Annotated in this window: 34 protein-coding genes, 1 tRNA gene and 1 pseudogene; 15 read left to right on the forward strand and 21 right to left on the reverse strand. The window is 73.2% G+C overall.

Going from position 1 to position 43,188, the window contains the following annotated elements; translation table 11 throughout:
• Positions 1 to 47 precede the first annotated feature (47 nt).
• Complete coding sequence (locus ACWDVG_RS27850) at positions 48 to 1,049, reverse strand: sigma-70 family RNA polymerase sigma factor (protein ID WP_451703087.1); 1,002 nt, start codon at positions 1,047 to 1,049, stop codon at positions 48 to 50.
• A 407-nt stretch (positions 1,050 to 1,456) separates the two neighbouring features.
• Here ACWDVG_RS27850 and ACWDVG_RS27855 point away from each other — a divergent pair, with 407 nt between their 5' ends.
• A complete protein-coding gene (locus ACWDVG_RS27855) occupies positions 1,457 to 2,500 on the forward strand; it encodes a questin oxidase family protein (protein WP_451703088.1) in 1,044 nt (347 codons plus the stop codon).
• A 43-nt stretch (positions 2,501 to 2,543) separates the two neighbouring features.
• Here ACWDVG_RS27855 and ACWDVG_RS27860 read toward each other — a convergent pair whose 3' ends face one another.
• The gene (locus ACWDVG_RS27860) at positions 2,544 to 3,332 is read right to left on the reverse strand and encodes a dioxygenase family protein (RefSeq protein ID WP_451703090.1); all 789 of its coding nucleotides are present in this window, start codon (positions 3,330 to 3,332) and stop codon (positions 2,544 to 2,546) included.
• Between the two features lie 130 nt (positions 3,333 to 3,462).
• Here ACWDVG_RS27860 and ACWDVG_RS27865 point away from each other — a divergent pair, with 130 nt between their 5' ends.
• Positions 3,463 to 3,969 carry a MarR family winged helix-turn-helix transcriptional regulator gene (locus tag ACWDVG_RS27865; RefSeq protein WP_451703092.1) on the forward strand — a complete coding sequence of 169 codons (507 nt, stop codon included), beginning with the start codon at positions 3,463 to 3,465 and terminating at the stop codon, positions 3,967 to 3,969.
• A 110-nt stretch (positions 3,970 to 4,079) separates the two neighbouring features.
• Here the strand turns inward: ACWDVG_RS27865 and ACWDVG_RS27870 are convergent, their stop codons facing one another.
• Together ACWDVG_RS27870 and ACWDVG_RS27875 are read right to left on the reverse strand one after the other, a co-directional pair.
• On the reverse strand, positions 4,080 to 5,618 hold the full coding sequence (locus ACWDVG_RS27870) for an MFS transporter (protein ID WP_451703095.1): 1,539 nt from the start codon (positions 5,616 to 5,618) through the stop codon (positions 4,080 to 4,082).
• Between the two features lie 211 nt (positions 5,619 to 5,829).
• Positions 5,830 to 6,483: a TetR/AcrR family transcriptional regulator gene (locus ACWDVG_RS27875; protein ID WP_451703098.1), complete on the reverse strand. Its 654-nt coding sequence runs from the start codon at positions 6,481 to 6,483 to the stop codon at positions 5,830 to 5,832.
• A 360-nt stretch (positions 6,484 to 6,843) separates the two neighbouring features.
• On the opposite strand from ACWDVG_RS27875, the gene ACWDVG_RS27880 reads away from it, so the two are divergent.
• Complete coding sequence (locus ACWDVG_RS27880) at positions 6,844 to 8,118, forward strand: M6 family metalloprotease domain-containing protein (protein ID WP_451703100.1); 1,275 nt, start codon at positions 6,844 to 6,846, stop codon at positions 8,116 to 8,118.
• A gap of 54 nt (positions 8,119 to 8,172) precedes the next feature.
• Here ACWDVG_RS27880 and ACWDVG_RS27885 read toward each other — a convergent pair whose 3' ends face one another.
• The 3 genes from ACWDVG_RS27885 to ACWDVG_RS27895 all read right to left on the reverse strand — a co-directional run bounded on the left by ACWDVG_RS27885 (position 8,173) and on the right by ACWDVG_RS27895 (position 11,336).
• Positions 8,173 to 9,849 carry a class I adenylate-forming enzyme family protein gene (locus tag ACWDVG_RS27885; protein ID WP_451703101.1) on the reverse strand — a complete coding sequence of 559 codons (1,677 nt, stop codon included), beginning with the start codon at positions 9,847 to 9,849 and terminating at the stop codon, positions 8,173 to 8,175.
• A 55-nt stretch (positions 9,850 to 9,904) separates the two neighbouring features.
• Entirely contained in the window at positions 9,905 to 10,582 is a 678-nt protein-coding gene (locus ACWDVG_RS27890) for a hypothetical protein (protein WP_451703102.1), read from the reverse strand.
• 190 nt (positions 10,583 to 10,772) lie between these two features.
• Positions 10,773 to 11,336 (reverse strand): hypothetical protein, encoded by a 564-nt coding sequence (locus tag ACWDVG_RS27895; RefSeq protein ID WP_451703105.1) that lies wholly within the window; start codon positions 11,334 to 11,336, stop codon positions 10,773 to 10,775.
• 272 nt (positions 11,337 to 11,608) lie between these two features.
• Here ACWDVG_RS27895 and ACWDVG_RS27900 point away from each other — a divergent pair.
• Positions 11,609 to 11,681: transfer RNA gene (locus ACWDVG_RS27900), tRNA-Arg, on the forward strand.
• Positions 11,682 to 11,737: 56 nt separating this feature from the next.
• Here ACWDVG_RS27900 and ACWDVG_RS27905 read toward each other — a convergent pair.
• Entirely contained in the window at positions 11,738 to 13,567 is a 1,830-nt protein-coding gene (locus ACWDVG_RS27905) for an MFS transporter (RefSeq protein ID WP_451703107.1), read from the reverse strand.
• A 131-nt stretch (positions 13,568 to 13,698) separates the two neighbouring features.
• Complete coding sequence (locus tag ACWDVG_RS27910) at positions 13,699 to 16,056, reverse strand: D-alanyl-D-alanine carboxypeptidase (RefSeq protein ID WP_451703109.1); 2,358 nt, start codon at positions 16,054 to 16,056, stop codon at positions 13,699 to 13,701.
• A gap of 162 nt (positions 16,057 to 16,218) precedes the next feature.
• Between ACWDVG_RS27910 and ACWDVG_RS27915 the strand changes: the two genes are divergently transcribed.
• The 4 genes from ACWDVG_RS27915 (at position 16,219) to ACWDVG_RS27930 (ending at position 20,337) form a co-directional block, all read left to right on the forward strand.
• Positions 16,219 to 16,917, forward strand: coding sequence for a GOLPH3/VPS74 family protein (locus ACWDVG_RS27915; protein ID WP_451703112.1), 699 nt, complete (start codon positions 16,219 to 16,221; stop codon positions 16,915 to 16,917).
• A gap of 224 nt (positions 16,918 to 17,141) precedes the next feature.
• Entirely contained in the window at positions 17,142 to 18,002 is an 861-nt protein-coding gene (locus ACWDVG_RS27920; RefSeq protein WP_451703114.1) for a helix-turn-helix domain-containing protein, read from the forward strand.
• A gap of 235 nt (positions 18,003 to 18,237) precedes the next feature.
• Positions 18,238 to 18,438 (forward strand): DUF397 domain-containing protein, encoded by a 201-nt coding sequence (locus ACWDVG_RS27925; protein ID WP_451703116.1) that lies wholly within the window; start codon positions 18,238 to 18,240, stop codon positions 18,436 to 18,438.
• 366 nt (positions 18,439 to 18,804) lie between these two features.
• Positions 18,805 to 20,337, forward strand: a complete 1,533-nt coding sequence (locus tag ACWDVG_RS27930; protein ID WP_451703118.1) for a sodium:solute symporter family protein — start codon at positions 18,805 to 18,807, stop codon at positions 20,335 to 20,337.
• On the opposite strand, the gene ACWDVG_RS27935 is transcribed toward ACWDVG_RS27930, so the two are convergent.
• The 6 genes from ACWDVG_RS27935 to ACWDVG_RS27960 all read right to left on the reverse strand — a co-directional run bounded on the left by ACWDVG_RS27935 (position 20,322) and on the right by ACWDVG_RS27960 (position 26,725).
• Positions 20,322 to 21,455, reverse strand: coding sequence for an ADP-ribosylglycohydrolase family protein (locus ACWDVG_RS27935; protein WP_451703120.1), 1,134 nt, complete (start codon positions 21,453 to 21,455; stop codon positions 20,322 to 20,324). The two genes, ACWDVG_RS27930 and ACWDVG_RS27935, sit on opposite strands and share 16 nt — an antisense overlap.
• Positions 21,456 to 21,681: 226 nt before the next feature.
• Positions 21,682 to 24,276, reverse strand: coding sequence for a bifunctional FO biosynthesis protein CofGH (locus ACWDVG_RS27940; RefSeq protein WP_451703122.1), 2,595 nt, complete (start codon positions 24,274 to 24,276; stop codon positions 21,682 to 21,684).
• A 59-nt stretch (positions 24,277 to 24,335) separates the two neighbouring features.
• Complete coding sequence (locus tag ACWDVG_RS27945) at positions 24,336 to 24,689, reverse strand: hypothetical protein (RefSeq protein WP_451703124.1); 354 nt, start codon at positions 24,687 to 24,689, stop codon at positions 24,336 to 24,338.
• Entirely contained in the window at positions 24,686 to 25,147 is a 462-nt protein-coding gene (locus tag ACWDVG_RS27950) for a prevent-host-death family protein (protein WP_451703125.1), read from the reverse strand. Before ACWDVG_RS27950 ends, ACWDVG_RS27945 begins: the two co-directional genes overlap by 4 nt.
• A 32-nt stretch (positions 25,148 to 25,179) precedes the next feature.
• Positions 25,180 to 26,019 carry a TIGR03619 family F420-dependent LLM class oxidoreductase gene (locus ACWDVG_RS27955; protein ID WP_451703127.1) on the reverse strand — a complete coding sequence of 280 codons (840 nt, stop codon included), beginning with the start codon at positions 26,017 to 26,019 and terminating at the stop codon, positions 25,180 to 25,182.
• 61 nt (positions 26,020 to 26,080) lie between these two features.
• Entirely contained in the window at positions 26,081 to 26,725 is a 645-nt protein-coding gene (locus tag ACWDVG_RS27960) for a hypothetical protein (protein ID WP_451703128.1), read from the reverse strand.
• A gap of 135 nt (positions 26,726 to 26,860) precedes the next feature.
• Here ACWDVG_RS27960 and ACWDVG_RS27965 point away from each other — a divergent pair, with 135 nt between their 5' ends.
• Entirely contained in the window at positions 26,861 to 27,625 is a 765-nt protein-coding gene (locus ACWDVG_RS27965; RefSeq protein ID WP_451703151.1) for a GNAT family N-acetyltransferase, read from the forward strand.
• 191 nt (positions 27,626 to 27,816) lie between these two features.
• Positions 27,817 to 28,284, forward strand: a complete 468-nt coding sequence (locus ACWDVG_RS27970) for a carboxymuconolactone decarboxylase family protein (protein ID WP_451703130.1) — start codon at positions 27,817 to 27,819, stop codon at positions 28,282 to 28,284.
• A gap of 15 nt (positions 28,285 to 28,299) precedes the next feature.
• On the opposite strand, the gene ACWDVG_RS27975 is transcribed toward ACWDVG_RS27970, so the two are convergent.
• Positions 28,300 to 28,833, reverse strand: coding sequence for an N-acetyltransferase family protein (locus tag ACWDVG_RS27975; protein ID WP_451703131.1), 534 nt, complete (start codon positions 28,831 to 28,833; stop codon positions 28,300 to 28,302).
• A gap of 57 nt (positions 28,834 to 28,890) precedes the next feature.
• Here ACWDVG_RS27975 and ACWDVG_RS27980 point away from each other — a divergent pair, with 57 nt between their 5' ends.
• Complete coding sequence (locus ACWDVG_RS27980) at positions 28,891 to 29,124, forward strand: hypothetical protein (RefSeq protein ID WP_451703134.1); 234 nt, start codon at positions 28,891 to 28,893, stop codon at positions 29,122 to 29,124.
• A gap of 119 nt (positions 29,125 to 29,243) precedes the next feature.
• Here the strand turns inward: ACWDVG_RS27980 and ACWDVG_RS27985 are convergent, their stop codons facing one another.
• Together ACWDVG_RS27985 and ACWDVG_RS27990 are read right to left on the reverse strand one after the other, a co-directional pair.
• Positions 29,244 to 30,809: an APC family permease gene (locus ACWDVG_RS27985; protein WP_451703136.1), complete on the reverse strand. Its 1,566-nt coding sequence runs from the start codon at positions 30,807 to 30,809 to the stop codon at positions 29,244 to 29,246.
• A 480-nt stretch (positions 30,810 to 31,289) separates the two neighbouring features.
• Complete coding sequence (locus ACWDVG_RS27990; RefSeq protein WP_451703138.1) at positions 31,290 to 32,519, reverse strand: hypothetical protein; 1,230 nt, start codon at positions 32,517 to 32,519, stop codon at positions 31,290 to 31,292.
• 495 nt (positions 32,520 to 33,014) lie between these two features.
• On the opposite strand from ACWDVG_RS27990, the gene ACWDVG_RS27995 reads away from it, so the two are divergent.
• Both ACWDVG_RS27995 and ACWDVG_RS28000 read left to right on the forward strand, forming a co-directional pair.
• A complete protein-coding gene (locus tag ACWDVG_RS27995) occupies positions 33,015 to 36,002 on the forward strand; it encodes an AfsR/SARP family transcriptional regulator (RefSeq protein WP_451703140.1) in 2,988 nt (995 codons plus the stop codon).
• A gap of 216 nt (positions 36,003 to 36,218) precedes the next feature.
• Positions 36,219 to 36,434: a hypothetical protein gene (locus ACWDVG_RS28000; RefSeq protein WP_451703142.1), complete on the forward strand. Its 216-nt coding sequence runs from the start codon at positions 36,219 to 36,221 to the stop codon at positions 36,432 to 36,434.
• Between the two features lie 348 nt (positions 36,435 to 36,782).
• Here ACWDVG_RS28000 and ACWDVG_RS28005 read toward each other — a convergent pair whose 3' ends face one another.
• Entirely contained in the window at positions 36,783 to 37,385 is a 603-nt protein-coding gene (locus tag ACWDVG_RS28005; RefSeq protein WP_451703144.1) for a hypothetical protein, read from the reverse strand.
• Between the two features lie 132 nt (positions 37,386 to 37,517).
• Here ACWDVG_RS28005 and ACWDVG_RS28010 point away from each other — a divergent pair, with 132 nt between their 5' ends.
• Positions 37,518 to 38,270 (forward strand): hypothetical protein, encoded by a 753-nt coding sequence (locus tag ACWDVG_RS28010; protein WP_451703147.1) that lies wholly within the window; start codon positions 37,518 to 37,520, stop codon positions 38,268 to 38,270.
• 10 nt (positions 38,271 to 38,280) lie between these two features.
• On the opposite strand, the gene ACWDVG_RS28015 is transcribed toward ACWDVG_RS28010, so the two are convergent.
• Positions 38,281 to 40,716 carry an outer membrane protein assembly factor BamB family protein gene (locus ACWDVG_RS28015; protein WP_451703148.1) on the reverse strand — a complete coding sequence of 812 codons (2,436 nt, stop codon included), beginning with the start codon at positions 40,714 to 40,716 and terminating at the stop codon, positions 38,281 to 38,283.
• A gap of 390 nt (positions 40,717 to 41,106) precedes the next feature.
• Positions 41,107 to 41,880, reverse strand: a pseudogene (locus ACWDVG_RS28020) (VOC family protein); the annotation flags it as partial.
• Between the two features lie 389 nt (positions 41,881 to 42,269).
• On the opposite strand from ACWDVG_RS28020, the gene ACWDVG_RS28025 reads away from it, so the two are divergent.
• Complete coding sequence (locus ACWDVG_RS28025) at positions 42,270 to 42,917, forward strand: TetR family transcriptional regulator (protein WP_451703150.1); 648 nt, start codon at positions 42,270 to 42,272, stop codon at positions 42,915 to 42,917.
• Positions 42,918 to 43,188 lie beyond the last annotated feature (271 nt).

The raw sequence follows: 43,188 nt of genomic DNA on the forward strand, positions 1-43,188 counted from the left end.
GGCCCGGCGTGGCGCCGGGCCGGTGTGGCGCCGGGCCGGTGCGCCCGTCAGGCCACCGCGTCGAAGCCGGTGTCGCGGGCCATCTTCTTCAGTTCGAGGAGGGCGTGCTTCTCGATCTGGCGGATCCGCTCGCGCGTCAGGCCGTGCTCCTTGCCGACCTCCGTGAGGGTCCGCTCGCGCCCGTCCTCGATGCCGTACCGCATGCGGATGATCGAGGCCGTCCGGTGGTCGAGCTTGTCGATCAGGTCGTCGAGCTCCTCGCTGCGCAGCAGGGTCAGGACCGACTGCTCCGGCGAGATCGCGGAGGTGTCCTCCAGGAGGTCGCCGAACTGGGTCTCGCCCTCGTCGTCCACCGACATGTTCAGCGAGACAGGGTCGCGCGACCAGTCGAGGACGTCGGTGACCCGCTCCGGGGTGGAGCCGAGCTCGGCGGCGATCTCGGCGGGCTCGGGCTCCCGGCCGTTCTCGCGGTTGAACTCGCGCTGCACGCGCCGGATGCGGCCCAGCTCCTCCACCAGGTGGACGGGGAGCCGGATGGTCCGGGACTGGTCGGCGATGGAGCGGGTGATGGCCTGGCGGATCCACCACGTGGCGTACGTGGAGAACTTGAAGCCCTTGGCGTAGTCGAACTTCTCGACCGCGCGGACCAGGCCCGCGTTGCCCTCCTGGATCAGGTCGAGGAGCGGCAGCCCGCTGCGCGGATAGCGCCGGGCCACGGCCACCACGAGCCGCAGGTTGGACTTGATGAAGAGGTCCTTGGCACGCTCGCCCTCGGCGACCAGCGCCTCGAGCTCCTCGCGGGACGCGCCACCCGCCTCGCTCTCGATCTCGCCGTCGAGTATCTGCTGGGCGTAGACGCCCGCCTCGATCGTCTGGGACAGCTCGACCTCCTTGGCGGCGTCGAGCAGGGGCGTGCGCGCGATCTCGTCGAGGTACATGCCGACCAGGTCGCGGTCGGCGATCTCCCCGCCCACGGCGCGAACGCTGCTTGCCCGGCCGTCCCCGCTCGAAGCGGAGGACTGACGACGGGCGACGGCACGGGTTGCCATGCGAGCTCCCTTGCTGAGTAGGTCGCGACACCTTTCCGGGTGCCCTGCATCCGACGGAAACAACGACTGGAATCAGGACAGAATTCCCACGCGGCACATGGATTTTCGCGATCATGCAGTATCCTGCGCGGCCCCCGCCCCTGCGGGTCGGCCGTCGCCACGCACGGAGGTGCAGGTCAGACCGGTCGCGGGGGGTTAGGCGGAGCCGCTCGCGCGCCCCGCCGACCACGCCGTCGGTGAGACCGCGATCACATGCGGTGTCATCCGGTGAGACGCCCGCGCGGGCCCCGGGGTTGCCTCCGCGCTCCCCCGCCCCCGTACCCCGTACGGGCGTGCCCGCCTCCGACCAGCGGACTAGGTCGCCGGCCCGTTACGGCGCCCCGGGTCCCCGCCCTACCGTCCCTCCCATGAGCGACGACACGAGCATCGCCACGAGCCCCGACGCGTCCGGCACCCTCGACGAGGCCCTCGAACGGCTCCACACCACCGGCCCCGAGCGCGGCGGCTGGCTCACCAACCACGCCCCCATGGCCGTCGAGGCGCTCGTCCGCCACGGCGGGGCCGGGACCGTGCACCGCTGGCTGGACGCGTACGCGCCCAAACTGGAGGAGCTGCCCGCCGCGCAGGCCCCGGTCACCGCCGCGAACTGGCGCGAATCGCTCGGTGACCCGTCCCGGATCACCGACTGGACCCGCTTCTTCGGGCGGGAACTGGCGGAGCGCCCCTGGCACGAGGTGCTGGCCGAGTGGTGGCCCCGGCTGCTGCCCGGCATCGCGGGCGGAGCCACGCACCCGGTGATCCGCACCGGTCACGCCGTACGGACGCTGTTGAGCGGACCGGAGGAGACGGCACCGCGCCGCGCCGAGCTGGCGCACGCCCTCGGTTACTGGGCGGCCCGGCACCGGCCGCTGCCGTCGCTCGCGTCGCTGGCGGCCGCGCCGGACGCGGCGGCCGCGCTCGACGCCGTACCGCCGGTTCCGGAACAGGAGGGCGGCATCCGGGCGCGGCTCGCGCAGCTGACCGCGTTCCCGGTGTGGGGCGGGGCGGCGGACCCGGACACGGCGAAGGCGCTGCTCACGGAGCTGGTGACGGCGGCGACGCACCGGTACGCGACCCACGGCCACGGCGAGCCGATCATGCTCGTGCACGCGGCGACCGCGCCGAACGCCGTGCTGCGGGCCCTGCCCGCGCTGCCCCGCGAGCTCTGGGCGCCGAGCCTGGCGGCGGCCTGGTCGGCGGCGGCCGCGGTGACGGCGGCCTACACGCCGCGGGAGGCGGCCCCGGTCCCGTACGGGAAGGGGACGCTCACGCCGGAGGAGGTCTTCGAGCGGGCGGCGGCACACGGCGACGACCACACCATCAAGTTCACGGACACCGCACTCGACGTCGGCGACCCGCTCGCCCTCGCCGCCGCCGTCCGCTCGGTGGAGCTGAACCCGCCCCTGCTCTGAGCCACGGGGCTCCCGCGGGTCGGCCGATCAGCCGATCAGCCGGTCAGCCGAACTGCACGGACCGCTTCGCGAGTCCCATCCAGAAGCCGTCGATCACGGAACGCTCGCTGTCGAGGTCGCCCGCCGCGTCCGCCGCGCCCATGGCCACGAAGAGGGGCGCGAAGTGCTCCGTACGCGGATGGGCGAGGCGCCCGGCGGGCGAGGTGTGCGCGAAGTCGAGGAGGGCGTCGACGTCGCGGGCGGCGAGCGCCTCGCGCCCCCAGGCGTCGAACTCCGCCGACCAGCCGGGTACGCCGCCGCCGGTGTGGCGGAGGGCGGCGAGGTTGTGGGTGAAGAAGCCGCTGCCGACGATCAGGACGCCCTCGTCGCGCAGGGGGGCCAGCTTGCGGCCGATGTCCATGAGACGGCGCGGGTCCAGGGTCGGCATGGAGATCTGGAGTACGGGGATGTCGGCGCCCGGGAACATCTCGACGAGCGGCACGTACGCGCCGTGGTCGAGGCCCCGGTCGGGGATGTCCTGGACGGGCGTGCCGGGCGCGCGGAGGAGTTTCCGGACGGCCTCCGCGAGCCGCGGCGCGCCGGGGGCCGGGTAGCGGACCCGGTAGTAGTGCTCGGGGAAACCCCAGAAGTCGTACACGAGGGGGACGGTCTCGGTGGCGCCGAGGGCGAGCGGGGCCTCCTCCCAGTGGGCGGAGACCATGAGGATCGCGGCTGGTCGGGGCAGGCCGGCGGACCAGGCGGCGAGTTCGCCGGGCCAGACGGGGTCGTCGGCGAGCGGCGGGGCGCCGTGGGACAGGTAGAGCGCGGGCATCCGTTCGAGCGTGGCGTCCATGGCGTCCGCCTCCTTCTTGCCTGTCGTCACCGACCTTGCGCGTCGTCACCGACCCGACTGCTTGAAGTTTCAATCTCTTGCACGTCCACCTTAGACGTACATTGTTCAACTTTCAAGAACGAGTCGTACGATGGGAATCATGGGAGACACGACCGAACCCCGCTGGCTCACCGACGAGGAACAGCGCGTCTGGCGCTCGTACCTGCACGCCACCACGCTCCTGGAGGATCACCTCGACCGCCAGTTGCAGCGCGACGCCGGGATGCCGCACGTCTACTACGGACTCCTCGTCCAGCTCTCCCAGGCCCCGCGCCGCCGCCTGCGGATGACCGAGCTCGCCAGGAGCGCCAAGATCACCCGCTCCCGCCTCTCCCACGCCATCGCCCGCCTGGAGAAGAACGGCTGGGTGCGGCGCGAGGACTGCCCCTCCGACAAGCGCGGCCAGTTCGCGCAGCTGACGGAGGAGGGGACGGAGGTCCTCCGGCAGACCGCGCCCGGCCATGTGGCGGCCGTACGCCAGGCCATGTTCGACCGGCTCTCCCCCGAGCAGGTGGAGCAGCTCGGCGCGATCATGCGCGTGATGGCCGAGGGCCTCGAACCCTCGGGCCCGGACGCGGACCTGCCCTGGCTCCGCTGAGCAGCGGACGGCTCGCGGAACCAGGGCAGGGGCAGGGCCCGGGGCAGGGACGGGGCTCGGGGCAAGGGCGGGGCTCGGGGCAAGGGCGGGCGCTTCGGGAGCGCCGGCCGTCAGTGCACCACGACGGGGATCCTCACCTCGTCGTCGGCGCCCGCACCGGCTCCCGCCGCACCCTCGGGCGCGCCGGACCCCGGCTTCCCGGTGGTGATCAGCGCGAACGCGATCGCGGCCGAGGCGACCAGGATGCCGACGGCCCACCAGATGGCCGAGGTGTAGCCCTCGACCATGGCCTGGAGCTGGACCAGCTTCTGCGCGGCCGGGGTGGTGGCACCGGCCGCGTGGTCGGCGATGTACGCGGTGGTCGCGGAGGCGGCGATCGTGTTGAGCAGGGCCGTGCCGATGGCGCCGCCGACCTGCTGCGAGGTGTTGACCATCGCGGAGGCCACACCGGCGTCACGCGGGTCCACGCCGAGCGTCGCCAGGGACATGGCCGGCATGAAGGCCGTACCCATGCCGAGGCCGAGCAGCAGCTGCGCGGGCAGGATGAGCCCGGCGTAGGAGGTGTCGGTCTCCAGCTGGGTGAGGAGCAGCATGCCGAGGCCGGCGGTCAGGAAGCCGGGCGCCATCAGCAGGCGCGGCGGGACGCGGGTCATCAGCCGCGTACCGATCTGGGTCGAGCCGATGATCATGCCCGCGATCATGGGCAGGAACGCGAAGCCCGTCATGACCGGCGAGTAGTCCTTCACGACCTGGAGGTAGTACGTCAGGAAGAGGAAGAGGCCGAACATGGCGATGACGGCGAGGCCGAGGGAGAGGTAGACGCCGCCGCGGTTGCGGTCGGTGACGACGCGCAGCGGCAGCAGCGGGGCCTTCACCCGGGACTCGACCAGCACGAAGGCGATGAGCAGCACGCCGGAGGCGACGAACATGCCCACGGTGCCGGCGTCGCTCCAGCCCTCGGACTCGGCGCGGGTGAAGCCGTAGACGAGCGCCACCAGGCCCAGGGTGGAGAGGATCACGCCGGGGATGTCGAGCGCGGAGCGGTTGCGGCCGGCGGCGGGCTCGCGGATCACGAGGTACGCGCCGACGGCGGCGACGACCGCGAACGGGATGTTGACGAAGAAGGTCCAGCGCCAGTCGAGGTACTCGGTGAGGAAGCCGCCGAGGATCAGGCCCACGGCGCCGCCGCCACCGGCGATCGCGCCGTAGATGCCGAAGGCCTTCGCGCGCTCCTTGGCGTCGGTGAAGGTCACGGCGAGCAGCGAGAGTGCGGCGGGCGCGAGGAGCGCGCCGAAGGCTCCCTGGAGCGCGCGGGCACCGAGCATCATCGCCTCGCCGGTCGCGGCCCCGCCGAGGGCGGAAGCGGCGGCGAAGCCGATCAGGCCGACGACGAAGGTGCGCTTGCGGCCCCACAGGTCGGCGATGCGGCCGCCGAAGAGGAGGAGGCCGCCGAAGGCGAGGGCGTAGGCGGTGATGACCCACTGCCGGTTGCCGTCGGAGATGCCGAGGTCCTGCTGGGCGGAGGGCAGGGCGATGTTCACGATCGTCGCGTCGAGCACGACCATCAGCTGGGCGAGGGCGATGAAGACGAGCGCTTTCCAGCGGCCGGGGTCGGCCTGGGTCTCGACGCTGTCGGCGATTTTTGGCATGGAAGTGGCCACCTCTTGGCGCGTGAAGGGTGAGAAGGGGTGCGGCCCGGCGGTGCGGCGGGCCGTGAAGTCGGGCCGTGAAGTCGGGTCGGGAAGTCGGGTCGAGTCGGTCGGGCGCAGGGCTCAGAAGCCGTGCGGAGGAGCTACGGACTCGGCCTGTACGGACTCGGGCGGGTTCGGGCTCGGGCGGGTCCGGGCTCGGCAGACGGGGTCAGGAGTCGCGTCGCAGGTCCTCCAGGGTCACGGCCGCACCGGCCAGTACGGAGCGCGCGGGGGCCTCCATGCCGTCGAGGAACACGTCCAGGTGGCGGTGGAGGAACGGTTCGAGGGAGCCGCAGGCGCTGCCGGGCAGCGGCCTGGCCAGCTGGGTCAGGGCCACCATCAGGTCCCCGACGCCGACGTCGGGGCGGAGCCGGCCGGCCTGCTGGGCGCGGTCGACGAGGGCCTGGACGGCGTTCTCCACCCGCTCGCGCTCGACGACCAGATCCGGGTGGTCCTCGTCGAAGGCGCCGTCGAGCATCGGGCAGAGCGCGCCGACGCGCTCGTCCGCCGCGGCGTGGGTGAAGCGGCGTACGGCGGCGAAGGGGTCGGCCTCCTCCTCGCCCGCCCGCTCGGCGAGGTCGGCGACCCGCCCCATCACGGAGAGGACGACCTCGCGGACGAGGTCGGCGCGCTCGGGGAAGTTGCGGTAGAGGGTGGCGTTGCCGACCCCGGCCCGCCGCGCGACCTCGTCGTACGGCACCAGGGGGCCGAACTCGACGAACATCTCGCGGGCGGCCGCCACGATCCGCTCCCGGTTGCGCAGGGCGTCGGCCCGGGGGCGCGGGACGCGGCGGGCGGGCGCGGTGCCGGCGGTGCTGCTCACGCCGTGCCTCCTCGATCGGTCGAATCAGTCGTTTTTGTCAACAGCCGTTTCGATCAACAGCCGTTTCAGGTCAACAGCCGTTTCGGATCAGTCGTTGCGGATCACTCGCTCGGAGTCATCCGGGGACTGATTCCCCACTTCGTTGAACACCCTCATAAACGGGGACGCGATCCCCGGTTATTTCCCTGACTGCCTGTGACCTGAATCACACGAACGGCGGTGTGTCGCCGTACCCACGATCGGGCCACCCGGCGCGCGCGTCCGCACTACTCGCTCCAGGCTGATCGCACGGCGCGGATCTCCGTCCCAGCGCGGATGTGGACCCGCGCCGCAGACCTGCCCGAACCGGAGAGGCGCCGTATGCAGCACACCCGCAGGCGGATACGCAGACCCGTCGCCCTGGCCGCGACCACGGCCTTCTCGCTCGCGCTGCTGGCGTCCGCGAGCACCACCCTGCCCGGGCCCGCGCCCGCGACGGCCGGCCCCGTGGCCGCCGCGCCCGCCACCACCCAGCAGCTGGGGCCGTGCCGGATCACCACCACCATGGGCGTGCAGATGTCCGAAGGGCTGCCGACCGCCCCCGGGTACGCCCGCTCCACGGGCCGCGTCAGGGCCCTCAACCTGATGATCGACTTCCCGGACGCCGTCGGGGAGGGCACGGCGATGAGCCGCTACCGCGAGTTCTTCCCGCAGACCTCCGACTGGTTCCGCACCAGCTCGTACGGGCGCCTCCAGTACGAGCCCGAGGCCCCGATACCCGACTGGCTGCGGATGCCCCGCGCCTTCTCCTCGTACGGGATCGAGCGCGGCTCACCGTACGAGCCCGGCTACCGCTCCCTCGTCGAGGACGTCGTCAAGGCCGCCGACCCCCGGGTCGACTTCAGCGCCTACGACCTCGTGAACGTCCTCGTCACCCCGAACGCCGGCCCCTCCGCGCTCGACACCGTCCTGTCCGTGACCTTCTCCGGCAACGACGAGGCGCCCTACGCCGACGGCGTCCCTCTCGCCAACACGTCCTTCGTCTACAGCCGCCAGGACGACGGCTCCGGCAGCTTCGCCGAGACCGGCTACCGCGTCCTGCCGCACGAGAACGGCCACGTCTTCGGCCTGCCCGACCTCTACACCGCCGACGGCGGCGGCACCGTCGGGCACTGGGACATCATGTCCGAGGACTGGGGGGCCAACAACGACCTGCTCGGCTGGCACAAGTGGAAGCTCGGCTGGCTCGACAACGAACAGGTCGGCTGCGCCTCCGCGCCCGGCACCAGTGAGCACCGGCTCACCCCGCTGGCCCTCTCCGGCGGCCCCAAGCTCGTCTTCGTGCCGCTCTCCGACACCTCCGGATACGCGGTGGAGGTCCGCAGCCGGGACGGCAACGACGAGGCCGTCTGCGAACAGGGCGTCCTCGTCTACCGGGTGGAGTCCGACGTCGACACCGGCCACGGCCCGGTGACCGTCTCCGACAGCGAGCGCTCCAGCGGCGGCTGCACCCGGCGCCCCAACGTCCACGCGGAACTCTCGGACGCCCCGTACCGCCCGGGCGAGACCTTCACCGACCGGGCCGCCGGCATCCGGATCGCCGTCCTCGACGAGGACGCCGACGGCGCGTTCCGCGTCAGCGTCACGCGCCGCTGAACCCCGCCCCGGGCTCCTCCCCTGGCCCCGCCCCGCATACAGGACCGGTGGCCCTCACCTCGGCCCGCTGTCGGCCCCGACCTCCGCTCCGCACTCGGCCCTGAGGCGGCGCTTGAGGACCTTCCCGGCCGGGTTGCGGGGCAACTCCCCTTCCCGTACGAGGACATGGGCGGGCACCTTGAAGGCGGCGAGGCGCCCGCCGACGTGCGCCCGCAGCGCTCCGGCGTCCACCGCCGCCCCGGGACGCGGCCGCACGACCGCGGCGACCTCCTCGCCGAGCAGCGGGTGCGGCACCCCGAACACGGCCGCGTCGAGCACGTCCGGATGGTCCTGGAGCACGCCCTCGACCTCGACGCAGTACACGTTCTCGCCGCCCCGGACGACCATGTCGGTGAGCCGGTCGACGATCGAGACCCGCCCCTCCCCGTCGATCCGCGCGAGGTCCCCGGTCCGGAACCACCCGTCCGCGGTGAAGGCCGCCCGGGTCGCCTCCTCGTTCCCCCAGTACCCGCGCACCAGCGACTGCCCGCGCAGCAGCAGCTCGCCCACGCCCTCCGCGTCGGGCCGGTCGATCCGCACCTCCGTGGCGGGCGAGGGCCGCCCGACGCTCCCGGGGACGGCGCGGTACTCGGCGCCGAAGTGGGCCAGCACCCCGCCGCAGGTCTCGGTGAGCCCGTAGCCGTTCCGCGGCTCGATCCGCTCCCCGTACGCCTCCGTGAGCCCCGCGACGATCCCGGGCGGGGCGGCGGCGCCCCCGGTGCTGAGCAGCGTCAGGCTCTCCAGCGGGTCGCCGGTGCGCCGGGCCAGGTCGAGCAGCTGGAGCGCGGTCGTGGGCACGCCCGCGTAGTGGGTGACGCGGTGCTCCCGGATCAGTTCGAGAGCCCGTCCCGCGTCCCACTTCCGCATCATGACGAGCGTCCCGCCGGCCGCCATCACCGTGTAGAAGGAGGTGAAGGCGGCGACGTGGAAGAACGGGAAGGTGGTCAGGGACACGATCGCCGGCCCCGGCCCCGGCACCTCGCCCCGCGCGAGGGCCGCCGCGGCGGCGAAGTAGCGCGGGTTCGTCGCGGCCCCGGCCTGCGCGAGGTGCGTCGCCACGGCCCCCTTGGGGCGCCCGGTCGTACCGGAGGTGTAGATGATCGTCGCGTCGTGCTCGGGCAGCACGTCGACGTCGGGCGGACCGAGGTACGGATCGGTGTCGGCGACGTACGCCCGGAACACCCCGTCCGACGCAGCCTCGTCCTCCTGGCGGAAGACGATGCCGGGAACGTTCCGCGCCTCGGCCCAGCCCCGCATCCGCCGGGCCCGCTCCCCGTCGACCAGGAGCATCCGCGGCGCGCAGTCGTCGAGCGCGTACCGGCACTCGGCCTCGGTCCACCAGGCGTTGAGGGGGACGGCGACGAGACCGGCGAGCTGGGTCGCCCAGAAGGCGACGTGCCACTCCGGGAGGTTCCGCAGGGCGACGACGACGCGGTCGCCCGGCCTCAGCCCGTACTCCCCGACGAGCCGCCGGGCCAGCCCGCAGGCGGCGTCGAAGAACTCCCGGTAGGTCGTGCGGGAGTCCTCGGACACCAGGAAGACCCGGTCCCCGTAGGCCCAGACCGCCTCGACGAACTCGCGCAGTGTCCGCGGCCCGGCGGCGTACACCCCGCCCTCGACGGCGAACGGCGCCCCGCTGCCCGTCAGCCGCTCGATCCCGCCGCGCGTCAGCCGCTCGACACCACCGGCCACCGTGCCACCACCACTTCCCCCGCGAACCACCACGGAACCCGCCTCGGAACCCGCCTCACTGTACGGAGACGGCGCGAGCCGCGCGCACGGTGGCCCGCCAGGCGTCCCGGTAGGAGCGCAGCGCGGCGGAGCGCGCGGTGATCTCGGCGTTCTGGTAGCCGACCTCGACGGCGTGCCGGCGCGCGGCGTAGTCGACGGAGCCCCTGCACCGCACGACGGCGAGCGCCGTGGACACCTCGGCGGCGCTCGGCGCCCCCATCGGCCCGTCGGCGGGCCGGCCCGAACCGGCCCACGCCCCGGCCGCGGTCAGCGGGTCGGGCTGGGTGTGCCCGGCGGTCCGCATGCACCTGCTCCACTCGGCGACCAGGGCGAGGATGCGGCGGTCGGCCTTCGACCGGGCCCAGGCCGCGCCGGAGGCGGCGCCGACGGGGTCCCCGGCGTACACCCACCGCATGGCCGGCGCGTCGCGCGCGACGTCCCGGCAGCCCCGCCCGCCGCCGCGCTCGCCCGTGTATGCGTCGATCACGGCCCGGTCGACGCCGTCGAGCCGCGCCCTGCTCCGCTGCTCCCAGCGGTACTGCTCGGTGCGGGTCACCCCGGGCGGCGGGGGCAGCTGATAGCCGTACGCGGCGGCCGGCGCGGCGTCGCCGATGCCGTACCGCCGCTCGTTCGCGCCCCGCCCCTCCCCCAGCGGCTCCGGCCGTGCGGGCCAGGTGAGCCCGCGGTCCCGCATGCACCGCCCGGCGAGCTCGGCCTCGGCCCGCTCGACGACCTCGCGGTCCGCGGCGCGGGGGCGGTGGGAGCCGCCCCGCCGGTGGTGGGGGCGACGGGGGCGGAGGCGGACGGCGCGCCGCCGCAGCCGGCCGCCCCGAGGAGCAGGGCGGCGGCCAGGGCGACGCGCGGAAACGTGGGCCTCCGTGCCGTCAGTTGCAGGAACCGACCTGCAGGTAGTTGTCGACGACGGCCTTGCCGCCGATCTCCATGTAGGAGTACGCCTTCCCGCAGTAGCCGCGGTTCTGGTAGACCGGCCCGGCGTACGTGCTGAAGGCGCCGAAGTCCTCGGTGTCGGGGGTGGACGTGTAGTTGTCCTTCAGACGGATGCCCATGTAGCGGGTGTAGCCGGTGTCGTTGAAGAACACCGCGCAGATCGGTCTGTCGTAGTACGAGTCACCGGATTCGGTGCCGTTGGTCCACGTGTACGTGGTGCCGTAGGTGCCGTAGCGGGCGGCCCCGGTGGAGATGGTGTATCCCGACCCGCACACGTTGGCGGCGGCAGCGGCCACTTCGACGTCGGACTCGACCAGGGACCGCCCCTGGGCGTCCGCCTCGATCCTGAGCCCCTGGCCCCCCTTGAGCTCGACCGTCCGCGGCGCGCCCTTCGCCCCGGCCTCCCCGCCCGGAACGGCGGTGGCACTGGTGGCGGTGACGGCCGTCAGCCCCAAGGCGAGGACGGCGACAGCGCTTCGTAAGACGTGCTGGGAACGCATGGATTCCTCCGAGTCTCGACGGTGCGACCCGGCCAGCCTGCCCACCCGCCCCGGATGGATCAAGGGCCGGCTTGCCCGCTTCCTCGCCGCTTGCTGCTTTGGCACCCCCCCAGCTTGTTGCCCCCCACAACTTCCTGCCCACCCCGCCCCCACCCCCGGCCACCCCCTTCAAAACCGCAGGTCAGAGCCGCTCCCCACCCCTCCGACGCCCCGTCGAGACAACAGAGGCGACCTCGGCAACCCCTATCCGCTAGGCTGTCTGCGGTCAGTCCGCCTTCGTAGCTCAGGGGATAGAGCACCGCTCTCCTAAAGCGGGTGTCGCAGGTTCGAATCCTGCCGGGGGCACAAGCGCACAGGGCACCCACGGATCTCCGTGGGTGCCCTGTGGCGTGCGGTGTCGGTCAGCGGAGTTCTTCCGGGCAGGCCGTGCCGCGGGGGAAGAGTTTGTAGGGGGCCGCGAGGCGGTAGACGCCCGGTTTCGGGGCGATCAGTTCCGTCCATTCGTCGCCCTCCGCGTCCGGTTCCGCCTTCAGCAGGCAGCCCTGGTCGTTCGCGAAGACCTTGGGGAGTTCCGTCTCGGACTCCTCGCGGGCGAGCTTGGAGGCCTCGGTCTCCTTCGGGGGTTCGATCTTGCCGCCGTTCTCGTCCATGAGGGCGAGCCACGGCGAGTACGGGACGCGGATGAGGACCCGGCCGGGGCGGTCGACGGTGATGACGACCTCGTTCTCCTGGGCGCTCTCCACGCGGGCCGGCGGGTCGGCGAGCGGGGTCGGGTTCTGGACGGCGTACAGACGCCAGTTCGCGTCCGCCCAGACCTGCTTCAGGTAGGGCAGGCCGGCGGCGACGAGTTCCGCCTCCTGTTCGGCGCCGGAGTCGGGGGCGCCGGTGGGGAGGACCACGTAGTGGACGGCCCAGCGGTCGAGCCACTCCGCGTAGTTCACGGCGTTGAGGGTGTCGTCGTAGAAGAGCGGGTTGCGCTCCATGTCGGCCTGGCGGTTCCAGCCGCGGGCCAGGTTGATGTACGGGCTGAGGGCCGAGGACTCGCGGTGGCTGGAGGCGGGGACGACCTCGACGCGCGCCTTGTCCGCGCCCCGTACCTGGAGCTGGTTGATCAGCGGGGCGACCTCGAAGGCCCAGGAGGCGTCGGGGGCGGTGCGGATGACGTCGTCGACGCTCTTGAAGCCGATCCAGAAGGTGAGGCCGGCGAAGGCGACGACGAGCGCGTACCAGCGGCGGGAGCGCGGCGCCGTGTACGGCAGGGCGGCGAGCAGCACGACCCCGGCGAAGAGCATAGGCAGCCGCGAGATGTTGGAGCCGATCTGCGAGTCGATCAGCCAGGTGAGGAAGGTGCCGACGACGTAGACGGCGGCCCCGGTGCGGACGGTGCGCCAGTCCCTCGGTACGAGGAGGAAGACGAGGGCGCCGAAGGCGAGGGGCAGCGCGGTCGAGCCGAAGGCCATCGGCTGGGTGCCGGAGAAGGGGAAGAGCCAGGAGGAGAGCGCGACGACGGCGACGGGGGCGAGGCCGAGGGCGTACGCGCCGGGGCGCCGTTTGTTGAGGAAGAGGGCGGCGGCCGCGACGCCGAGGAAGAGCCCGGCGACGGGGCTGCAGGCGGTCGCGAGGCCCGCGAGGGGGGCGGCGACGGCGGCCTTGGCCCAGCGTTTGCGCCGCCAGCGGTGGGGCCAGCAGAAGACGGCGGCGACGGCGCCGAGCGCGAACATCATGCCGAGGCCGAAGGTGACCCGGCCCGACAGGGCGTTGCAGAGGAAGGCGAAGACGCCCGCGATCGAACAGGCCATCGGATTGCGGACGGCCGGGACGCGGACGAGGATCAGCGCCGTCAGGAGGGCGGAGAGCGTGCCCGCGATCATCATCGTGGACCGCACGCCGAGCAGCGACATCACGTACGGCGAGACCACGCTGTACGAGACCGGGTGCATCCCGCCGTACCAGGCGAGGTTGTACGCGGAGTCCGGGTGCCGTCCCACGAACTCGGCCCAGGCGTCCTGCGCGGCGAGGTCACCGCCACTGTTCGCGAAGAGGAAGAACCACAGGATGTGGGTGAGGGCGGCGAGGCCGGTCGCGGCCATGACCGGGTAGCGACGCTTGCGCCGCCGGGCGGTCGGGGCCGGGTCGGACGCCGGCCGCTGTGCGGGAACCATGATGCGCGGCGGGGAAGGGGGAGGAGACTCCCGCCCGTAGTCGGCGCGTGTCGGCTCGGCGGTGGTCACTGCGGCCCTCTCCCGTGCTGCCTGTCTCTCTTCTCGCGTGGTCTCGTCCCCCGGGAAACGCTAACAGGAGGGCGCCCCGGTGTACCGGGGCGCCCGTCCGACCGGGTGGTGCCGGGTCAGCCCGGGGAAGCTCAGCCCAGGCGGGTCAGCTTCTTGTCGAAGCCGGGCTCCGCCAGGTCGGACTCCAGGGCCACCGGGGCGCTGACCTCGCCCGCGCCCTCGCCGATCGACACCTGGCCGACGACGTCGCCCGCGAGACCGGTGTGCGGCAGGGTCCTGCCGCCGTCCGTGAGCTCCAGCTTCACCTTGAGGCCGGGCCAGCCGACCGCCTTGAGCTCCTTGGTGGCGACGACCGGGGTCCGGCCGCCGAGCCCGTCGTCGATGTAGCCGAGGACCTGGCCCTTCTTCACCACGGCGGCGGAGGTGACGTCGTTCTGGGCCTGCTGGATCAGCTTGAGGCTGTTGTCGATGGCGAGCTGCAGCTTGTCGTGCAGCAGCTCCGCGTCCTTGGCACCCATGACGATGCCGAGGATGCGGCGGTTCTGGCCGTCGACGACGGTGTTGGCGGCCCACAGCAGGTTGCCGCCCGCGGGGGTGGAGGAGCCGGTCTTGATGCCGCTCACACCCGGCTCCAGCAGGATGTTGTTGTTGTTCTCGATCCGGCCGGGGATGCCGTTCACCGTGAGGTTCGGCATGTTCACGATCTCCCGGAACACGTCGTACTGCATGACCGCCTTCGCCAGCTTCAGCTGGTCGAGCGGCGTCGACACGGTGGTGTCCAGCAGACCGGACGGGTCGGTGTACGTGGAGCCGGTCATGCCGAGGTCCTTGGCCGCGGCGTTCATCTTCGCGACGAACGCGGCCTCCGTACCGGCGTCCCAGCGGGCCAGCAGCCGGGCCACGTTGTTGCCCGACGGGATCATGAGCAGCTGGAGCAGCTCGCGCTCCGAGAAGGTCTGGCCCTCCTCGACCGGGGCGGTCGACTCGTCCGGCGCCTTGGCCTGCTCGCCGGCCTTCTTGTCGATCGTGATCGTGGGGCCCTTCTCGGAGCCCTTGATCGGGTGGTCGCGGAGGATCACGTACGCCGTCATCGTCTTGGCGACGCTCGCGATCGGGGCCGGCTTCTGCGCGCCGTACGTGCCCATCGAACCGACGCCCTCGACCTCGATGGCGCCCTGGCCCTCGCCGGGCCACGGCAGGGCGAGCTCACCGCCCGCGAACGTGAAGGTGGGTGCGGCGGTCAGCTTCAGGGCGGGCGCGGGCAGCGGCCTGACCATCTGTACGATCGCAAAGACGATCAAGAGGAAGAGGACCAGCGGGGTCCAGATCCGCACCCGGCGCATGGTCGTGCGCAGCGGGGTCGGCGGCGGGGGCGGAGTGTTCGTCAGTTCCGCGAGGAGGTCGAGCGGGGGCAGCGGCGGCATCGGCTGCTGCCGGGTCCGCTCGGGCTCACTGAGCGCGGCGGGCGCCGGGGCCGGCGCCGGGGACGCGGCGGACGCCGCCGGGGCGGCGGCGGGCTTCGGCTCGGACTTCGGCTCGGGCTTGGACGCGGGCTCCGGCTTCGACGCGGGCGCGGGCGACGGCTTCGACTCCGGCTTCGGCTTCGGCTCCGTCGTCTGCTCGGCCTTGCGCTCGGCGGGGATGTCCGCCCGCAGCGGTACGAAGGTGCTCTGGCGCCCGTCGGCAGGGGCGTCCGGCGTGCGCGGGAGCTTCAGCGCGGTCGTCGGCTGGTCCACGGCGGGCGCCACGGGCGGGCGGATCGCCTTGAACATGGTGGTGGGCTGGTCTACCGGCTCGTCGTCGGACGGGTCGTCCGACGGGTCGTCGGACGCGGCCGCCGGCTCCTCGGCGCGTACGTCCTCCGGCTCGGCGGCGCGTACGTCCTCCGGCTCGGCGGCCGGCGCGTCATCGGCAGCGGCCCGGGGCTCGTCCTCGGGCTCGTCCTCCGGCTTCCCGGCGGCCGGCTTGCGGGCGGCGAACCACGACCCGGTGTCCGGCTTCTCCTCGGCGGGAGCGGACTCCTCCGCGGCGGGCTCCGGACCGGACTCCTCGGACTCCTCCGGCTCCTCCGACGACGCCTCCGGCTCGTCCGCCGTGGCCACCCAGGCCGCCACGGCGGCCTTAAGGCGCTCGCTCCCCGGCTCGGAGGCCTCAACGGGCTCCCCAGCGGGCTCCTCGGCGCTCTCCGGGGCCTCCTCGGCCGCCGTGGCCGCCTCCGCGTCGCTCTCGGCCGTCTCCGCCGCGTCCGTGTCCGTGTCCGAGTCCGCGTCCGAGTCCGAGTCCGTGTCATCCTCCGGCGTCCGGGGCGCCAGGGTCTTGAAGACGGCCGTCGGCTGGTCCACCCGGACCGACGCGGACTCGGCCCCAGCGAGCACGGAAAGCCGGGGATCCCTGCCGCCACCGCCCGCAGCGACCGTCTCCTGCGACGACCCCTGCTGCTCCGCCCTGTCGGGGGACTCGCCCGCCACCGTGCCTCCTCCATGCGTCATACGTACGTCCGAACCGTCTACCAGTGTCCTGTGTGAACCGCTTGGCTCCCGTGCTAGACGAGAACGACATACCTACTGGTTCCCGGATGAACCACCCAGGCGCTCTCGACAGATGAATGTGAGAGGGGTCACCCTGTCATTCATCCACGCGGGGAGGCATGGATGGGCAGGAGCCGCAGAACACTTCCGGAGGAGCTTCTGTTGCTCGCTCTGGACCCGACCACGGGTACCACAGCGCAGCCGCAGTCGCTCGACCTCGGCCTGGCCGGAGCACAGCTAGTGGAGCTGGCTCTGGCAGGACGGATAGCCCCTGACGGGGATCGTATCGCCGTGGTGATGCCACGGCCGACCGGAGATCCGACTCTGGACTCCGCACTGGAACTGCTGCGCAGGCGCGGCAGCCCGGTCCGGGCCGTCCACTGGATCGGCGGGCCCCGGCTGGGGCTCCGCCAGACGTATCTCTCGCATCTGGAGCGATGCGGCATGGTGCATGCCGTGGAGGGCCAGATGTGCGGGGTGCTGCCGACGACTCGCTACCAGGCGACGGACACGGCGATCAGCCGGGAGATCAGAGCCCGGCTGGACAGTGCGATCCGCACCGGCGTGCCGCCGGACCCGCGGACCGCGGCGCTCGCCGCGCTGGCCCACGCGGTCGGACTCGGCAAGCACCTGTACCCCGGCAACGAAGGACGGTCGTCGCGGTCCCGGCTGCGCGACCTGATCCGGCACGACCCCATGGGCGGTCTCGTGGCGCACGCCGTGATGGACGTCCAGAACGGTGTGGCGGCCCAGCCGCGCCGGAACGCCCCGGGCGTCCCGGCACAGCCGCACGGCGGCATGGCACGCGCGGCCGTCCACTGACGCACCACCGAAGCCCCACCACGCACACCGAAGCCCCACCACGCACCACCAAGCACCACCACGTACCCGTCCGGGAGCCGCACAGCCGTGCGGGGCGGTCCGACGACCGCCTCGCACACGTGCGTTGTGGTCGTTTCCCAGCGCACGCCTCGCCTTTGGTGGCAGTCTGCCAAGCGGTAGATACTCACAGCTACGCGCAGCAGACAGCCGGAGGTGCAGTTTCCGTGGCGTCCAACGTCAACCCCACCGTTAGGCGACGCCGATTGGGGCAGGAGCTCCGGCGGCTCCGCGAGGCGAAGAACATGACGGCCGAGCAGGTCGCCGAGCGGCTCCTCGTCTCCCAGTCGAAGATCAGCCGGCTGGAGAACGGCCGCCGCTCCATCAGCCAGCGCGACGTGCGCGACCTCTGCGGGGTGTACGAGGTCGAGGACGAGCGGGTCGTCGACTCGCTGATGCAGATGGCCAAGGACTCGCGCCAGCAGGGCTGGTGGCACGCCTTCGGCGACATCCCGTACAGCGTCTACATCGGTCTGGAGACGGACGCGGAGAGCCTGCGGGTCTACGAGCCGCAGATCATCCCGGGACTGCTGCAGACCCACGCGTACGCCGAGGCCGTGATCACCGGCGCGCTGCCCGAGTCGAGCCCGGCCGACATCGACAAGCGCGTCACGGTGCGCACCCGCCGCCAGGAGCGCATCCGGGACGAGGAGCGTCCGCTGCGCCTGTGGGCGGTCATCGACGAGGGCGCGCTGCGCCGGGTCGTCGGCAACAAGCAGCTGATGGTGCAGCAGCTGGAGCACCTGATCGAGCAGTCGCACCTGCCGCACGTGACCGTGCAGGTGCTGCCCTTCGAGATGGGCGCGCATCCGGGCATCAGCGGCCAGTACTCGATTCTGGAGTTCCCGGACACCTCGGACTCCAGCGTCGTGTACATCGAGGGCGTGACGAGCGACCTCTATCTGGAGAAGGCGCCGGACGTCGCGAAATACAGCGTGATGTACGAGCACCTGCGGGCGCAGGCGCTGAACGTGGAGCAGACCCGGGAGTTCGTCTCGAAGATCGCGAAGGCCTACGCCCAGGGCTGACCCCGGCAACCCGCTGTCCCCCGGTCCTACGGTCCCGCCGACTCACCGACCCCGGTCTCGGAGTGCGGGGGCAGGCACGGTACACCGCCGCCTCACCCGCAGGGAAGCCTGGCTGGAATATGCCACTCGGACGTGTGAACGTCCGCCCCGCGGGCCGGAGTCGACCAGTAGCGTCGATCACGCCAACGAAAACACCGTTGGTTCGACCCTACGGGCAGAACCGGAGTTGAGAAGAATGGCGATTATTCAGGGCGCTACGGACACCTGGACGAAGTCCTCGTATTCCGGCGGAAACGGGGCCTGCGTCGAAGTGAAGTCCCCCGTCGTCGCCGCCATCGCGGTACGTGACTCCAAGGCCCCCGAGGGCCCGTCCCTCTCTTTCGGACCGGGCTCGTGGAACACGTTCGTCGGCCAGGTGGGCAACGGGACCCTCTGAGCCCGCACCGCCCCGCCCCGTAGAGCCCTCTCGTCCGGTCCGCCGTCCTGGCCGAGAGGGCTCCGGCATGTCCGGAAGTCCTCGGGAAGCCACAGGCGTGCAGACCGTGGAGTTCTCTACGGATATGTCACCTCCGTCCGCGACTACGTCACGTCGTGCGGTCGCGGGCCGGGCGCGGCCGAGCCGGGGAGCCGATGCGCCACCCCTCCCGCGGACCCAGGTCGCTCGTTCAGATTCTTGAACGGCAGTCAGCAAACAGAACGTTTTTACCTTCCCTTGACCCTCCCTTGCATTGTCCCTGCCCAACAACTCCCCACACCATGAACCGCGTTCACAAGACGGACCGGATCCCATGGAGGGGGCGCAATGAACAGTCTCGACTGGGCCGTGCTCATCGGCTACTTCGGCGTGATGGTCGCCATCGGCGTCTGGTCCCACAAGCGCGTGGACGACGTCTCCGACTTCTTCACCGCCGGCGGCCGGATGCCCTGGTGGCTCTCCGGGATTTCCCACCACATGTCCGGCTACAGCGCCGTCATGTTCACCGGGTACGCGGGCATCGCCTACACCTACGGCGTCACCTCCTACGTCACCTGGTCCTTCCCCATCGCCATCGGGATCGCCGTCGGCGCCCACCTCTTCGCGCCCCGCCTCAACCGGCTCCGCTCGCGCCTGCACGTCGCCTCGCCGCTCGAGTACCTCAAGAACCGCTACAACCTCCCCACCCAGCAGGCCCTCGCCTGGTCCGGGGTGCTCCTGAAGATCGTCGACGTCGGCGCCAAGTGGGCCGCCATCGCGACCCTGCTCTCCGTCTTCACCGGGATCTCCCTCAACCAGGGCATCCTCATCACCGGTGTCGTGACGGGCATCTACTGCACCGTCGGCGGCCTCTGGGCGGACGCGCTCACCGAGCTCGGCCAGTTCGTCATCCAGTTCTTCGCCGGAATCGCGATGCTCGTCGCCGTCCTCGCGAAGCTCGGCGGGGTCAGCGCCCTGTGGACCGTCTGGGACCGGCCCGAACTCCAGGGCCACACCGCGCCGACCGCCGGCCCGTACACGCTGACGTTCCTCCTCGCCTACCTCTTCATCAAGACCTTCGAGTACAGCGGCGGCATGTGGAACCAGGCCCAGCGCTACATGGCCACCCCGTCCGCCCGCGAGGCCACCCGCTCCGGCCGGCTCTCCGCCGCCCTCTGGTTCGTCTGGCCGCTCGTCCTCTTCTTCCCCATGTGGTGCGCGCCGCTGCTGGTCGACCCCCAGAAGCCCGACGCGTCCGACTCCTACGCCCTGATGACCGAGCAGCTGCTCCCCCACGGCCTCCTCGGCCTCGTCATCGTCGGCTTCTTCTCGCACACCATGGCCATGTGCTCCTCCGACGCGAACGCCATCGCGGCCGTCTTCACCCGGGACATCGCCCCCGTCCTCAGCAAGGCCGCCCGCACCTGGTCGCAGCAGGCGGGACTGCTCGCCGCCCGCTGGTCGACGATCGCGTTCCTCGCCCTGTCGATGGCCGTCGCCACCCAGGTCAACTCCCCCACCTTCAAGGACATCATCACCGTCGTCATCAAGTGGGTGGCCGGCCTCATGGGACCGATCGCGATCCCCTTCATGCTCGGTCTGCTGCGCACCTTCCGGAAGTCGGGCCCGACGGCGGCCCTCGGCTCCTGGGCCGCCGGGCTCTTCGTCTTCTGGCTCACCAACTACGGCCTCGACGGCGTCGAGCTCCAGATCCAGATCGTCTCGCCGCTCGCCACCTCGCTGGTCCTGTACGTCCTCCTGGGCCTGGTCCGGCCCGAGGACACCCCGGAGCGGGACGCCGTCCTCGACAGGATCAACACCGACGGCGCGGCGGCCGTCCCCGCCCAGGGCGGCCCCCGCGCCGGTCAGCCCCTCGGGTAGCGGGCCAGCCAGGCGGGGGACGACTCGGTGGGGCCGTGCAGCGCGGGCCCCTGGGTCATCTCCAGGGCGAAGTCGTCCGCCAGTTCCAAAACCGTCGCACGGCCCTCCACCTCGGCCAGCCAGGCCGGCGGGAGGGCCGTCTCGCCGTGCAGGGCCCCGAGCAGCGCGCCCGTGAGCGCCCCGGTCACCGCCGAGGGCCCGTCGTGGTTCACCGCGAGCCGCAGCCCGTGCCGGACGTCCTCGCCGACGAGGGCGCAGTACACCGCCGCCGCCAGCTGCCCCTCGGCCCGGTCCTCGCCCGCCCCGAGCGCCGTCACCCGCGCCGGGTCCGGCACCCCTTCCCGTACGGCTCCGACGGCGCGGTCCAGGGCCTCGACGACCGGCTCGTGGCCCGGCCGGGCGAGCAGTTGAGCCCGGGCCACGGCGACCGCCGCCTCCACGGAGCCGCCGCGCGCCACGCCGTGCACGGTGACCGCGAGGGCGCCGGCCGCGAGGGTGGCCGCGGGGGCGCCGTGGGTCTGGGCGGCGCACTCCACCGCGAGCTGGCAGACCAGTTGCGGCTCCCAGCCGACGAGGAGCCCGAAGGGGGCCGAGCGGGCCAGCGCGCCCGCGTCGGCGGCCTCCGGGTTCTTGGGCTTGTCGAGGGTGCCGAGGTGCTCGTCGCCGAGGCCGGTGAGGCAGGCGCGGGGCGGGTTCCGGCGGGCGTACAGCCACTCCTCGCGGCCGAGCCAGCCGAGGTCGGGGCGCCGCTCGTCCGGGCCCCACTCGTGCTGGGTGGCGGCCCAGCGGCGGTGGGCGCGGTGGATGTCGGTGGGCGGGTGCCAGGCGCCGACGTCCCGGCGCATCTGGGCGCGGATGAGCCCGTCGACGGTGAACAGGCCCATCTGGGTGTGGGCGGTGACCGCGCCCCTGCGGCCGAAGGCGGGGACGGGTTCGGCGAGTCCGTCAGGTCCGTGGGCCTCGCGGATCCCGGCCAGGGAGAGGCCGTCGATCCCGGCGCCGAGCGCGTCGCCGACGGCGCCGCCGAGCAGGCTGCCCCGGACGCGGGAGCGGAAGTCCTGCTGCTCGGCGCGGCCCCAGACGGCCGAGGCCGTCACGGTTGCGGCGGTCGTCGCCACGACGTGCCCTCCCCCCGTACGCTCCCGTACACCGGTCTGCGCAGCACTGTAATCGACCGGATGCGGCCGTTCAGGGGCCGGAACGTTATGTGATCCGACGCCCTTCGGGCCGCTTTTGACCGCAGAGCGCCGGACCCGTCCTGCCTCGCCCCGACCCGGGCCCCGCCCCCCGGCCCCGGGGCCCGCACCCCGGGGCCCGCACCCCCGGCCCCGGGGCGGGGCCTCCTCACTCCGCGGGGAGCACCGGCAGCAGCTCGGGGAGGTGGCCGTCCGAGGCGCGGGCGGTGCGCTGCCGCTCCTCGGGGACCTCGCCGTAGAGCGTCGTCCGCGGCTTCGCCGGGCGGCCGGCGGCCCGCGCGATGGCCTCCAGGTCGCGGATCGAGCGGTATGAGCCGTAACTCGACCCGGCCATGCGGGAGATGGTCTCCTCCATCAGCGTGCCGCCCAGGTCGTTCGCCCCGGAGCGGAGCATCTCGGCGGCTCCCTCGGTCCCCAGCTTCACCCAGCTGGTCTGGATGTTCGGGATGTGCGGGTGCAGGAGCAGCCGGGCCGCCGCGATGACCGCGCGGTTGTCGCGGACGGTCGGTCCGGGGCGGGCGATGCCGGCGAGGTAGACCGGCGCGTTGGTGTGGATGAAGGGCAGGGTCACGAACTCGGTGAAGCCGCCCGTCTCCTGCTGGATGCGGGAGAGCGTGCGGAAGTGGCCGAGCCAGTGCCGGGGCTGGTCCACGTGCCCGTACATCATCGTCGAGGAGGAGCGGATGCCCAGCTCGTGGGCGGTGGTGATCACCTCGATCCAGGTGGCGGCGGGCAGCTTGCCCTTGGTGAGGACCCAGCGGACCTCGTCGTCGAGGATCTCGGCGGCCGTGCCCGGGATCGAGTCGAGCCCGGCCTCCTTGGCGGCGGTCAGCCACTCGCGGATCGACAGGCCGGTGCGGGTGGCGCCGTTGACGACCTCCATCGGCGAGAAGGCGTGCACGTGCATGCCGGGGACCCGCTCCTTCACCGCGCGCGCGATGTCGAAGTAGGCGGTGCCGGGCAGGTCCGGGTGGATGCCGCCCTGCATGCAGACCTCGACGGCGCCGACGTCCCAGGCCTGTGCGGCCCGGTCGGCGACCTGGTCGAGCGAGAGCGTGTACGCGTCGGCGTCGGTGCGCCGCTGGGCGAAGGCGCAGAAACGGCAGCCGGTGTAGCAGACGTTGGTGAAGTTGATGTTCCGGGTGACGACGTACGTGACGTCGTCGCCGACCGCCGCCCTGCGGACGTCGTCCGCGATCCGGGTCAGCGCGTCGAGCGCGGGACCGTCGGCGTGCAGCAGCGCCAGCGCCTGCGCGTCGGTCAGCCGCGTCGGGTCGTCGGCGGCCACCGCGAGCGCCTCGCGGACGTCCGTGTCGATGCGCTCGGGGACCATGCCCGGGGCGGCGGCCTCGCGCAGCGCCTCCCAGTCCCCGTACACCTCGTCGAAGTCCTCGCGCCGGTCGTGGGTGCGGCCGGTGGTGTCGATGGCGGCGTGCAGGTCGGTGCGGCCTGCGGCGGTGAACGCCTCGTCGGGCTCCTGCCAGGGCAGGCCGCGCACCGGCGCGTCCGGGTTCGCGAGGCCCGTCTCGGGGTCGGCGAGGGACCGCACGTGCGGCAGCAGGCGCGGGTCGAGCCACGGCTCGCCGCGCCGGACGAACTCGGGGTAGACGCAGAGGCGTTCACGCAGCTGGAAGCCGGCGGCGGCGGAACGGGCGGCCAGCTCCTCGATGCGCGGCCAGGGCCGCTCGGGGTTGACGTGGTCGATGGTGAGCGGCGAGACACCGCCCCAGTCGTCGATCCCGGCGGCGATCAGCCGCTCGTACTCGGCGTCGACGAGGTTCGGCGGGGCCTGGAGGCAGGCCGAGGGGCCCATGAGGAGCCGGGCGACGGCGACGGTGGCGACGAGGTCGTCGAGTTCGGCGTCGGGCATCGCGCGCATGGCCGTGTCCGGCTTGGCGCGGAAGTTCTGGATGATCAGCTCCTGGACGGAGTGGTACGTCCGCGCCACGCGCCGCAGCGCGAAGAGGGACTCGGCCCGCTCCTCCACGGTCTCCCCGATGCCGAGGAGCAGCCCGCTCGTGAAGGGGACCGAGGAGCGCCCGGCGTCCTCCAGGACCCGCAGCCGGACCGCCGGCTCCTTGTCGGGGGACCCGTGGTGGGGGCCGCCCGGCTCGGACCAGAGCCGGGTCGCGGTCGTCTCCAGCATCATGCCCATGGAGGGGGCGACCGGCTTGAGCCGCTGGAAGTCGGTCCAGGTGAGCACGCCCGGGTTGAGGTGCGGCAGGAGGCCGGTCTCCTCCAGGATGCGGATCGCCATGGCCCGCACGTACGCGAGGGTGTCGTCGTAGCCGTGCGCGTCGAGCCACTCGCGGGCCTCGGGCCAGCGGTCCTCCGGCTTGTCGCCGAGCGTGATCAGGGCTTCCTTGCAGCCGAGTTCGGCCCCGCGCCGCGCGATGGCGAGGACCTCGTCCGGCGACATGTACATCCCGTGCCCGTCCCGGCGGAGCTTCCCGGGCACGGTGACGAAGGTGCAGTAGTGGCACTTGTCCCGGCAGAGCCTGGTGAGCGGTATGAACACGCTCTTCGAGTACGTGATGACCCCGGGCCGCCCGGCCGCCTCGAGCCCGGCGTCCCGCACGCGCCCGGCGACGGCGACGAGCTCGGCCAGGTCCTCCCCGCGCGCCCGCAGCAGCACGGCGGCCTCCCCGACGTCGAGCGCGACCCCGTCCCTGGCCCGCTTCAGGGCCCGGCGCACGGCGTTCCGCGTGGGGCCGGAGGTGCGTTCTGCCTGGTGATCCGTCATGGACCGAGCATACGAGCGGGTACGCGGGCGAGGACCGGGGCCGGGGGCGGGAAGGAGCGTCAGTCGGTGTCCTTGGGATGCCGGGGTGCGGCGTACACCAGGTGTACCGTCCTGCGCTGCTCGTCGACGAGATACCGCACGCGACCACCGGCCGTGACCTCGAACTCCCACTGCGGGTAGGTACGTCCGCCGAGGGTCCCGGTGGCCAGCCGGCCGCGCAGCCGGTGCTGCCGGTCCGGATCGGTCTGCCGGAGGGGATCACCGCGAAGGGCCTCGAAGCAGCGCCGGGTGTTGCCCGGAGCTTCGGCGGCGAGTTCGCCCCACCCCTTCGCCGCCTCGTTCGTCGGGAAGCGCAGCCGCCACTCCGCACCGACCGGGGGCGGGGCGACGTCGTCCCCGCGCTTCGGCGTCACGGGGCCGTCACCTCTCCGTGGTCCTCGTCGGGGAGGGGACGGGTGAGCCGGGCCGTGAGCCCCGGGTCGGCGAGGATCCGCGCCGTCGCGCGCCACTCCACGATCGTGCGGTGGAGGGTGGCGTGGACGTCCAGCTGTGCGGCGTCGTGCGTCGCGTCCAGCAGGTCCCGGGCGAACTCGCCGAGTTCGTCGGCGGACAGATGCCGCACCCAGGGAAAGACCGAGGGAAGGGCGCGCCGTATCACGCGTGCGCCGTCGTCGACGGCGAGGAGGGCGGCGAGGAGGCGGGCCGTGACGTCGGCCGTCTCCTCCCGGTCCTGGTCGTAGGCGGCGGTCGTGAGGTAGAGATCCTGCCCGTCGCGGCGCGTGACGAGCAGGCGGTACTCGCTGTCGAGCCTCTCGGCGACCCGCTTCGAGTTCTTGGAGAGCTCGGAGAAGGAGACGGTGGGGGTCAGCATGAACCGACGGTACTTCGGAACGTGTTCCGAAGTCAATCGCTCGACGCGTACCGCGCGAACTCGTCCAGCACCCCCAGCACCTCCCGCTCGTCCCCCGGCGGCAGCTGGAGGACCACCTCCTCGCAGCCCAGCTCCGCGTAGTGCGCGAGCTTGCCGGGGCTGGGGACGACCGCGTACGGGACGACCTGGAGGGACTTCGGGTCGCGGCCGGCCCGTTCCCAGGCCTCCCGCAGCACCGGCAGGGCCTCCGTCAGGCCGCGGCCGCCGATCGGCATCCAGCCGTCGGCGCCGTCGGCGACCGCGGCGAAGAGCTTCGGTCCCGCCGCCCCGCCCAGCAGGGTGCGCGGCGCGCCTCCGGCGGGCTTCGGCCAGGCGTCCGACGCGCGCACCGAGTGGCCGTACTCCCCCTCGTACGCCGTCGGTTCCGGCGCCCACAGCGCCCGCATGAGGGCGAGCCGGTCGCGGACGAGGTCCCGCCGGGTGGACCAGGTGACGCCGTGGTCGGCGGCCTCCTCGCGGTTCCAGCCGTAGCCGACACCGAGCGTGAACCGGCCGCCCGAGAGGTGGTCGAGCGTCGCGATCTGCTTGGCGAGGGCGATCGGGTCGTGCTGGGCGACCAGCGTGATGCCGGTCCCGAGGCCGAGGCGCTCGGTCACCGCCGCGGCCTGCCCGAGGGCCACGAAGGGGTCGAGGGTGCGGCCGTACTCCCGGGGCAGCGGGCCGCCCGCCGGGTGGGAGACGGACCGCTCGACGGGCATGTGGGTGTGCTCGGGCAGATAGAGCCCCGCGAAGCCGCGCTGCTCCAGTTCGCGCGCGAGCCGCACGGGCGTGATGGTCTCGTCGGTCAGGAAGATCGTGGTCGAGATCCGCATAGCGGCACGGTACGGCGCGGAGCGGGGTTTTCCGAGGGGTACGTACGGGGGCGTCGGCCGGTCAGTCGCGCGCCGGGTCCACCGCGCGTTGCCGCGCCGCCAGGTCTCCGTACCCGCCGTGCTCCCAGACCCGCTCGCGGAAGCGCTGCAGGCTCAGCGGGGCCCGGTCCTCGCCGGGGACGTCGGCGAAGTGGACGGTGCCGCAGCGGTGGCAGTACCAGCCCCGGGACCACAGCTCCTCGGCCCGGTGGCGGCCGCGCGTCCGCCGGGCGAAGGCGGCCCTGCGGCGCCACAGCTCGACGGTCACGAGGACGGTGACGAGGAGGGCGAGGGCCGAGACCCAGCCGAGGAACCCGAGATCAGGACCGAGCGCCGGGGGCTCAGGCGGCCCGAACGCCATGTCCGGTACGGGCGCGGGCTCGTCCTCCAGCGCACCCCCGACGAAGACCCAGCCCATGAACGAGCCGACGCAGACGAACCCGGCCAGGAGCCCGACGCAGCCGAGCGCCTGCAACGGCCGCCGCGGCACCGGGGCGAGGGCGTCGGAGAGGCCCGTGGTCACCGTCCGGGTCACCATGCGCAGGTCGCCGTCCCGGTCGCGCTCGCGGGCCGTCACGGCGTCCCGGCCCGCCACGTACACGGCGGGCACGGCCTGGACCCGGTCGTCGCGCCCGCAGCCCGGGCAGGTGTGTGTCGTACGGCTCATGGCTCCCCCTCGTCCCGTCGTACCGTCGTACCGTCCGGTCCTTCATGTCCTGTCCGGGGTGACGGGATCATGCCACCCCCGGTTCCCTGCGGCGCGCCGGAAATCCGCCTGCGGCGGGCGGCCCCGGCCCCTACGGTGGCCCGCGTGCTGAAGCGAATCGAGACGTACTACGACACCGTTCCCCGTTCCTCCGCCCGCGCGGAGGCGTTCGGGCCCCTGACCCTGTTCGTGCAGGAGGGCACGGGCTGGCCGTACTACGCCCGGCCCGCGCTCGGGCACACCGGCGCGGTCTCCGTCGAGGAGGTGGCACGGGTCCGGGCGCGCCAGCGGGAGCTCGGCGTGCCCGAGGCCTTCGAGTGGGTGGCGGAGACGACGCCGGGGCTGCGGGCGGCCGTGGAGGCGAGCGGGCTCACCGTGCACGAGCACCCGCTGATGGTCCTGGAGACCGGGGGCGAAGCGCCCGTCGTGCCGGTGCCGGAGGGCGTGACCGTACGGACCGTCGGGGCCGACGACCCGGCCCTGGCGAGCGCCGTCGCCGCCCCGCACCGGGCCTTCGGCGGCGGCGACCCCGAGCCGGGGACCGTCGAGCGGATCGCGGCCCGCGTGGAGGCGGGCTGGACGCGGGTGGCGGCGGCCCTCGACGCCCGGGGCACTGCCCTCGCGGCGGGCCAGCACCAGCCGGTGGACGGGGTGACGGAGGTGGTGGGCGTCGGCACCCTGCCGGAGGCCCGCCGCCGGGGGCTCGGGCTCGCGGTGACGGCGGCCCTGGTGGCGGACGCGCGGGCCCGGGGCGTGGAGCTGGTGTTCCTGACGGCGTCGGACGGGGACGTGGCCCGGCTCTACGGGCGGCTGGGCTTCCGTACGGTCGCGACCGCGCTCATCGCGGAGCCGGAGGTGTAAGGGGAGCCGGAGCCGGAGGTGTAGCGGGGCCGGATCCGGATTCGAGCGGCGGGGCTCATCGTGGGGGCGGAAGGACGTCCCGAAAAAACTTTCCGGGTCCTGTCACATCCCCGTCGCGCGCTCCGTCAGTTCGGTGACAGCAGCTACGGAACACCGCAGTAGCCCCTGAGAGACCACGAGGAGCCGTCACCATGACGCACCAGCCCCAGGCCCGCATGACGAACCCCGCCTACCTCCTTCCCGACGCCTTCCCCGCGATCCAGAACCTGCTGAAGGCCACCCGCGACGGCGGTGTCCCGGAGTCGACCCTGGAGCTCGTGCACCTGCGGGCCAGCCAGATCAACAACTGCGGCTTCTGCGTGGACTTCGGCGCCAAGAGCGCGCGGAAGGCCGGGGTGAGCGACGACAAGCTGTTCGCCGTCGCCGCCTGGCGGGAGACGCCGTACTTCACGGACGAGGAGCGGGCGGCCCTCGCGCTCGCCGAGTCGGCGACCCGTCTCGCCGACACCGCGGACGCGGTGCCGGACGACGTGTGGGCGGCCGCCGCCGAGCACTACGACGAGAAGCAGCTCGCCTCGATCGTCCTGATGGTCGGCGTCACGAACCTCTTCAACCGCCTGAACGTCAGCGTCCGCCAGCCGGCGGGTGCCGGGTTCTAGGGGGCGGGACGCCCTCTAGTCGCGGGCGCCCGCACGGGCCGTGCGGGTCGCACGAACCGTGCGGGCCGCGCGAACCGTGCGGGCCGCGCGAACCGTGCGGGCCGCGCGCACCATCACCACGTCGACCGGGTCCTCGGACTCGACGGCGAACCCCTCCCGCTCGTAGAGGCGGCGGGCCGCGCTCCCCTGCAGGACCACGAGCCGGACGGGCTCCCCTTCCTCGTCCGCCCGGTCCAGGAGCACGCGCAGCACCGCCGTCCCGAGGCCCGTCCCGCGGGTCTCGGGCGCGAGGTAGAAGTGCTCCAGGTAGAGGCCGTCGCCGTGCTCGTACGGGCGGAGGGTGACGCAGCCGGCGAAGGCGCCGCCGACCTCGACGACCGAGGTGTACGCGGCGGAGAACCCGTCCCGCAGCCGTTGCCGCACGTGGTGCTCGTCGTAGCGGCCGAGGCGCGTCAGGTCGTCGCGCATGACGACGGCCCGCAGCTCGGCGATCGTCTCGACGTCGGCGGCCCGGCCCGGGCGCAGGACCCAGTTCGTCTTCCCGTCCATGCGACGCATCCTAAGGACGGCGAGTAACCGGACTCGGGCGGTCCGCGTTGAGCGGGCATGAAGAGGATCCTCACCGCAGCCGCCCTGTCCACCCTGTCCGCCCTCGCCGCGGCGGGCGCCGTGTCCGCCTCCGCCGGGACGGCCGCCGCCGACACCGGCGGCATGAACCTGCCCTCCGTCGTACCGCTCAGCGGCGTCCTGAACCCGCAGCCGAAGCCGGCCGCGGCCGCCGACATGCCCCCCGTCAACACGGCGGTGGAGCGGCTCCTGCCCGGCGGGCAGGCGAAGTAGCGGCCGGAGGCGCTCCGGGTACGACGAAGGCGGCGGGACCCCCCACGGGCCCGCCGCCTTCGCGTCTTCTCCGGTGTTCCGGTGTTCCGGGACGACTCAGGACCGGAAGCGGACGTGTGTCAGTCGGCGACCACCAGCGACGGGGTCTCCTTCGTCAGGACCTCGCCGCGGAAGAAGGCAGGGCTGCGGCGCTGCATCACCAGCATGATCACCACGCCGAGCAGCAGCAGTCCGACGCCGATGACGAAGACCGAGCCGACGCCGAGGACGGCGGATCCGGAGCCGTACGCCGGGTCCCACATGTCGTACAGCGTCTTGCCGAAGACGGCGGTGAGCATGAGGCCGCCGAGCGCCGGCATGAGGCCCTTGTAGGCGAAGTCGCGGCCGGAGCGGAACAGCTCGCCGCGGAAGTACCAGACGCAGGCGAAGGCGGTGAGCGCGTAGTAGAAGCAGATCATCAGGCCGAGGGCGTAGATGGTGTCGACCAGGACGTTCTCGCTGACCAGGGTCATCACGGTGTAGAAGACGCCGGTGGCGACGCCGGCGACGACGGTCGCCTTGCCGGGGGTCTTGAAGACCGGGTGGACCTTGGTGAAGGACTTCGGCAGCGCCTCGTACGTGGACATCGCGAGGACCGTGCGGGCGACCGGGATGAAGGTCGTCTGGAGGCTCGCGGCGGCGGAGGCGAGGACGGCGACGAAGAGGAGGACGCCCAGGGCGGAGCCCATGACCGGCCCGGCCAGGGCGGCGAAGACGTTGTCGGAGGTCTCCGGGTTGGCGAGGCCGAGTCCCTGGTCGCCGGAGCCGACGGCCATCTGGGCGGCGATGCCGGTGGCGAGGTAGGAGCCGACCAGGACGACCATGGCGATGAGCGCGGCGCGGCCGGGGGTCTTGGCGCTGCCGGTGGTCTCCTCGTTGGTCGCCATGCAGGCGTCCCAGCCCCAGTACATGAAGATCGAGAGGGAGAGTCCGGCCGTGAAGGCGGCGAAGGACTGCACCGCGAAGGGGTTCATCCAGGACCAGGAGAAGTCGACCGAGGTCTCGAAGGAGCCGGCCTTCGTGAGGGCAAGGGCGACGAAGACGGCGAGGACGACGAGCTGGAGGCCGACGAGGGTGTACTGGACGCCCTTGGTGGCGGTCATGCCGCGGTAGCTGATCGCGGTGGCGGCGGCGATGAGCACGAGGCAGGTGACGATGTGGACGGCCTTGTTGTCGTCCAGGGCGGCGACGTATTCGCTGCCGCTGATCTCACCCGCGAGGAGCCAGAAGTAGGAGGTCGCGACGCCCGCCAGGTTGGAGAGGACGATGATCGTCGCGATGACGAGGCCCCAGCCGCACATCCAGCCGATCCGGGGGCCGAAGGCCTTCACGGTCCAGGTGAAGGAGGTGCCGCAGTCGGGCATCACCCGGTTGAGCTCCCGGTACGCGAAGGCGACGAGGAGCATGGGGAGGAAGCCCGCCAGGAAGACGGCGGGCATCTGGAGTCCGACCTCGCCGGCCGTGGAGCCGAGCGTGGAGGTCAGACAGTAGACCGGGGCGACGGTCGAGATGCCGATGACGGCACTGCCGAGGAGGCCGACGGAGTTGCCTCCGAGGCCCTTGGTGCGAACGCCGTGGGTCTCGCCCGGGGCGTCGACACCCCTTACCGCGTCTCCGGCCTGGGGCATTGCTTCCACCTGAGTCATGAACAGGACGTTAAATGCTGCGGTTTCCATATCCGGAAGATCGAACTCCGGGGGTCTGACCGATCTCCGCCTTGCATTGCGAGGACGAACCCGGCCGCGCACCAATGATTGAAAGATCGACAACCGAGACGGACCGACCAACTGGTAGGTCGGCCGATCCACGTCCGATATGCGGGAACCGCAGCCGTGCCCCAAATGTCCGGTTTCAAAATTTCCCGAGGAATTTTCGGGGAGGTCGCCGAACCCCTCTCGGCCCGGTCACACCAAGGCCTGTGGCCCGCCGGAGGCGTGCGGTGCGTACGAGCCGATGGGACGTCCGCCCCCGCTCCTCTTGAATCCGCTCGAATCCGCCGGACGGCGCCCCGCCCAGTCCCGGACGATCGGGACCCCGCCGCCGGAACGCGCCGGAACGCGCCCGCTCGGGCAGCTGAGCTGCCCGAGCGGGGAACCGCCTTCTTCCTTCACCCTGGGTCAGGCGGGTCAGGCGCTGTCCGCCGCGCCCGTCGCCCTCACGTGGCGCACCAGGGCCGAGCCCGCCAGGCAGACGATGCCCACGGCGCTCAGGAGCGCCAGCGCCTTCGCCCAGGCGAAGGAGGTGCCGAGACTGCTGCCCAGCAGGTCGCCGCCGCGTGCGCTCGCGACTCCGTGGAGCGCGATGACGAGGACGGCGAGACCCGCGGCGGCCGCCCAGACGATCAGGGTGTCGCGGGCCGCGAGCCAGACCGCGCACGCCAGGCACAGCACGGTGACGACCGCCGACACCGCCTCCAGGTCGCCGCCCGAGCGCAGGGCGGCGAGGTCCACCGGCAGGTGGAGGAGGCCGCAGGCGAAGAGCGCGAGCGCCGCGGGCCAGCGCAGCGCCGAGCGCAACGCGGGCGAGACGGTGTGACCGGCGGGCCCGGAGGCCAGCGCGCCGTCCAGGGCGGACGTGCGCTCCTTGTCGGCGCCCCGGCCGCGCTTCGCCGCTTTCGCCGCTTTCGCCGCGGTGACGGTCGGTACGGCTTCCCCGCCGGGGTGGGCGTGGTCCGTACCGCCACCCGCGTGCCCGCTTCCGCTTCCGCTTCCAGGGGACTGCCAGTCGCTGCTGTCGGCGCCGAGGATGCCGACGAGCTGCACCACGTCCTCGACCGGCCGGCCCACCGCCGCGGCACGCAGCGTGGTCTCGGCCTGGTGGAGGTCGTACCCGGACGCGTTCAGGAGCGCGAGCAGCTGGCGCACTTCCTCCAGCGGGCGGCTGACGGCCGCCGCGCGGAGCGCCACGTCCGCGGGACTGGAGAGTGCGCCGGTGTCCTGGAGGCGGGCCACCAGCGCGGCGACCTCCTCCACCGGCCGCTCGGTCGCCGCCGTCCGCAGAAGCGTGTGGACCGCTTCGTCGCCGGACTCTTCGGTGGCCTCGGTGCCGGACTCGTCGTGGACGTCGTTGCGGGACTCGTCGCGGGCGTCGCTGCCGGACTCGCCGGGGGCATCGCCATGGGCGGCCGGCGCCTCGGGTACGACCGGGGCCTCGGGTACGACCGGCGCCTCGGGTACGACCGGGGCATCGGGTATGACTTCGGCCTCCGGCCCGGTCGGGGGCTCGGGCCCGGCCGACGGCTTCTCGGCGACCGGGGACTCGGGCACGACCCGGCCGTCCGGCTCCGCCGGGGGCTCCCGGTCGGCCGGAGCCTCCGGTGCGGCCGGGAGCGCCATCGCGAGCGGGGCCGGCGCCACCGGCGGTGCGGACGGGAGCGGCGGAACGACGAAGGACGCCGTCGGGCGATCGGCGTAGGGAGGGTTCGGGCGCTCGGGGACGGGAGGCCCGCCGAGCGACGAGGAGGAGGAGACAGGTGACCGGCGGGACGGACCCGGACGAGGCTCTGTGGTGGGTCCTATGTCGTCGTCCGCCGGTGGGATGTGCGGGAGGTCGGGGGTCATGTCACAGGCTCCGTTCGTGAACGTCCCGGAAGGGCGTCCACCATGGCTGTCTCGTGATGTGCAAGGAGCGCGCATCTGACTACCATTCGTACGCAGACCCTGACGAAGCACCACCAGGGAGCCCCTCTATTGGGCCGGGGGGGTGACGAGCGTCCGTCCGGTCGTCGTGGCTTTCGGGGTGCACGACGGACCCCCTTCGCTCCCGGGAACGTCCGACCCGATGCTGACGGCGCCCCTCCGGGCAAGGCAGACTGTCCTGGGCGGATCCAGCGGTACGGGCAGGGGGAGCTAATGGAGTTTCCGGGCCGGAACGACGCCCAGGCGCGATCCGACGCGCCTGCGGAAGGGACCGACCGGGCCACGGGCACCACGGGCGGCGCACCCGCAGCCGCCGGGCTGCGTTTCGGGGTGCTCGGGCCCGTGCGGGCCTGGCGGGACGGAGAGGCGCTGGCCACCGGCTCCCCGCAGCAGCGCGCCCTGCTCGCCGCCCTGTTGCTGCGCGGCGGCCGCACCGCCACCGCCGCCGAACTCATCGACGCGCTCTGGGGCGAGGAGCCGCCCTCCCAGGCGCTCGCCGCCGTCCGCACGTACGCCTCCCGCCTCCGCAAGGTCCTCGGCCCCGAGGTCCTGGTCAGCGAGTCGGGCGGCTACGCGCTGCGCACCACGGCCCTCGACATCACGACCGCGCGGGAACTCGCTGCCGAGGCCGAGAAGTTGCGGGCCTCCGGCGACCGCGCCGCCGCCCGCGACCGGCTCGCCGCGGCGCTCGGCCTGTGGGACGGGGAGGCCCTGGCCTCCGTCCCCGGCCCGTACGCCGAAGCGCAGCGGACCCGCCTGGAGGAGTGGCGGCTCACCCTCCTCGAAACCCGCCTCGACATCGACCTGGAGGTCGGCGCCCACGCCGAGGCCGTCTCCGAGCTGACCGCGCTCACCGCCGCCCACCCGCTGCGGGAACGGCTGCGCGAGCTGCTGATGCTGGCGCTCTACCGGAGCGGGCGGCAGGCCGAGGCGCTCGCCGTCTACGCCGACACCCGTCGCCTCCTCGCCGACGAGCTCGGCGTCGACCCCACCCCCGAACTCTCCCGGCTCCAGCAGCGCATCCTCCGGGCCGACGCCGAACTGGCCCGCCCGGTCGAGGAACCCGCGCCCGCCGCGCCCCCGGTCGCCCGTCCGGCGCAACTTCCCGCCACGGTCCCGGACTTCACCGGCCGGTCCTCGTTCGTACGGGACCTGGGCGCGCGCCTCGCCACCGCCGAGGGACACGTCATGGCCGTGTCGGCGCTCGCCGGCATCGGCGGCGTCGGCAAGACCACGCTGGCCGTGCACGTCGCCCACGAGGCGCGCCCGCACTTCCCCGACGGTCAGCTGTACGTGGACCTGCAGGGCGCCGGAGCCCGCGCCGCCGCGCCCGAGACCGTACTCGGCTCGTTCCTGCGGGCGCTCGGCACACCGGATTCGGCCATCCCCGACGCGCTGGACGACCGGGCCGCGCTGTACCGCTCGACCCTCGACGGCCGTCGCGTCCTGGTCCTCCTGGACAACGCCCGTGACGCCGCCCAGATCCGCCCGCTGCTGCCCGGCACCCCGGGCTGCGCGGCCCTCGTCACCTCCCGCATCCGCATGGTCGACCTGGCGGGCGCGCACCTCGTGGACCTGGACGTCATGTCCCCCGACGAGGCGCTCCAGCTCTTCACCCGGATCGTCGGCGCGGAGCGGGTCTCCGCCGAACGCGAGGCCGCGCTCGACGTCGTCGCCGCCTGCGGCTTCCTGCCGCTCGCCATCCGCATCGCCGCCTCCCGGCTCGCGGCCCGCCGCACCTGGACCGTCTCCGTCCTGGCGGCCAAGCTGGCGGACGAGCGGCGGCGCCTGGACGAGCTCCAGGCGGGCGACCTCGCCGTCAAGGCCACCTTCGAGCTGGGCTACGGCCAGCTCGAACCGGCCCAGGCCCGCGCCTTCCGCCTCCTCGGCCTCGTCGACGGCCCGGACATCTCCCTCCCGGCGGCCGCGGCCGTCCTCGACCTGCCGCTGTGGGACACCGAGGACCTCCTGGAGGCCCTCGTCGACACGTCCCTCGTCGAGTCCGCGGCCCCCGGCCGCTACCGCTACCACGACCTGGTCCGCCTCTACGCGCGCGCGTGCGCCGACCGAGACGAACAGCCCCCGTCGGAGAAGGAGGCGGCGCTCTCCCGGCTCCTCGACTTCTACCTGTCGACGGCGGCCCACGTGTACGCGATCGAACGCCCCGGCGACCGCCTGGTCGACCACCTGGAACCGACGTCGTACGCCGGCCTCACCTTCACCGACCGCCACGCGGCCCAGGACTGGCTCTACGCCGAGGCCAACTGCCTCCTGGCCTGCGTCCGCCAGTCCGCCACGGCCCCGGGCACCCTGCGGCGGGGGGTGGACCTGCTGTGGGCGTCGCTGGACCTGGGCGAGTCCGGGGCCAACTCCAAGGAGTTCGAGGCGACGGGCGTGGTGGTGCGCGACGCCGCCCGCGCGCACGGCGACGCGAAGGCGGAGGGGCGGGCGCTCATGGTGCTCGCCGGGGTCCACCACACGGCCGGGCGCTTCGCGGAGGCCGATCGGGACGCCGAACTCGCGCTGCCGCACGCCGACCGCGCCGACGACCCGGTACCGGCCTGCTGGTCCGCGAACGCCCGGGGCATCATCGCGCTGTACCAGAACCGCTTCGACGAGGGCGAGCAGCACCTGACCCAGGCGATCGAACGGTTCCGGGACATCGGCGACGAGCCCGGGGAGGCGAGCGCCCTCTGCAACCTGTCGCGCATCCACCTGGCGACGGGCCGGACGTCGAGCGCCATCGCCCTCGCCCTGCAGGGCACCGCCATCTACGACGCGATGGGCCACGCGCTGCGCGGCGCGAACGGGCGGTACGCCCTGGGGCTCGCCCTCACCCAGGACAACCAGCTCGTCGCGGCGGGCGAGCGGCTCCGCGAGGCCCTGGCCGTCTTCTCCGACAGCCGGCAGCGGCTGTGGGAGGGCATGACCCTCTTCCGCCTCTCCGAGGTGGACCTCGCCGCCCGCCGTCACGCCCAGGCCGCGTCGAACGCCGAGATGGCCCTCACGGTGCTGCGCGGCATCGGCGGCGAATGGCGTCGGGGCAACGTGCTCACGGTGCTGGGCCGGGCCCTGTTCGGCATCGGCCAGAGCGGCCGGGCGCTGGTCTGCTGGCAGGAGGCCCTCGGCATCTTCGACGACCTGGGCGCGCCGGAAGCCGCCGAGGTGCGTGCCCTGTTGACCCCCGCGTCGGCCGCCTAGGCGGCCCCGGCCAGTACGTTCATCATTCGTTTATCGCCACCCGGCATGCTCATCTCCGTCACGACCCGTCGCGTCGGGGGGCAGACGGGTCGCCGACAAGGGCCTCAGCCCCGACGCACTAGGGTGATCGGCCCCGGAGATTCGTCCAGCTGTCCACGGGGGAACAGCTGGACGGGTCTCCTCACCTTCGGACATCACACGCAGGAGCTGACGAGCATGACCGACCCGATCAAGCAGGACCCGATCATCAAGCCCATGGACATGCACGCCACTTCGGAGCCGGCGGTCGACGCGATCACCGCGAAGATCACCGGCAAGGGTGACGAGACGATCACCACCAAGGACATGCACGCCACCTCGGAGCCGGCGGTCGACGCGATCACCGCGAAGATCACCGGCACGGACGACTCCCACGTGGTCAAGCCGGCCTGACGGACCATTCCCGACGGGGAACGGCCGCGGCGGCGACTTCGGGGGAGCCGCCGGGGCCATCCAGGTGGGTCCCGGTCGACGGGGGAGCACACGGGCCCGGGGGACACCCGGCGGAACCAGGGGGGATCCGTCCGGGCAGGGCCCGTGCGCAACGCGATCGGACCGCACCGCACCACGGAGGGGCCGGGCACACGCCCGGCCCCTCCGGCACGTCCGGGATCTCCGGCGTGAAGGTGAAGGACACCGGACCGGATGGCTTCGCGTCCAGGACGTGGCGGCAGCGACGGACGCCGAGGTGGGCGGAGCCCGTGGGGAGGGTGACGGGGACGAACACGCCCCGGGCAGTCCCTACTGGCGCTCGCGCACCTCGGTGACGACGCAGTTCTTCACGCGGTCGACGGCCCCCGGCGCGCGCATGTACACGTCGACGGTCTCCGGCGTGCCCTCCGCGACGGTCACCTCGGCCGTCGACCTGTCGACCACCACGCCCTTGGCGTCCTTGAACTCCACGAAGACCTGGAAGGTCCCCCGGACCGACCAGTGGGACGGCGTGAGCTCCACGGTCGCCGTGGTGTCGGCCTCGCGGGCCGGCTTGCCCTTGCGCTTGCGCTGGGCGGGGTCCACGCAGTCGACGACGACGGCCTCGACGCGTGACGACGTGGTGGCGGTCGCGGTGACCGTCGGCGCGGGGTCCGGTGTGTACGGGTCGGAGCCCGAACCGGAGTCGTCGCCGGAACCCGAAACGGAACCGGAACCCGAGCCGTCGACGTGGCCGTCGTAGTCGTCGTTCTTCTTGTCGGAGCTGGAGCAACCGCCGCCGGAGCCGTCGCTGTCGCTCTTGCCGCTGCCGCCGCCGCTGCTGCCGTGACCGCCCTTGCCGGTCTCGAAGCCGGTCAGCGCCAGCACCACCACCGTGAGCGCCGCCGCGAGCCTCAGGCGTGTGCGCGCCATCGTCGCCCCTCCGTCCCGTCCCGTCGTGGATGTCGTGTCCGCGCCACCCTAGCGAGGCCCGGCGCCGCGTGGCGGGGCCCCCGCGCCCGGCGTAGCGTCGGGAGGAGAGCCGGATCCCGAGGAGGCCGAACGATGCTCCGCAACGTCATCGGCTCGGTCCTGGCCCTCGTCGGAGCGGCGGCCGCCGTCTGGAGCCCCTTCCGTGCCTGGTACGACGGCCGTCACGGCCGTGACTACGCCATCGACGACCTCTTCACGGGGATCACCGACGCCAGGGCCGAGGTCCTGGGCTCGATCCTGCTCCCGTTCGCCCTCGCGGCCCTCCTCACCGTCGTCGGGGTCGTCCTGCGTTCCCGTCTGCTCGTCGCCCTCGCCGGAGTGGTCGTGCTGGGCTTCACCGTCCTGTGGATGGTGCGGGTGGGCCAGGCGGAGGGCGGCCTGTCGGTGACGGGCGACGGGCGTGGCCTGGGCGACGGCGTCGCGAACGCCCTCGGCGGCGGGGCGCTGCTGCTCCTCGGCGCGCTCGTGATGTCCGGGCGGCGGCGGTCGCACCGGCTGGAGCCGCGCCCGGCCGCGCCGGGGCGGCACCCGGACGACCGGGGTACGGGTCCCTCGACGGGCCCCGGGTGGGAGCACGGACGCGGCGGGGGCGGGAGCGAGTGGCCCGACGGGCGGCCGCAGGCCGAGCAGGGCGGCCACCCCGGGGACGTGGAGGGCCCGCGGCGGCACCCGCAGGCTCCCTCCGCCCCGTACGCCGCCCCGACCGAGTCCTACGACGTGCCGCCCTGGGGCGCGGACCCGGACCGGGACCGGGGCCAGGGTCCCGGTGGCCGGGACGGGAGCGGCGGCCGCGACCGGAGCCGCGACTACCCGCCCGCCGAGTAGCCGCGGTCGGTCAGGGCCGGGGTGCGGCGGCCCCCCTGTTGCCGGAGGTCGCGGTGCCCTTGACGGCGTCGAGGGCGTACACGCAGCGATCCTTGCTGCACGCGTACACGACCCCGCCCTTCGCGACCGGCGAGCCGGTGATCTCGCCGCCCGTGGCGAGCTTCCAGCGCAGCTGACCGCCCATCGCGTCGAGCGTGTACAGGACGTGGTCGGCCGAGCCGAAGTGCACCCGCCCGTCGGCGACGACCGGCGAGCCGACGAGTTCGCCGCCCGCCGCGAACCGCCAGCGCGGGGTGCCGGTGACGGCGTCCAGGGTGTAGAGCGCGCTGCCGCTGCCGACGTGGATGTTGCCGTCGGCGACGAGGACCGGCTCGGCCGACTGGCGCGGCTCGGTCGCGATGCGCCAGCGGTCCTGGCCGGTCGTGGCGTCGAGGGCGTACACCGTGCCGAGGTGGTCGGCGAGGTACACCCCGCCGCCCGTGACGGCGGGTCCGGGGGCGAACGCGGGCGGCGAGAGGAAGACCGCGGGCGCCTCGAAGTGCCAGCGGACGTGCCCGGCGGCGATGTCGATCGACAGGACCCGCGTGCCGGCGGAGACGTACACGCAGCCGTCCTCGGCCGGGGCGACCCGGACCGGCACGTTGGCGCAGGAGGCCGCGTCGCCGATCGGGTACGACCAGCGCTCGGTGCCCGTGCGGGCGTCGAGGGCCTGGAGCCGGGCGTTGCGCCAGACGTACACGGTGTCGCCGTGCACGGCCGGGCCCGCCTCCGGGGTCTCGAAGTCCGTCTGGGCGCCGGTGACCTCCCACAGCTTGGCGCCGTTGGAGGCCTCCCAGGCCTGGACGCCGCCGCCGCGGGTGCCGGTGACGACCGTGCCCCGGTCGACCTGGAGGGAGTACACCCAGGCGTCCGTGTGCAACCGCCAGCGCTCGCCGCCGTCGGTGGCGTCGAGGGCGTAGAGGGTGGGGCCGTCGGAGGCGTGGATGCGGCCCGCGGCGACCGCCATCGACCAGGCCACGTCCCGGGTCTTGAACTGGCGCCGGCCGCTCGCCGTGTCCAGGGCGTGCACCTCGAAGGAGGTCACGTAGAGCAGGTCGCCGTCGACCACGGGGGTGCCCCACACGTCGTTGGACATGCGGAAGCGCCACGGCCGCCAGGTGCCGGGGCCCGGCGGCGGGGGCGGCGGGGCTCCGGTGCCGCCCGTGCCGCCCGCACCGCCTGCACCGCCGCTGTGCTGGGCCGGGACGTCGGCGCCGCGGCCGTCGTGGCCGGGGCCGCGCTCGTTGCCGTGCGGGCCGCCGCCGGGCGGCCGGATCCAGCCGGTGGCCGGGCCCACGTCGGCGCCCCGGCCGGAGGCGATCCCGGCGCGGGTGTCGGCGACGCGCGGCCCCGGCCGGATCGGGACGGTGGCGCCGCCGAGGTGCACGGCGCCGCCCGCGTTCTCGGCCGGACGCACGTGCCGGCCGCCACCGCCGCCGTTCACGGGTACGGGGCCGGGCGTCGGCGCGGGTACGGGCGCCGGGTCGACGACCGGGGGCTGCGGCAGGGAGCGGCCGCCCCCGCGCCGGGCCTCGATCATGGCGGTGGCGCTCTGCGGCAGCCAGGCCGAGGCCGTGCCGCTGTCGTCGCTGCCGGGGCCGAAGAGGTGCGGGGCGAGCTGGGCCTGGAGGTCGGCCGGGGTGGGCCGCCGGGCCACGTCCATCTGCATGCAGGACTCGATGAGGGGCCGCAGCTCCTCGGGCAGGCCCTCCAGGTCGGGGCCCTCGCGGAGCAGCATGAAGACGGTCTCGACCGGGTTGGCGCCGTGGAAGGGGGCGTGGCCGGTGGCGGCGAAGACCAGCATGGAGCCGAGCGAGAAGACGTCGCTCGCGCCGGTGACGCTGCGCGAGTCGCGGGCCTGCTCGGGCGACATGTAGGCCGGGGTGCCGACGGCGACGTTGGTCATGGTCAGGCGCGTGTTGGAGACGCCCGACGCGATGCCGAAGTCGATCACCCGGGGGCCGTCCTCGACGACGAGCACGTTGGAGGGCTTGAGGTCGCGGTGGACGAGGCCCGCGCCGTGGATGGACTGCAGGGCCTCGGCGACACCGGCCGCGAGCCAGCGCACGGCCTGGGCCGGGAGCGGCCCGCACTCGTTCACTATCTCTTCGAGGGAGGGGGCGGGGACGTAGGCGGTCGCCAGCCAGGGCACGGCGGCGCGCGGGTCGGCGTCGACGACCGCGGCCGTGTAGAAGCCGGAGACCGCCCGGGCGGCCTCGACCTCCCTGGTGAACCGGACGCGGAACAGCTGGTCCTCCGCGAGCTCCGTGCGCACGGTCTTGATCGCCACGCGCCGGCCGGACGCCGAGCGCGCGAGATAGACCAGGCCCATTCCGCCCGCGCCGAGCCGGCCCAGCACCTCGAAGGGCCCGATGCGTCTCGGGTCGTGCTGCGTCAGCTGTTCCACTTGCCTGCCACCTCCCCGTACGGGCCATGAAGGTACGGCCCCGTGAGGCCTGATTCTTCCTGTCCGAGGCCCTGGTTGCGAACCCGGGGGCGGATCGGGGTGTCATACCTCATATGGGGCGTGACCGCGCCGGGGGCGGCGCCCGGCGCGGAGGGCTCAGACGACTTCGGTTCCGGGCCCCCGGGCCGCACCGGAATCCGGCTCCGGGATCCGGCGCTCGTGCGGCTCGTGCTGGTCCTTCTGGTCCCGGCGCTCCTGCGGCTCGTGCTGGTCCTTCTGGTCCCGGCGCTCGTGCTGGTCCTGGTGCTCGCGCGGCTCCTGACCCTCGCGCTGCTCCTCCGGGCCCCGCTGTTCCCCCTGCTCCTCCGGGTCCCGGTGCTCCTCCGGGTCCTTCGGCTCCGCGAGGACCGCGAACCGGGCGCCCTGGTTGTCGTGGAGCACGGCGATCCGGCCGTACGGGGTGACGAACGCCGGCTCCGCGACGCGGCCGCCCAGCCGCTGGGTGATCGCGCAGGCCTCGTCGCAGTCCTCGACGGCGAAGTAGACGAGCACGTGACCGGGCATCTCGGCGGGGAAGGCGTCGGTGATCACCGCCCGCCCGCCGAAGGCGCTGTCGTCGCCCGGCCCGGAGCCGGGCGGGGACCAGACGCGGTAGTCGAACCCGGGCTCCTTGCCCTCCGCCGCCGGGTCGGCCTGGCGGCCGAGGTAGCCGAAGACGGTGGCGTAGAAGGTGTCCACGGCCTCGGGGCGCCGCGTGTACACCTCCATCCAGCAGAAGGAGCCGGGCTCGTTCGTCGTCTCGAAGCCGTCGTCGTCACCGGCCTGGCGGATGCCGAAGACGGCGCCGCCCGGGTCGGCCGCGAGCCCGAGCACGCCGAACGGGCCGACGGGGTACGGCTCCATGACCATCTGGCCCCCGGCGGCCTTGATCCGGGCGGCGAGGGTGCCCGCGTCCTCGGTGGCGAGGTAGAGGGTCCAGGTCGTGGGCATGCGGCCGTCCCGCTTGGGGAGCAGTCCGGCGACCCGGCGTCCGGCGAGGAGCGCCTCGTCCCGGTCGGGGTCGAAGGTCCAGCCGAAGAGCTCGCCGTAGAAGCGCTTGCCCGCCTCGAGGTCGGGAAGCTGCGCGTCCACCCAGCACGGGGTGCCCTCAGGGAATGCGGCCATGCCCCCACGCTAGGACGGCGGGGGCAGCCCCGCACGCCCCGATACGAGAAGAAGATGGTGATTCGTCGGGCGGAAACCCTTGTGCGGCCGGGGCGGGGCCGGGTTGTCCACCGAAGTTGTCCACAGCCTGTTCATAAGCCCGTTCGGGTCAGGTACGGCGGTGCGACCCCGGGCGCCCCGCTCCGGGATGCCGGTGTCCAGCCCCTGGACGATGGCCGGAATGCACAGGTACCCGCCCGCACCCCCGCTCGCGCGCGCACCCTCGCGCGCACCGCCCCGACCTCGTACGACATCGGTCGACGAGGTCCGGGAAGAGGGTGCGGCAGGGGGTGCACCCCATTTGCAGTCGGCCGAATCGCGCGCCGACACCCCCTCGGTAAGCTGACGGCATGACAGGACAAGTACGCACCGTCGACGGCCGCGTGGCCGGACGACGCGGCCAGGCGACGCGGCAGAAGCTGCTCGACTGCCTCGGTGAGATGCTCAGCTCCTCGCCCTACCGGGACGTCAAGGTCATCGATGTGGCCCGGAAGGCCGGTACTTCACCCGCGACGTTCTATCAGTACTTCCCGGACGTCGAAGGCGCGGTCCTCGAGATCGCGGAGGAAATGGCCAAGGAGGGCGCCGCGTTGACCGAGCTGGTCTCCGACCGCTCGTGGGTCGGCAAGGCCGGCTGGCAGACCTCCGAGGAACTCGTCGAGGGCTTCCTCGACTTCTGGCGCAGGCACGACGCGATCCTGCGCGTCGTCGACCTCGGCGCGGCCGAGGGCGACAAGCGGTTCTACAAGATCCGCATGAAGATCCTGAACTCGGTCACCAACTCCCTGACGGACGCGGTGAAGGAGCTCCAGTCCAAGGGCAAGGTCGACAAGGACGTCAGCCCCGCCGCGATGGCCGGCGCGCTCGTGGCGATGCTGGCCGCGGTCGCCGGCCACCAGAAGGGCTTCCAGGCCTGGGGCGTCAAGCAGGCCGAACTCAAGCCGAATCTGGCCCTGTTGGTGCATCTGGGCATCACCGGCAAGAAGCCGACCAGATAGCCACGCCCCCCTCACCCGTCCCCCTCGCCCGTCCTGTCGCCGACGCCGACGGCGGTCCGCTCCCACGGACCGCCGTCGGCGTCGCCGCGTTCGGGGCCCTTCGGCGCGGGCCGCCCGGTCCACATTCATACGCGCGTCATAGACAATCGTTTAAGACGCTCGTACAGTCAGGGGTGGGGGGCGGGTGGGGCCCCGCCCCCCCCAAACACCCCTCAGAGCACCACACCCCCCCACCCACAAACAAACCCCCCCCCCGCCACAAAACCACCCC

Source organism: Streptomyces sp. NPDC003327, assembly GCF_053589515.1.

What these genes read in the sequence shown, in the direction of transcription:
- ACWDVG_RS27860 (WP_451703090.1), bottom strand. Translation starts at nt 3,332, where the DNA reads ATGGACGCCACGCTCGAACGGATGCCCGCGCTCTACCTGTCCCACGGC.
- ACWDVG_RS28000 (WP_451703142.1), top strand. Translation starts at nt 36,219, where the DNA reads ATGACCGACCCGATCAAGCAGGACCCGATCATCAAGCCCATGGACATG.
- ACWDVG_RS27870 (WP_451703095.1), bottom strand. Translation starts at nt 5,618, where the DNA reads ATGCCAAAAATCGCCGACAGCGTCGAGACCCAGGCCGACCCCGGCCGC.
- ACWDVG_RS27960 (WP_451703128.1), bottom strand. Translation starts at nt 26,725, where the DNA reads ATGAGCCGTACGACACACACCTGCCCGGGCTGCGGGCGCGACGACCGG.
- ACWDVG_RS27980 (WP_451703134.1), top strand. Translation starts at nt 28,891, where the DNA reads ATGAAGAGGATCCTCACCGCAGCCGCCCTGTCCACCCTGTCCGCCCTC.
- ACWDVG_RS27970 (WP_451703130.1), top strand. Translation starts at nt 27,817, where the DNA reads ATGACGCACCAGCCCCAGGCCCGCATGACGAACCCCGCCTACCTCCTT.
- ACWDVG_RS27910 (WP_451703109.1), bottom strand. Translation starts at nt 16,056, where the DNA reads ATGACGCATGGAGGAGGCACGGTGGCGGGCGAGTCCCCCGACAGGGCG.
- ACWDVG_RS27890 (WP_451703102.1), bottom strand. Translation starts at nt 10,582, where the DNA reads ATGCGGGACCGCGGGCTCACCTGGCCCGCACGGCCGGAGCCGCTGGGG.
- ACWDVG_RS27880 (WP_451703100.1), top strand. Translation starts at nt 6,844, where the DNA reads ATGCAGCACACCCGCAGGCGGATACGCAGACCCGTCGCCCTGGCCGCG.
- ACWDVG_RS27925 (WP_451703116.1), top strand. Translation starts at nt 18,238, where the DNA reads ATGGCGATTATTCAGGGCGCTACGGACACCTGGACGAAGTCCTCGTAT.
- ACWDVG_RS27995 (WP_451703140.1), top strand. Translation starts at nt 33,015, where the DNA reads ATGGAGTTTCCGGGCCGGAACGACGCCCAGGCGCGATCCGACGCGCCT.
- ACWDVG_RS27855 (WP_451703088.1), top strand. Translation starts at nt 1,457, where the DNA reads ATGAGCGACGACACGAGCATCGCCACGAGCCCCGACGCGTCCGGCACC.
- ACWDVG_RS28010 (WP_451703147.1), top strand. Translation starts at nt 37,518, where the DNA reads ATGCTCCGCAACGTCATCGGCTCGGTCCTGGCCCTCGTCGGAGCGGCG.
- ACWDVG_RS28025 (WP_451703150.1), top strand. Translation starts at nt 42,270, where the DNA reads ATGACAGGACAAGTACGCACCGTCGACGGCCGCGTGGCCGGACGACGC.
- ACWDVG_RS27940 (WP_451703122.1), bottom strand. Translation starts at nt 24,276, where the DNA reads ATGACGGATCACCAGGCAGAACGCACCTCCGGCCCCACGCGGAACGCC.
- ACWDVG_RS27930 (WP_451703118.1), top strand. Translation starts at nt 18,805, where the DNA reads ATGAACAGTCTCGACTGGGCCGTGCTCATCGGCTACTTCGGCGTGATG.
- ACWDVG_RS28005 (WP_451703144.1), bottom strand. Translation starts at nt 37,385, where the DNA reads ATGGCGCGCACACGCCTGAGGCTCGCGGCGGCGCTCACGGTGGTGGTG.
- ACWDVG_RS27955 (WP_451703127.1), bottom strand. Translation starts at nt 26,019, where the DNA reads ATGCGGATCTCGACCACGATCTTCCTGACCGACGAGACCATCACGCCC.
- ACWDVG_RS27915 (WP_451703112.1), top strand. Translation starts at nt 16,219, where the DNA reads ATGGGCAGGAGCCGCAGAACACTTCCGGAGGAGCTTCTGTTGCTCGCT.
- ACWDVG_RS27975 (WP_451703131.1), bottom strand. Translation starts at nt 28,833, where the DNA reads ATGGACGGGAAGACGAACTGGGTCCTGCGCCCGGGCCGGGCCGCCGAC.
- ACWDVG_RS27865 (WP_451703092.1), top strand. Translation starts at nt 3,463, where the DNA reads ATGGGAATCATGGGAGACACGACCGAACCCCGCTGGCTCACCGACGAG.
- ACWDVG_RS27850 (WP_451703087.1), bottom strand. Translation starts at nt 1,049, where the DNA reads ATGGCAACCCGTGCCGTCGCCCGTCGTCAGTCCTCCGCTTCGAGCGGG.
- ACWDVG_RS27895 (WP_451703105.1), bottom strand. Translation starts at nt 11,336, where the DNA reads ATGCGTTCCCAGCACGTCTTACGAAGCGCTGTCGCCGTCCTCGCCTTG.
- ACWDVG_RS27985 (WP_451703136.1), bottom strand. Translation starts at nt 30,809, where the DNA reads ATGACTCAGGTGGAAGCAATGCCCCAGGCCGGAGACGCGGTAAGGGGT.
- ACWDVG_RS27950 (WP_451703125.1), bottom strand. Translation starts at nt 25,147, where the DNA reads ATGCTGACCCCCACCGTCTCCTTCTCCGAGCTCTCCAAGAACTCGAAG.